The sequence below is a fragment of the Thalassotalea sp. G20_0 genome, from assembly GCF_017744175.1.
GTDB lineage: Bacteria > Pseudomonadota > Gammaproteobacteria > Pseudomonadales > Endozoicomonadaceae > Endozoicomonas.
This window is the reverse complement of sequence record NZ_JAGHQV010000015.1, coordinates 1-57,671: the sequence shown is the minus strand read 5'-3', so window position 1 is coordinate 57,671 and position 57,671 is coordinate 1. Positions and strand designations below refer to the sequence as shown.

Annotated in this window: 57 protein-coding genes, 1 tRNA gene and 1 pseudogene (1 of these 59 running past the window's edge); 23 read left to right on the top strand and 36 right to left on the bottom strand. The window is 50.0% G+C overall.

The annotated features are described in order from the left end of the window. Positions 1 to 626: the end of an L-cystine transporter gene (locus tag J7438_RS11115; protein WP_209276589.1), read on the top strand. 760 nt of this gene lie to the left of the window's left edge; only the last 626 of its 1,386 coding nucleotides appear in the window; the start codon falls outside the window, past its left edge; its stop codon occupies positions 624 to 626. A gap of 24 nt (positions 627 to 650) precedes the next feature. On the opposite strand, the gene J7438_RS11110 is transcribed toward J7438_RS11115, so the two are convergent. The 3 genes from J7438_RS11110 to J7438_RS11100 are packed head-to-tail and all read right to left on the bottom strand — an operon-like array spanning position 651 to position 4,234. After that, entirely contained in the window at positions 651 to 2,213 is a 1,563-nt protein-coding gene (locus tag J7438_RS11110; protein WP_209276588.1) for a hypothetical protein, read from the bottom strand. A gap of 39 nt (positions 2,214 to 2,252) precedes the next feature. After that, the gene (locus J7438_RS11105) at positions 2,253 to 3,971 is read right to left on the bottom strand and encodes a hypothetical protein (RefSeq protein ID WP_209276587.1); all 1,719 of its coding nucleotides are present in this window, start codon (positions 3,969 to 3,971) and stop codon (positions 2,253 to 2,255) included. Between the two features lie 23 nt (positions 3,972 to 3,994). Beyond that, a complete protein-coding gene (locus J7438_RS11100; protein WP_209276586.1) occupies positions 3,995 to 4,234 on the bottom strand; it encodes a hypothetical protein in 240 nt (79 codons plus the stop codon). A 126-nt stretch (positions 4,235 to 4,360) separates the two neighbouring features. Here J7438_RS11100 and J7438_RS11095 point away from each other — a divergent pair, with 126 nt between their 5' ends. Further along, the gene (locus J7438_RS11095) at positions 4,361 to 5,572 is read left to right on the top strand and encodes a hypothetical protein (RefSeq protein WP_209276585.1); all 1,212 of its coding nucleotides are present in this window, start codon (positions 4,361 to 4,363) and stop codon (positions 5,570 to 5,572) included. A gap of 232 nt (positions 5,573 to 5,804) precedes the next feature. Here J7438_RS11095 and xerC read toward each other — a convergent pair whose 3' ends face one another. The 5 genes from xerC to lptM form a co-directional block, all read right to left on the bottom strand. Continuing rightward, entirely contained in the window at positions 5,805 to 6,752 is a 948-nt protein-coding gene (gene xerC / locus J7438_RS11090; protein WP_286196530.1) for a tyrosine recombinase XerC, read from the bottom strand. Further along, a complete protein-coding gene (locus J7438_RS11085) occupies positions 6,749 to 7,477 on the bottom strand; it encodes a DUF484 family protein (protein ID WP_209276584.1) in 729 nt (242 codons plus the stop codon). The genes xerC and J7438_RS11085 overlap by 4 nt, the downstream gene beginning before the upstream one ends. Positions 7,478 to 7,658: 181 nt before the next feature. Then, entirely contained in the window at positions 7,659 to 8,489 is an 831-nt protein-coding gene (gene dapF / locus J7438_RS11080; protein ID WP_209276627.1) for a diaminopimelate epimerase, read from the bottom strand. 23 nt (positions 8,490 to 8,512) lie between these two features. Next, on the bottom strand, positions 8,513 to 9,790 hold the full coding sequence (gene lysA, locus J7438_RS11075) for a diaminopimelate decarboxylase (RefSeq protein ID WP_209276626.1): 1,278 nt from the start codon (positions 9,788 to 9,790) through the stop codon (positions 8,513 to 8,515). A gap of 56 nt (positions 9,791 to 9,846) precedes the next feature. Beyond that, entirely contained in the window at positions 9,847 to 10,011 is a 165-nt protein-coding gene (lptM, locus tag J7438_RS11070) for an LPS translocon maturation chaperone LptM (RefSeq protein ID WP_209276583.1), read from the bottom strand. Positions 10,012 to 10,378: 367 nt separating this feature from the next. Here lptM and cyaY point away from each other — a divergent pair, with 367 nt between their 5' ends. After that, on the top strand, positions 10,379 to 10,702 hold the full coding sequence (gene cyaY / locus J7438_RS11065; RefSeq protein ID WP_101748919.1) for an iron donor protein CyaY: 324 nt from the start codon (positions 10,379 to 10,381) through the stop codon (positions 10,700 to 10,702). A gap of 625 nt (positions 10,703 to 11,327) precedes the next feature. Next, the gene (locus J7438_RS11060; protein WP_209202039.1) at positions 11,328 to 11,801 is read left to right on the top strand and encodes a DUF29 domain-containing protein; all 474 of its coding nucleotides are present in this window, start codon (positions 11,328 to 11,330) and stop codon (positions 11,799 to 11,801) included. Positions 11,802 to 11,871: 70 nt separating this feature from the next. Here the strand turns inward: J7438_RS11060 and brnA are convergent, their stop codons facing one another. From brnA to J7438_RS11035, 5 genes are all read right to left on the bottom strand, one after another. After that, positions 11,872 to 12,093, bottom strand: coding sequence for a type II toxin-antitoxin system BrnA family antitoxin (gene brnA, locus J7438_RS11055; protein WP_101748923.1), 222 nt, complete (start codon positions 12,091 to 12,093; stop codon positions 11,872 to 11,874). Beyond that, on the bottom strand, positions 12,080 to 12,355 hold the full coding sequence (locus J7438_RS11050; protein ID WP_209202040.1) for a BrnT family toxin: 276 nt from the start codon (positions 12,353 to 12,355) through the stop codon (positions 12,080 to 12,082). Before J7438_RS11050 ends, brnA begins: the two co-directional genes overlap by 14 nt. Before the next feature lie 480 nt (positions 12,356 to 12,835). Then, positions 12,836 to 13,945: a porin gene (locus J7438_RS11045; protein ID WP_209276582.1), complete on the bottom strand. Its 1,110-nt coding sequence runs from the start codon at positions 13,943 to 13,945 to the stop codon at positions 12,836 to 12,838. Between the two features lie 164 nt (positions 13,946 to 14,109). Further along, complete coding sequence (locus tag J7438_RS11040; protein ID WP_209202042.1) at positions 14,110 to 14,391, bottom strand: hypothetical protein; 282 nt, start codon at positions 14,389 to 14,391, stop codon at positions 14,110 to 14,112. Continuing rightward, positions 14,381 to 15,259: a caspase family protein gene (locus J7438_RS11035; protein WP_209276581.1), complete on the bottom strand. Its 879-nt coding sequence runs from the start codon at positions 15,257 to 15,259 to the stop codon at positions 14,381 to 14,383. Before J7438_RS11035 ends, J7438_RS11040 begins: the two co-directional genes overlap by 11 nt. A gap of 406 nt (positions 15,260 to 15,665) precedes the next feature. Here J7438_RS11035 and J7438_RS11030 point away from each other — a divergent pair. Next, positions 15,666 to 15,741 (top strand) — tRNA-His (locus J7438_RS11030). Between the two features lie 24 nt (positions 15,742 to 15,765). On the opposite strand, the gene J7438_RS11025 is transcribed toward J7438_RS11030, so the two are convergent. Next, positions 15,766 to 17,340, bottom strand: a complete 1,575-nt coding sequence (locus J7438_RS11025) for an FGGY-family carbohydrate kinase (RefSeq protein WP_209276580.1) — start codon at positions 17,338 to 17,340, stop codon at positions 15,766 to 15,768. Positions 17,341 to 17,433: 93 nt separating this feature from the next. On the opposite strand from J7438_RS11025, the gene J7438_RS11020 reads away from it, so the two are divergent. Further along, positions 17,434 to 18,141, top strand: coding sequence for a glycerophosphodiester phosphodiesterase family protein (locus J7438_RS11020; protein WP_209276579.1), 708 nt, complete (start codon positions 17,434 to 17,436; stop codon positions 18,139 to 18,141). 86 nt (positions 18,142 to 18,227) lie between these two features. Here J7438_RS11020 and yjgA read toward each other — a convergent pair whose 3' ends face one another. From yjgA to J7438_RS10995, 5 genes are all read right to left on the bottom strand, one after another. Further along, entirely contained in the window at positions 18,228 to 18,770 is a 543-nt protein-coding gene (gene yjgA, locus J7438_RS11015) for a ribosome biogenesis factor YjgA (protein ID WP_209276578.1), read from the bottom strand. A 246-nt stretch (positions 18,771 to 19,016) separates the two neighbouring features. Further along, a complete protein-coding gene (locus J7438_RS11010; RefSeq protein WP_209276577.1) occupies positions 19,017 to 20,249 on the bottom strand; it encodes a cysteine desulfurase-like protein in 1,233 nt (410 codons plus the stop codon). Further along, the gene (locus tag J7438_RS11005; protein WP_209276576.1) at positions 20,180 to 20,902 is read right to left on the bottom strand and encodes a 2OG-Fe dioxygenase family protein; all 723 of its coding nucleotides are present in this window, start codon (positions 20,900 to 20,902) and stop codon (positions 20,180 to 20,182) included. The genes J7438_RS11010 and J7438_RS11005 overlap by 70 nt, the downstream gene beginning before the upstream one ends. A 405-nt stretch (positions 20,903 to 21,307) precedes the next feature. Continuing rightward, complete coding sequence (locus J7438_RS11000; protein WP_209276575.1) at positions 21,308 to 22,471, bottom strand: ankyrin repeat and SOCS box protein; 1,164 nt, start codon at positions 22,469 to 22,471, stop codon at positions 21,308 to 21,310. 95 nt (positions 22,472 to 22,566) lie between these two features. Next, positions 22,567 to 23,628, bottom strand: a complete 1,062-nt coding sequence (locus tag J7438_RS10995) for an ankyrin repeat domain-containing protein (RefSeq protein WP_209276574.1) — start codon at positions 23,626 to 23,628, stop codon at positions 22,567 to 22,569. A 255-nt stretch (positions 23,629 to 23,883) separates the two neighbouring features. On the opposite strand from J7438_RS10995, the gene pmbA reads away from it, so the two are divergent. After that, positions 23,884 to 25,245, top strand: a complete 1,362-nt coding sequence (pmbA, locus tag J7438_RS10990; RefSeq protein WP_209276573.1) for a metalloprotease PmbA — start codon at positions 23,884 to 23,886, stop codon at positions 25,243 to 25,245. Between the two features lie 181 nt (positions 25,246 to 25,426). On the opposite strand, the gene mgtE is transcribed toward pmbA, so the two are convergent. From mgtE to rapZ, 3 genes are all read right to left on the bottom strand, one after another. Continuing rightward, positions 25,427 to 26,785, bottom strand: coding sequence for a magnesium transporter (mgtE, locus tag J7438_RS10985; RefSeq protein WP_209276572.1), 1,359 nt, complete (start codon positions 26,783 to 26,785; stop codon positions 25,427 to 25,429). 135 nt (positions 26,786 to 26,920) lie between these two features. Next, complete coding sequence (locus tag J7438_RS10980; RefSeq protein ID WP_209202052.1) at positions 26,921 to 27,190, bottom strand: HPr family phosphocarrier protein; 270 nt, start codon at positions 27,188 to 27,190, stop codon at positions 26,921 to 26,923. Continuing rightward, positions 27,190 to 28,047 (bottom strand): RNase adapter RapZ, encoded by an 858-nt coding sequence (rapZ, locus tag J7438_RS10975; RefSeq protein ID WP_209202053.1) that lies wholly within the window; start codon positions 28,045 to 28,047, stop codon positions 27,190 to 27,192. Before rapZ ends, J7438_RS10980 begins: the two co-directional genes overlap by 1 nt. Before the next feature lie 411 nt (positions 28,048 to 28,458). On the opposite strand from rapZ, the gene J7438_RS10970 reads away from it, so the two are divergent. After that, positions 28,459 to 29,871 (top strand): hypothetical protein, encoded by a 1,413-nt coding sequence (locus tag J7438_RS10970; protein WP_209276571.1) that lies wholly within the window; start codon positions 28,459 to 28,461, stop codon positions 29,869 to 29,871. Positions 29,872 to 30,005: 134 nt separating this feature from the next. Here J7438_RS10970 and J7438_RS10965 read toward each other — a convergent pair whose 3' ends face one another. From J7438_RS10965 to J7438_RS10955, 3 genes are all read right to left on the bottom strand, one after another. Continuing rightward, a complete protein-coding gene (locus J7438_RS10965) occupies positions 30,006 to 30,452 on the bottom strand; it encodes a PTS sugar transporter subunit IIA (RefSeq protein ID WP_209202055.1) in 447 nt (148 codons plus the stop codon). A gap of 27 nt (positions 30,453 to 30,479) precedes the next feature. Then, positions 30,480 to 30,794, bottom strand: a complete 315-nt coding sequence (gene hpf, locus J7438_RS10960) for a ribosome hibernation-promoting factor, HPF/YfiA family (protein WP_101748939.1) — start codon at positions 30,792 to 30,794, stop codon at positions 30,480 to 30,482. Between the two features lie 137 nt (positions 30,795 to 30,931). Continuing rightward, on the bottom strand, positions 30,932 to 32,395 hold the full coding sequence (locus J7438_RS10955; RefSeq protein WP_209202056.1) for an RNA polymerase factor sigma-54: 1,464 nt from the start codon (positions 32,393 to 32,395) through the stop codon (positions 30,932 to 30,934). A gap of 308 nt (positions 32,396 to 32,703) precedes the next feature. On the opposite strand from J7438_RS10955, the gene dcuC reads away from it, so the two are divergent. After that, entirely contained in the window at positions 32,704 to 34,077 is a 1,374-nt protein-coding gene (gene dcuC, locus J7438_RS10950; protein WP_209276570.1) for a C4-dicarboxylate transporter DcuC, read from the top strand. A gap of 428 nt (positions 34,078 to 34,505) precedes the next feature. On the opposite strand, the gene J7438_RS10945 is transcribed toward dcuC, so the two are convergent. After that, positions 34,506 to 34,793: a hypothetical protein gene (locus tag J7438_RS10945; RefSeq protein ID WP_209202058.1), complete on the bottom strand. Its 288-nt coding sequence runs from the start codon at positions 34,791 to 34,793 to the stop codon at positions 34,506 to 34,508. Next, positions 34,790 to 35,068 carry a toxin gene (locus J7438_RS10940; protein WP_209276569.1) on the bottom strand — a complete coding sequence of 93 codons (279 nt, stop codon included), beginning with the start codon at positions 35,066 to 35,068 and terminating at the stop codon, positions 34,790 to 34,792. The genes J7438_RS10945 and J7438_RS10940 overlap by 4 nt, the downstream gene beginning before the upstream one ends. Positions 35,069 to 35,703: 635 nt before the next feature. Between J7438_RS10940 and J7438_RS28255 the strand changes: the two are divergent. After that, positions 35,704 to 35,853 (top strand): annotated as a pseudogene (locus J7438_RS28255) (RING finger domain-containing protein); the annotation flags it as partial. Positions 35,854 to 35,973: 120 nt separating this feature from the next. Then, entirely contained in the window at positions 35,974 to 36,387 is a 414-nt protein-coding gene (locus J7438_RS27675) for a hypothetical protein (RefSeq protein WP_286196529.1), read from the top strand. Between the two features lie 72 nt (positions 36,388 to 36,459). On the opposite strand, the gene J7438_RS10930 is transcribed toward J7438_RS27675, so the two are convergent. Both J7438_RS10930 and J7438_RS10925 read right to left on the bottom strand, forming a co-directional pair. Beyond that, a complete protein-coding gene (locus J7438_RS10930; protein ID WP_209276567.1) occupies positions 36,460 to 36,747 on the bottom strand; it encodes a hypothetical protein in 288 nt (95 codons plus the stop codon). A 189-nt stretch (positions 36,748 to 36,936) separates the two neighbouring features. Beyond that, complete coding sequence (locus J7438_RS10925; RefSeq protein ID WP_209276566.1) at positions 36,937 to 37,128, bottom strand: hypothetical protein; 192 nt, start codon at positions 37,126 to 37,128, stop codon at positions 36,937 to 36,939. A gap of 606 nt (positions 37,129 to 37,734) precedes the next feature. Here J7438_RS10925 and J7438_RS10920 point away from each other — a divergent pair. From J7438_RS10920 to J7438_RS10910, 3 genes are all read left to right on the top strand, one after another. Next, complete coding sequence (locus J7438_RS10920) at positions 37,735 to 38,310, top strand: hypothetical protein (protein ID WP_209276565.1); 576 nt, start codon at positions 37,735 to 37,737, stop codon at positions 38,308 to 38,310. A gap of 199 nt (positions 38,311 to 38,509) precedes the next feature. Next, positions 38,510 to 41,008: a TcfC E-set like domain-containing protein gene (locus J7438_RS10915; RefSeq protein WP_209276564.1), complete on the top strand. Its 2,499-nt coding sequence runs from the start codon at positions 38,510 to 38,512 to the stop codon at positions 41,006 to 41,008. Positions 41,009 to 41,019: 11 nt separating this feature from the next. Then, positions 41,020 to 42,072 (top strand): hypothetical protein, encoded by a 1,053-nt coding sequence (locus tag J7438_RS10910; protein WP_209276563.1) that lies wholly within the window; start codon positions 41,020 to 41,022, stop codon positions 42,070 to 42,072. A gap of 272 nt (positions 42,073 to 42,344) precedes the next feature. Here the strand turns inward: J7438_RS10910 and J7438_RS10905 are convergent, their stop codons facing one another. Further along, the gene (locus tag J7438_RS10905) at positions 42,345 to 42,614 is read right to left on the bottom strand and encodes a hypothetical protein (protein WP_209276562.1); all 270 of its coding nucleotides are present in this window, start codon (positions 42,612 to 42,614) and stop codon (positions 42,345 to 42,347) included. A gap of 355 nt (positions 42,615 to 42,969) precedes the next feature. On the opposite strand from J7438_RS10905, the gene J7438_RS10900 reads away from it, so the two are divergent. After that, complete coding sequence (locus J7438_RS10900) at positions 42,970 to 43,302, top strand: response regulator transcription factor (RefSeq protein ID WP_209276561.1); 333 nt, start codon at positions 42,970 to 42,972, stop codon at positions 43,300 to 43,302. 211 nt (positions 43,303 to 43,513) lie between these two features. Here the strand turns inward: J7438_RS10900 and J7438_RS10895 are convergent, their stop codons facing one another. The 6 genes from J7438_RS10895 to J7438_RS10870 form a co-directional block, all read right to left on the bottom strand. Further along, positions 43,514 to 44,383 (bottom strand): hypothetical protein, encoded by an 870-nt coding sequence (locus tag J7438_RS10895; RefSeq protein WP_209276560.1) that lies wholly within the window; start codon positions 44,381 to 44,383, stop codon positions 43,514 to 43,516. A 301-nt stretch (positions 44,384 to 44,684) separates the two neighbouring features. Then, positions 44,685 to 45,410: an LPS export ABC transporter ATP-binding protein gene (gene lptB / locus J7438_RS10890; protein ID WP_209276559.1), complete on the bottom strand. Its 726-nt coding sequence runs from the start codon at positions 45,408 to 45,410 to the stop codon at positions 44,685 to 44,687. 120 nt (positions 45,411 to 45,530) lie between these two features. Beyond that, positions 45,531 to 46,070: a lipopolysaccharide transport periplasmic protein LptA gene (lptA, locus tag J7438_RS10885; RefSeq protein ID WP_209276558.1), complete on the bottom strand. Its 540-nt coding sequence runs from the start codon at positions 46,068 to 46,070 to the stop codon at positions 45,531 to 45,533. A gap of 52 nt (positions 46,071 to 46,122) precedes the next feature. Continuing rightward, entirely contained in the window at positions 46,123 to 46,704 is a 582-nt protein-coding gene (gene lptC / locus J7438_RS10880) for an LPS export ABC transporter periplasmic protein LptC (protein WP_209204547.1), read from the bottom strand. Positions 46,705 to 46,746: 42 nt separating this feature from the next. Beyond that, positions 46,747 to 47,721, bottom strand: coding sequence for a KpsF/GutQ family sugar-phosphate isomerase (locus tag J7438_RS10875; RefSeq protein ID WP_209276625.1), 975 nt, complete (start codon positions 47,719 to 47,721; stop codon positions 46,747 to 46,749). Between the two features lie 104 nt (positions 47,722 to 47,825). Next, positions 47,826 to 48,788, bottom strand: coding sequence for a calcium/sodium antiporter (locus J7438_RS10870; protein WP_209276557.1), 963 nt, complete (start codon positions 48,786 to 48,788; stop codon positions 47,826 to 47,828). Between the two features lie 253 nt (positions 48,789 to 49,041). Between J7438_RS10870 and J7438_RS10865 the strand changes: the two genes are divergently transcribed. The 8 genes from J7438_RS10865 to J7438_RS10830 form a co-directional block, all read left to right on the top strand. Then, positions 49,042 to 49,890 (top strand): ATP-binding cassette domain-containing protein, encoded by an 849-nt coding sequence (locus J7438_RS10865; protein WP_286196528.1) that lies wholly within the window; start codon positions 49,042 to 49,044, stop codon positions 49,888 to 49,890. Further along, on the top strand, positions 49,891 to 50,685 hold the full coding sequence (gene mlaE / locus J7438_RS10860) for a lipid asymmetry maintenance ABC transporter permease subunit MlaE (RefSeq protein ID WP_209204545.1): 795 nt from the start codon (positions 49,891 to 49,893) through the stop codon (positions 50,683 to 50,685). It abuts the gene before it with no gap. A 14-nt stretch (positions 50,686 to 50,699) separates the two neighbouring features. Beyond that, on the top strand, positions 50,700 to 51,164 hold the full coding sequence (gene mlaD / locus J7438_RS10855; protein WP_209204544.1) for an outer membrane lipid asymmetry maintenance protein MlaD: 465 nt from the start codon (positions 50,700 to 50,702) through the stop codon (positions 51,162 to 51,164). Between the two features lie 48 nt (positions 51,165 to 51,212). Next, entirely contained in the window at positions 51,213 to 51,899 is a 687-nt protein-coding gene (locus tag J7438_RS10850) for an MlaC/ttg2D family ABC transporter substrate-binding protein (protein WP_209276556.1), read from the top strand. Beyond that, entirely contained in the window at positions 51,896 to 52,192 is a 297-nt protein-coding gene (locus J7438_RS10845) for an STAS domain-containing protein (protein ID WP_209276555.1), read from the top strand. Before J7438_RS10850 ends, J7438_RS10845 begins: the two co-directional genes overlap by 4 nt. Positions 52,193 to 52,698: 506 nt before the next feature. Further along, positions 52,699 to 52,950 (top strand): BolA family protein, encoded by a 252-nt coding sequence (locus J7438_RS10840; RefSeq protein WP_163370989.1) that lies wholly within the window; start codon positions 52,699 to 52,701, stop codon positions 52,948 to 52,950. Positions 52,951 to 52,960: 10 nt separating this feature from the next. Beyond that, positions 52,961 to 54,223: a UDP-N-acetylglucosamine 1-carboxyvinyltransferase gene (gene murA / locus J7438_RS10835; protein ID WP_209204541.1), complete on the top strand. Its 1,263-nt coding sequence runs from the start codon at positions 52,961 to 52,963 to the stop codon at positions 54,221 to 54,223. Positions 54,224 to 54,604: 381 nt separating this feature from the next. Next, positions 54,605 to 57,671: hypothetical protein (locus J7438_RS10830; protein ID WP_209276554.1), on the top strand; the 3,067-nt coding region annotated here is incomplete at its 3' end.

Genomic DNA, 57,671 nt, shown 5'->3' with positions numbered 1-57,671 from the left:
CCGACATACTGCAATTGCTTCAGTTTGTTATTGCCTCTTATGCAGCGCTGATTGCTGTGTTGGTGGTTCACCTGATCATGATAACCATGGTGGGTGCCAACCCCATCCGGTTTATCAGGAAAACGTTGCCGGTACTGATCTTTGCCTTTACCTCCCGGAGCAGTGCGGGCACCATGCCGCTGACCATTCAGACTTTGACGAAGGGCCTCGGGGTTTCTGAAGGCGTGGCCAACTTTGCCGCATCTTTCGGTACCACGATTGGGCAGAATGGTTGTGCGGGCATTTATCCTGCCATGCTGGCCGTGATGATTGCCCCCACCGTGGGTATTGACCCAACCAGCCTCAGCTTTATTGGCACTCTGATAGTGACCATCGCTATCGGCTCGTTTGGCGTGGCTGGAGTGGGTGGTGGCGCAACCTTTGCGGCACTGATTGTGCTCTCGGCCCTCGGCCTTCCTGTTGAACTGGCGGGTCTGTTAATTTCCATTGAGCCGGTGATTGATATGGGCCGAACTGTCGTCAATGTCAGTGGTGCCATTACCACCGGCTTTGTCAGTGGTCGAGCCATGGGTGAGGTGGATATGGAAACCTTCAACCGCAAGGCTTCCCTTGAACTGGATAAGTGAATGCTGTGGATTTTCTTCCGGGAATCAATCCGGTGGCTGCTCCGGGCTATCCGGATGATTTGCCAATATCTTATTCAATGTTGACTTTATGCTATTCAGTGGCCTGCTGACATAACCATTACCATTATCACACATCTGTAACACCCTCTCTTCAAAGGTATTACCTTCTATTGCTCTTGGCAGAGCATCAATGGATGTTTTGTATTCATTGATAATGGCCCGTCCTTCTTCCTCTATAGTTTCAATCAGGAATATTAACTGCTCTATAACGTCCAAATGCCCGGGATCTACAAGGGAGTAGTTAACCTCGGCAAATAACTTGCCATCGACCCTCTTTTTTGAATCGTATTCAGCCAGACCAGAAGACTCATACTCTTTCTCGATCAATCGAACCGCCACATTATAATTTGTGCAGGCCTTTAACAAATCAAAATTCCCTTTATCTTTTTGCACAATCGTATAGTCAGCTATTTTTCTGTGAATCTCTCGCTTTCTTACAGTGTATTTTTCTGTTTTTATCATCTCCATCAGTCTTGATATCAAATTGCGGAAATAAAAAACAATCCCGTGATAGCAATCTTGAGGCAGTGTTGATTTGCCTTTCTGATTTATGTTGTCAATAGATGCTTTATCACCCTCTTTAAAAGAGAGTGATTCATAGATTTCAACACGACTTATGGATTTTTTAATTTTCCCACGAAGGCACTGTTCAATATGCCTCTCGACAGCGGCCAGCAGTTCCCCGGCTTTACAAATACGCTCGAAGGCACTCATATTATTTTCGATCCAGAAAACAAATTTTGGGCTCAATTGAATGCCCGAACCGGAAAAAAGACGCTTGCGATGATTATCAGCATCGACCCAGGCCATCCAGAAGGCAAAGCTTTTCAACATAAAAATTTCAATATAAGTCCTCAACGATTGATTAAATTCATATTTACTTTTATACCAGTCAGGTGCTTTATTCGGATCATAAGAAATAAGCTTACTAATTATTACCTCGGATACGGAGTCATTACATGGACGACGGATCTTTTTCGCTATCTCACGGATCACTTGACCATTGGGAAATCGATAGATCTTCCGGTCAGATTTTAAGAGACTGTCAGTGGCGGAATCCACAGATCTGCTGTCAGATGTCAAAGAGTAGTGAGACTTTCTGTCAGCAGAGGACCTTCTATCAAGAGAAGAGGTTGTTCCTATGGAGCCCGAACCGCTAAAGGATCTGTCACTGATGCTCGTATCCGAAGTAAAACCTGCACCGCCAATTTCTTCTGCCCCATTAACTGATGATTGGTTCGTGGGTAAACTTTGAAATCTGATGCTGAAAGATTGTCTGCTATCCTCGTCGTTCAGAGAGGTAAAATTCAAAGCAGGTTGAATCTTCACGACTATTCTTCCCTTTTCCAGGGAAATTTTATTATCAGGCAGACTACCAGTGAATGTTACCACTTCCTCTATATGGCTAACCTCATAGGGACCCAGAGATCCGGAACTTGCGGCATCAGCATTCGTTTGAGTTGATTTATGAACAGGAATTCTTCCTGAGAGATCGACCAATTCAGTTTGATTGATGACCGCATCCATAAATGATTTGCTTCTCTTGAGCAGCAGGAACCAACCCGGTTAATCTGTCAGGCTGACTGAATGATTTTTCAATATGGTAGTCAATGTTGACTTTATGTCCTGTAATGGCTTACAGGCATAACCATTACCATTATCAGACATATGTAACACCCTTTCCTCAAAGCTCTGGCCTTTTACCGCTCTTGGCAGGGTATCAATACAGGTTTGGTAGTCACTGAGAATGGCTCTGCCTTCTTCCTCCAGGGCTTCAATCAGGACAAGTAACTGCTTTATAACATCCAAATCTCCGGGTTCGACCTCGACGTCCAACTGTTCATCGGCCCTCCTTTCTGCATCGTATTGAGCCAAAACAGTCAGTTCATATTCTCTCTTGATCAACCGAACCGCTAAATTATAATTTACGCAGGCATTTAATAAATCAAAATTCCCTCTCTTTTTTTCCAGAATCGTATGATCGGCTATTTTTCTGGCAATCGATGCCTCGTCTTTATTATATTTTTTCGATTGTAGCGCAAGCTCTAATTTCGAGATAAATTTGCTGAAATAGAAAAAAATTGCAGAAGAGCAATCAGATAACAGTTGTGAATCTCTACTTCGACTTTTGTTTTTGATGGATGCTTTATCGCTTTGTTTAAAAGACAGCGTTTCATAAAGCTTAACACGATCTATGGGATTGGTTCTGGTTGACCCACCAAAGCATCGGTCAACCTGATTTTCGACACTGGTAAGCAGCTGCGCAGCTTCACAAATAGACTCGAAGATACTGGTATTATTTTCAAACCAGAATACAAATTTTGAACTCAACGGATAACTCGAAAGATCAGCCGAACCTTTAAAAAGATTCATGCCTTTACCATTCGCATCACGCCAGCCCATACCGTTGGCAGCGCTTTTCAAAATGAAAGTTTCAACACTAGTGATCAAAGACCTTATAAACTTGTATTTACTTATGTACCAGGGAGGTACGGTGCTCGGATCATAGGTGATAAGCCTGTTAAATATCATTCTGGATACAGGGGCTTTACGCCGACCCGGGACACTTATCATGTCAGCGATCTCGCAAATCTTCTGGCCATTTCTGAATAGAGCGTTATTGGCAGAATTCAAAGAACTGCTGTTAGAGTCTACGGAATAGCAAGACTCTCTGCCAGAAGATGCCATTTTATCAAGAGAAGACGATGTTACTGATAAAGCTGAACCGGTAACAAATCCTTCAGTGACGCTCGTATCTGAAGATACCGAATCCTCTCTCATTGCTGGCAGGACTGGTTGCCTGATAACCCTCTGAACATGAGCTGCTGAATGACTGTCAATACCGGAATCTCCAGAACTGTGAGATCCGGAAGCTGTATTCACTGGTATTGACTCACTGTTGTCCACATTTGTACATTCAACATAGTAATCCCAGTCAAAGTCTTCACTGCCACCAGCTTCTGTTTCTGTCAGGTTTGCGGGTGTCTGATTCACGGGTAAGCTGCGAAATCTGATGCTGAAAGATGCGCCATTGGCCTCTTCGTTCTGGGCGGTAACATTCAAAGTCGGATAAATCTTCACGACGACTCTGCCCTTTTCTACAGTAATTTCCTTATCAGGCAGACAACCGGTAAACATTACCACTTCGTCAACATCTACACGACTGACGTCATAAGGCCCCAAGGATCCCGACGTTCCTGCGTCAGGCTCCGTTTGAGTTGATTTGTGAACGGGTGTTTGACCAGAAAGGCTGGTTAATTCAGTGTAATTGACAACCGTATCCATAATGATCTGCTTCACCTTGACTGTCAGCATTCAAGTGGATTTTTAACTGCAAAGCATAACGGCTGCCGGATAATCTGCAGATATTCTTTGTTTACTTTTGTTAAATTGATCAACCCGATAGCAGGAAAATTTCCCGAATCGCCCGGCAGCACCCGGGGCATGGCCCAAAGCGTTCTTCCCGCTTGTTCCAGGATAAAGTGGGTGCCAGTCTGGCCTGAAGCAACGGCCGGATTTAACGTAGACCCGCCGATCAAGTACGACAAACTCCAATGGGGCTGTCTGAGAATAGACGGCCCTGTTGCGGTAACAGTAAATTCCGATCAGCCTCCAAGTGAACGGCCTTCAATCCGAGTTGTCCAATGCTTGAATTTTGGCAAGGAACAACAGCAATGCAAGCGTCAGCCTCCCAAAACAGTGAGTCGAAAACAGCTCATGGTTTACCATTGCCCACATCGGAAGCAGCCCAGTCAAACCGTCCCAAAAGTATTGACGCTCCGTGTTGGCGTGGCTTTTCGACCAGGGTTGAGGATATCGCAGAAAATGCCCGGTTTCTCAACCGTGTCGTTGCGGCAACTCGAAATGAAGTGGTAGGAAACAGCCATCTTGTCACGGATTTTGGCATACATTATCCCAGCCTGAGGCCAGTCGATTTGGTAAGGATGACATTGCATCGCGGTTCTTTTGTTACCGGGCAGGTGAAAAAAATGAATTTGGGCTACCAGTGTTTACAGGGAATATTTCGACAAAACTATGATCTATCCCAGATCAGAACCAGCGATATATATTTCAAGTTCTCTTCAAAAAACGGTTTTGGTGATTGTGGCCCCCAGGTTTATCAGTGTCGGCAAAACCTGTTAAAAGCAGGTGTTCCCGCCGATATTCTCTGGGTGCTCCAATTTGCTAACAGACGCAACAGTGATACTCCACATGATGGGCATTGTATCCTGTTAATTGCCGATAACCAGTCTATGGAGCGGTTGTTTGATCAAATGAATATCGTTACCGCTAAATACGGTGTTGAATATGAAAAACGACCTGGAATTGCCATGGATGTTGCGGATTTTTTTTTCTTGTTACAGGAAAAACTACCAAATTTGATTTTTGTCGATCCTTTTAATGATCGGATCATTCCGGGTAATGGGTTAAATACAACCCCTGTAGAAATTTTTCTCAACTTTGGGTTACGCGGAGACTACTCTGTTTCTTTTACGGGGAGTAATGATTTCCTCCCGATTTCAGATGATGAGATTGAATCTTTTGAGCAGAAAATCAAGGGTGATAAGAAAGCGGTAAAAGCTATGCAGGATATTAAATCGGTAGTACATAATATTAAGTTAATCGGTTTAATCGACGCCTCAGAAATTGCTTTACAACTTAAACAAAAGATAACCGCCAGTATCGGCAAGTCAGAATTTGGCCTCGCTTTTCGTCAATGCGCTTATTATAAAGCCAACAGCGTATTCGATTACTTGTATGATCATGCAGGCGAGCTGGATTTTGATCTTAATTCATCCGGAAATTCTGGCAATACTGCGCTTGATTATGCCAAAAAATCGGGTAATTCCCATGCCATCGCCCGGCTGGAAGCATTCTTAGGGTAGACATTAAGCGCCTACTCCCAGCTTCGGGAAGTTGAAGACGGAACCACGAAGGACACGAAGAGCACAAAGAAGAGATTTTCTTTTCCTTCGTGCTCTTTGTGTCCTTCGTGGTTCCATTCAAAAGCCATTGAAAATGGAGGGGTAAGCTTAATGTCCACCCTAAGTGGAAGCATTAAAAACTGCCCGTACCGGATCAACCTCAATCAAAATTCACCATCCGGAATTCTTGCATTCAGTCGTCTTTCTTCTTCGCCCTCGGGTGAGCCTTATCATACACCGTGGCCAGATGCTGAAAATCCAGATGGGTATAGATCTGGGTGGTGGAGATATCACTGTGCCCCAGCAGTTCCTGAATTGAGCGCAGGTCACCGCTGGATTCCAGCAGGTGGCTGGCAAACGAATGCCTCAGCATGTGGGGATGAACCCCCACCGGCATGCCCGCTTCCCGGGCAAATTCCCTGATACGATTCTGAATCTGTCGGGTACTGATGCGCCTGCCCAACTTTGACAGAAACAGGGCGCTACCACTCTCTCCCCGAACCAACTGCTCCCGAAAAGTGAGCCAGTGTTGAATTGCCTGCCGGGCTTTGCTGCCCACCGGGATCATCCGCTCTTTGCTGCGTTTCCCAAGCACTTTCACCTGGGAAAACCCATTGGAAAAGCTGTCCAGGTTCAGTGCCGCCAGCTCGGCCAGGCGTAAACCTGACGAGTAGAAGAGCTCCAGAATGGCCAGATCACGGCACTTCAGCGGATCACCCTCCGCCTGACCAAGCGGGTCATCCAACAGGTGATTGACCTGGTCGGCATCCAGCGTCACCGGCAGAGGTCGGCCGGTTTTCGGTGCCCGAAGTCGTTGCGCCGGGTTATTGGTTACCTCCCCCCGGGTTAACAGGTAGTGATAAAAACGACGAAGTGATGAGATCAGCCGCTGCAGGCTGCGACTGGATAACCCCTCTTCGTGCCAGAGTCCCAGCCAGTGCTTTAACTGCTTCTCGGTAATCGTTGCCCACCCCTGAATATCATTGGCGGCAGCCTGCTGCGTCACATGGGCAAGATCACGCTGATAGGCCGACAGCGTATGGGGCGAGTGCTGCTTTTCATAGCGGAGGTAATCCAGAAAAGCCGCTATTGATGGCTGCAGGCCGCTATTAGCCGGAGAATCGGAAGAAGAGTGACTCATGAATGCAGCTGTCGAGCCAAAACTCGACTCAGGATATCGCCCAGATAACTGATAAACAGGGTGCCCATACTGGCCTTAAAATGGTGTTTATCCTGACTGCCCAGCGCCAGAACCCCCAGCTGCTGCGGTTCACTGAGGGCATAGCTCAGGGGGGCAATGGCCACCGAGCCAACATTGTCGGCCTGCTCCTGAAACAGGAAGTCCAGCTCTGCCTGAGTCACCTGACCACAAATGGCTTTGCCACTGGTCATAATGGAACCCAGGGCTTTCACCACCACATCGGTATGTTCAATCCTTACGGGCAGATTCATCGGTTGGTCACTGAACAGAATCAGCGAATGGAATTCAATACCAAACTCATGGTTAAGGCTGTCACCGATCACTTCCACCAGCTGTTCCAGATCCCTGCACTCCAGCAGGGACAATACCAGCAGCCGCATACGCTCAAACAGCTTTTCATTGGCTTTGGCATTGTCCGCCAGACGGACCAGCTGATGTCGGTAATCCAGGGCCCGTTCCCGCAGCAACGCCACCTGACGCTCGACCAGTGAGATCGCATCCCCGCGCTGATGGGGCAGGGTCAGATCCAGCAGCAGATCGTCACGGCCCACAAAAAAATCAGGATGCTCTCTTAGAAAATTGGCAACCTGCCTGGGTTTCAGAGCTGTCGGCTGATCCGGCGTTTCCTGCTGCTCCCTGTCTGTTTCGACGATCTGTTCGGTCATGGTCTCTGGCCCTTAGGAACTGTCCTGAAATAACTTCCACATTTCCGATGTTATACCAGTAAAGAAAAAACCTTGCCACGGAGCCACAGAGGCACGGAGAAAAGAAAAAATCTTTTCCTCAGTGACTCCGTGCCTCCGTGGCAAAAAAAGGCAGTTATTCAGGTACAATTCCTTAGTAGATTTATAGCCGGGTGTATCCTTCATAAACCCGGGTTGCTGCGCCTGTCATCATAACCGGACTGCCCTCTCCCGGCCAATAAATAGACAGGCTACCCCCGGGCAAGTTCACTTTAACGGTATCGCCCAGCAAACCTTGCAGGCGTCCTGCCACCACCGCAGCACAGGCACCGGTGCCACAGGCAAGGGTTTCACCAACGCCGCGCTCAAATACCCGCAGGTTAATTTCATCGGTACTGAGGACCTGCATAAATCCGGCATTACATTTGCGGGGAAAGTCCGGATGGGCTTCAATCATCGGCCCCCAGGTGTCCACGGGTGCCCTGTGCACATCATCCACCCGATAAACGCAGTGGGGATTACCCATGGATACGGCCGAAACCTCGATAACCTGGCCATCAACCGTCAGGGGGTAGGTCACTGAACGCTGCTGCGCATTAAACGGCACCTGCTCAGGTTCCAGCCTCGGCATCCCCATATCCACGCAAACCTCGCCATTGCTCTGAATAGCCAGCTCAATGTTGCCCCCTGCGGTTTGTACCCGGATCCGGTCTCTGCCGATCAGCTTTTTGTCCCGGACAAAACGGGCGAAACAACGGGCACCATTGCCACACTGCTCCACTTCACTGCCATCGGCATTAAAGATGCGGTAGCGAAAATCCATATCAGGATTGGTCGGAGGCTCAACCAGCAGCAACTGGTCAAAGCCGATCCCAAACCGCCGGTCCGCCAGGCGACGGATTTTTTCCGGCGGCAGGCGCAGGTTCTGGGACACCATATCGACCACCATAAAGTCGTTACCCAGCCCATGCATCTTGGTGAAATGTAGCAACATATAGTTCATTCTTTCCTGATACTTTACGACGGCAGCAGGCTTTCTGAGGCAAACTGCTCGGCAACGGTTTCCCGGCGACGGATCACATAAGATTGAGTGCCATCAACCATGATTTCTGCGGCTCGATTGCGGGTATTGTAGTTGGAACTCATAACAAAACCGTAGGCACCCGCCGAATACACCGCCAGCAGATCACCTTCACGGATGGCCAGATCCCTTGCCTTGCCCAGGAAGTCGCCACTTTCACAAACAGGCCCGACAATATCATACACCTGACTATCCACATCCGCGTGCTGAACCGTATTCACAATGGTATGCCAGGCACTGTAGATGGACGGTCTCAACAGGTCATTCATGGCACCATCCACAATGGCAAAATGCTTCTGCTCAGTCGCCTTGATCAACTCAACGCGGGTCAGCATGATACCCGCCTGGGCGGCAATGGACCGACCCGGTTCCACCACCAGCATCACATCGCCATAGCCCCGCTCAACAAGGCGCTGTTTGACCGACACCAGATAATCGGCAGGTGACGGAATCGTCTCATCCTGATACTGAACCCCCAGGCCACCGCCAATATCCAGATGCTGCAAATGAATCCCCTGAGCCTGCAACTGATCCATTAACAACAGCAGACGATCCAGTGCATCCAGGAAAGGCTCGGTGGTGGTCAGCTGGGAACCAATATGGCAATCAACACCCACCACCTCAATATGGCTCAATTCAGCAGCCCGGGCATAAACCGCAGGAGCCCGGTTAATATCAATGCCGAACTTATTATCTTTCAGGCCAGTGGAGATATAGGGGTGAGTCCGGGCATCCACATCCGGGTTGACCCGCAGGGAGATGCGGGCCACTTTATTCATCGCCAGCGCTTCTTCCTGAATGCGCTCCAGCTCCTGTTCTGATTCAATATTGAAGCAGTGGACACCCACTTCCAGCGCCCGACGAATTTCATGACGCTGCTTGGCCACCCCGGAAAACACCACCCTGGCGGGGGCACCGCCAGCCGCGAGCACCCGTTCCAGCTCCCCGACCGAGACAATATCAAAGCCAGCCCCCAACCGGGCCAGAACATTCAGCACCGCCAGATTACTGTTCGCTTTTACCGCATAACAAATCAAATGGGGGCTGTCAGCCATGGCCTGAGAGTAGGCCTGATAGCTGGCTTCCAGGGCTTGCCTGGAGTAGACATATAAAGGCGTACCATACTGGCGGGCCAGCTGTTGCACCGGAATCTCTTCGGCAAACAGCTCGCTACCGGCCGCTGGTCCAGAGGGCTGAAAAGTAAACCACTCCATAAGGTGATTGTTCCCCATTTCACTTATTTATTGATGTAATTAGCCAGAACTTCTCTTTATTCAACGACTGTTTCTTCCAGAGCAGCCGACGCATCAGCCAGTGATGATACTGGCTGATAAAGGTCACCTTTCTGACCACAGCCTGTGAGCAGCAGCACGAAAAACGCAGCAGCGGCCAATGCAGAAGCTTTCAGCCGATGGTCAGCAGTGAACAATCTCATAATCTGATCCTTAATTCTGAATAGGCCACAGTATAACTGCCTAATTGGCGATGGCTCTAGCCCGGATATTTCATAAACGTGCTCCCGTTCTCGCTTGTCCTTTGCTGCTCTAAGGGAGTTTTGCTCAGTCGACCGTACTCCCCGGTACGGCGCTCCCTCACAAAATCCCTTAGAGCAACAAAGTCCCGCGCGAGATTCGGGGCAGTTTATGAAATATCCGGGCTAGTTAAAATGGCTGAGGGCTTTTTTTAGTATTGAAGTTATTCTGTATGTGGTGGCAGCACTTTCTTTTCATGGAAGGCTCTATCAGCAACGTCGGAAGCAGGCTAAAATTTCCCCATTCAGATTAAATTGCACCGAGACAGGAATGAAAGAGCGTCAATATAACGAACTTCTGGATGGCCTGATGCTGGCCATTGAAGACGCCATAGACGATGCCGGACTGGACATTGACTATGAAACGTCAGCAGGTATCCTCACGTTAACCTGTGAAGACAACAGCAAAATTATTCTCAGCCGCCAGACCCCGCTGCTACAGCTATGGATGGCCGCCCGCAGTGGTGGATTCCATTTTGACTACGATGAAGAGCAGGGTGACTGGCTGCTTGATGGCCGGGGAGACACCTTTCTTGCGGTGCTCAACCGCTGCCTTACCGAACAAACAGGCGACGCTGTTCAGCTATCTATTTAGGAATTGTCCTTAAATAACTTCCACATTTCGATGTAATCTACCAAATGAGCATTTGCCACGGAGGCACAGAGGCACGGAGTAAAGAAAAAAAATCTTTTCCTCTGTGTCTCTGTGCCTCCGTGGCAAAAAGAGGAAATTATTCGGGGACAATGCCTTAGCGCCCTTCTTTCCGCGAGTTGTTCCGGAATAAGTTCCGTGTTTGTCTGAAGCATAAGTTAATGTCGTCTCCCGCTTCCTGCAAAATTACAAGTCGCCCGTCTTTTTCGGGCAGCGCTGAAACTTCATATTTATTGTCAAAATTCCCATGGCGCGACATTCATGGCCTATACTCCAGCCGGTTTGTGACAGCCTCTTCTGGTATTGGTTCTTTACCATCAGGACAAGATTAGAAAACCGGAACCATCATCATCTGCTCTTCTATCTTACTAAACTCAATACCCCAGGCTGTCACCCTCTCCCAGTCAATATCATCCTGATAGGCTCTGGGACGGATCAATACAATAAATAAAAACCTTCTGCTTCACTGGGTGATGACTCAGAAGCTGCGATAGAGGGTTGCAGGAGATTGCTGGAGACAACACTGAAGCTCTTAAAAAAACATCAGTAGCATCGGGAGGTCATCACTATGAGTAACCTGTACAAAACGGACTTTTATCAGTGGACCCGTCAGCAAATTGATTTACTGAAAAAAAACAAGTTTCGGGCTCTGGACCTGGAGAACCTGATTGAGGAGGTAGACGACCTTGGCCAGGAAAAGGTCAACACGCTGGAAAATCATCTGACCCGGATCCTGGTGCTTCTGCTCAAATGGCATATTCGCACCTTCAAAGAAGACCTGCATGCCTTGAATCGCTGGTACCGTAGCTGGTTTATGGTGATTGATTACAGCCTGGAAAAAGAACGGGCGATTGCTAAACGACTGTTGATGAAAAACCCCAGCTTGTATGAACTGTTGGATGAAAGCCTGCTGGAATGTTATCCCATTGCCTGCCGGGATGCTTCCCGGGAGCTGGAAATACCGGAGGATGAGTTCCCGGATACCAATCCGTGGACCATGGAACAGATTATGACAGATGGGTTTCCGCCAAGGCCGGAGTAAGTTTTGAAACCATGATGAACACTTGGGTTAGCCTGCCAGCCTCGCTCCAGACTTATCGGGCACAACCAGATCAGTGCTGCCTGAGCCGGTCAACAATCCACGTTTTAATCAGCGCCTGACGGCTGATGCCGATTGCGCTGGCTTCTTTATCCAGTTCATTGACGACCCATGCAGGAAAGTCAATGTTAACCCTTTTGGCGGCAAGGTTGGGCCGTTGAGGATGGTCGGTGTCGAAGAATTCCAGTACGTCTTCGCCATCGTCGAATTTTTTATCAATATCACTGGCTTTCATAAAGGTTCACCTCATTTTTTCTGGATCGGCGTACTGAGATAATTCTGAGACAGTCTCCCCGTTGTGTCGCTATGGCGGTCCAGTGTTTAGTTGTTATTTTACCGATAAAGAGTAATCGTTCCTCATCGGTCTTTACCTTCGATTGCAGGCAGATCAGTCTATCGTCCTCCCATAAGTTAGCCGCCTGCGCAAAGTCGATGCCATGCTTATCCTTGTTGGCAAGACTTTTTTCTTCATCGTATTCAAATTGGGTATTACCCATTTTTAATACCATAATAATGTATAAAAAGGATAAATATAACCTATAAATCTCAATTAACAAGCTAGGAGGCTGTCCGAGAATAGCGCCCGTCCAGGCGACCCCGTAGCGAGGACGGCAGAAAATTGAGGATAAAAATTCGGTTTTGTGAGGTGAATAGCGGGGCTATTTGCCGAACAAAAGCGGATTTTTAGACCAATTTGCTGCCGCCGCACGACTGCATGGATGCAGGAGCTAGAGCAACGCAGGAGCAGTTGCCGTGTAGGGCAGTCTATTCTCGGACGGCCTCCTGGAAGGGCGTCTTCGGACAAGCCGGGTCGCGTTCCTGCAGAGGACCGTGGGAACGAGGTACTGTGCATGACGGTTGGTTCAGGTGTCAGCGCTTATGGGAACCGATCTACGTCAAAACGCAAAAAACCCGCAGGAGCGGGTTTTTTGTTGCCGGAAAGCCCGGCGCATTGCTGCTAAGCAACCACTTCGGTATTAGAAGTAGTAGCGAGCTTGCAGGATCAGCTTGTCGTCAACACTCTTGGTAGTACCAACTTTTACGCTGTCTTGGAATTCATAAGTACCGGACAGCTGAACTGGGCCCTGAGTGTAAACAACTTCAACTGGGAAATACTTGATTTCACCCTTGTTAACAGCTCCAGTGTAGCTAGACTCGTCCTTCAGCTGGTAGTAACCACCACCGATTCTGAACATTTCATTCAGCTGGTAGCGAGCATACAGTTCCACACCTTCAGCTTCTTCAACAAAGCCCAGGTATTTATCATTCAGATTGTCCAGTTTTGCGTAGGTGAATGCAGCATAGATCTTGTCAGCTTCAAACTTGGCAGCAACTGCAGCAGATTTAGCTTTGTAGCTTCCATCTGCTGTAACCGGATCTTTGCTACTTTCATAAACAGTCCCGGTCACATCTACTTCAGCTTGGTTATAAGCAGCACCGATGGTTAGCCCCATTGGCAGATCATAGCTAACACCGATACCGTATGAGCTGTCACGAGTTCCAGCTATAACTGTACGCTTAACTACATCAAGCTTATCATTACTCAGTTCATCTTCAGATTCACTATAATCTCTTTCACCCAGCTGAGCCTGAAGGGAGATGTTAAGACCCATGATGCTGTGGTTGTACTGCAGAGCGTCATCAGCACGAGCTGTACCCAACTCATCACCCAGCTCAGAGTAAACACCAGCAGTGTTACCACCAGAGGTGGCCATTACGTCAGTCCAGCCAGCAACAGTGTAGTAAGAAGACCACTGCTTACCGAAAGAGATAGAACCATACTGGTCGTTCTTGGCACCAACATAGCCCAGACGGTTGAAGAAGAAGTCGCCTTCGCCACTGTTAGTCGTGTCAAAGCCCCACTCAGCCTTGGCAAAAGCGGTAGTAGCTTCAGTAAGCTTGTGCTCGAAACCAAAATTAATACGACTGCTGTCGCCAGCAGCTTCACCATCAGTCTGGTCAACATAACGCATACCAACGTGACCACCGATGGTCACTTTGTCAGTACCATTGTCAACAACAGTAACAGCCATAGCCTGGCCAGCCATCATGGAAGCAACAACAGCTGCAAGAATTTTCTTTTGCATGGAGCTTACTCCTGAAATTGTGTGTGATGTGTGTGCTTTTTTCTGTCGCCTTTCTTCTTATGCATGGCCCGGGGCAAAAGCTCCGCACCGATGCGGACGACTTAATTTGGGCGCAATTATTCAAGAGTTTTTAAACCAAGGTCACATTACATAATCGAATTTGCTTATGATTTTTTTTGTTGTCGCAAGAATGAAAAGCAAACAGCATTTGATAATAAATAATCAGGGAAAGTACGTAGGCTTTGAAGGATAAGGGATTGGAATAAATCACTAAAAAGAGAGTGAGTAGAAATAATCAAATAACCGGGTAGGTGAATGCCGAGATAGGGGATAAAATACGGCATTCCCGGTGAATAGAAATTTACATTCCGTTGATGTACATCAGCGCTGAAATAATCAAAGCCAATACGCAACCAGTTTTCTGCTAAGGGGCTGCTACCAGCCAAACAGCTTCAGGTTTCTGGCCGGACGAAAGTTGGTTGAGAGAACGGCATGTTGATTCGGGTTGTACCTGGCCTCGGCATGCAGTTTCTGGTCACGGAGCAGGGCCGGAATGTTTCTCACATAGAGGTTATGGTAATACACCTCTTTCAATGTCTTGATCATTCGGTTGCTAAAGTCCCCCTGGCTGCTCCAGGCGATAATACCGGGGCTTGGTAAAAAAGCATCGGCTGCGGTTTCTCTGTCGCGGCTGGCGGATATCACCATCATATAGGCAGGAATGTCCCTGTCTTTTCCTGTATCAATTTCTTCGATAATATCCGGATGCAGCGAGTTATAGATATACCGATAGGGCAGGTCAAACATGGTGCCGGAGTGGCAGGTGTCAACGAAGACCAGCAGCCTTGTGCTGTTATGAAAGCGTTTGAAGGCATGATGCAGTTCATCATCGGAAATAACATCGCGACCACAGACCAACAGCTCATCCATTTGGTCTAACTCATCACCGCTGGTATCCGGTCGACGGGTACCGTGTCCGCTGAAACTGATGATGATTCGATGTGGCCCGGCTTCACTGTGGGTTTGCTCTGCCAGACGTTCAATTTCCGAGAGGACGATGGATTTTTTGAGTGGGCCAAGTCGATCAGTTTGTACCTTCAGGGAGGTTGTCGGGATGCCCTTGCTGGTAGAGGCCCAGTTAAAAAAGTTCCAGGCATCATTACGGCAGCCACCTAATGTTGGTACTTCCGGGATCTGATCGTAATTTTGCCCGGTAAACAGTCCCTTGATCAGATGCATATTTTCAAACTCAAAATAGAAGTCAGTGTCCAGTGGACACTGGTTGTCATAACAAACGGTCTGATTATCGGGCAAATTTGAATTGAAAGAGCAGTAAGCGTGTAGTGGTGATAGCAGTATTGATAACAGACAGATAAGCTGTGTGATCGTGCTGAAAACAGCCTGCTGAATTCGGGCTATACAGAAAGTGAGCATGGTATGCCTCATGCTTGAGAAGTGATGAGTGACGGGTAAAGACATCTGGTACGCGGTTTCAATGTAATTGATGGGTTCTCTGTCAATGACGCCCAAACTCCGTTCGTCCTGAGCGGAGTCGAAGGATGCTCAGGGTGAACGGCGATTGTTCATATCAAACTCATTGAAATATAGTGGTAAATCGCAGAAAAAAAACAACGGACCATGCTTGCAAGCTGAACAGCTTTCCTTATAATCAGCCGCGTCTGGTGAGGGATGAAGTTCTTTCCTGATTCAGATGTAGATGGTGGGCGTAGCTCAGTTGGCAGAGCTCCGGATTGTGATTCCGGCGGTCGAGGGTTCGAGCCCCTTCGCCCACCCCATCTTCCCTCCTTTGCTTCCAATTCTCACCTCCACGATTGTTGATCCTTCAGCATCTTTATAAATATGTCGTATTTTGCCTGGTAGAAATCAGCCAGCTGCAGGTCAGGTTCTATTCGTTCGTGGTAGCGACTCATGGCTCTCATGGCCTCCTCAATACTGTCGTAGATACCAGCGGCCACCGCTGCGGTGATGGCTCCGGACAGCAGCATATTTTCTCTCTCTTCCGGAATGGCAGCAGGAATATGGAGTATGTTGATATGTTCAGTGAGCAGTCGTTGGTTCTTTGCCAATCCCCCGGTGGGGATGAACAGTTCAATGTGATACCCGGCTTTTGTTAACTTCTCTAACTGATAGCGCGCATCCAGGGCCAGGGCCTGAATACTGGCAAGGTACAGCATAGCAAGCGACTGATGACTTTTATCCAGGGTAAGGCCGGTAATCATTCCCCGCTGTGGTTGATCCACTTCAGGCGCGTCGAAGTAAGGGAGGATATGAAGGTGCGCGGTCAGTTTGCTGACACTGTCGGCGTATTCCGATCGATTGTTATCCGCCAGCTCATAGAGAATCTGATTAAGATATTCATGCACCCCGATCCCCAGGCTGACAGAGATATCATAGATTGAGCTGTAAGCCGGGTGCGAGGTAATGATGTGATCAATAAAGGCACCTGCTGCGGTTTGCCTGGCGTATATTAATGAGTAACCTTCCAGCACCGAAGGGTAGGGGCCATCTGCTCCATCGCAGGTCAACATATCCCTGCTGAACGCGACGTAGTTGGACGAAGTTCCACCGATAAAACTGACTCTTCTGGTAATACAGTCCAGTGGTTGCTGACGGTCCGGGTGATTGCTGGCAAGTATCGTGGCAAGGGTACCGCCATAGGCATCAACGATACCTGTGGCAACCGGGGTTCCCTGTTTGAGGTTCAGTTGGTCAGCAGCACTTTGGCACAGACCATCCCCGATGGCTGCACCAATCTCAAGGGATTCACCCTTGAATCGTCCCTCAATATCAATATTCAGCTGGTTCGCAGCCTTTTGGGTAAAGATATGACTGATTGAATCAGGGGTTCTGGTCAGACAGGCCGTTAGCTTCCAGGTGACATAATCATAGAGGTCGAGGATGCAGGTGGCGGCTTGCCAGGTTTCCGGCGCACACTGGAAGAGCCAGAGTAATTTACTGCCGTTACTCCTGGCGTTGATGCCAGGGCCCGCATGGCCAAATAGTCCCGGGTGCTCTCTGGCAATATAGGCAGCCTGTTGACTGGCGCGGCTGTCCATCCAGCCAAAAGTGTCAGCACGATTGCTCCCGGGCAGGTGAACGGGGTGCATCTGCTGGTCCAGCAGAACCAGGGAGTAGGTGGTATCAATACCGATCCCTTTAATATCCTCCTGATTCAGCGGGTGTTCAGCGATTAATCGGTTAACGCCGGATACCAGGGCTTCCCAGATATTCTCGGAACAGAACTCCATGGTACTGGCTGTTTTCCAGATCAGAAGTGGCTCTTCATTATGGGCAAGGACATGCCCTTCCGGGGAAACAAAAGCGCTGCGCAAACTGTGGGTGCCAACATCGATACTGAGCAAAACAGGCCGCATCTGTGATAATGTCCTTGAAATAGTGTTTCGGGTAAGAATAGCTCCGTTCCTGCATTTGGACAGGGGTGTTTTAAGGTGGGTAAATTCATGCACATGAGCAGGATAATCGGGCATCGGGGGCTGGCAGGGGAGGCACCGGAAAATACCCTGGCAGGCATCAGGCTGGCTGCTGAGCACGGGCTGAAGTGGGTCGAGGTGGATGTTACTCTGGCAGGTGATGGTACTCCTGTGCTTTTTCATGACCGGCGACTGAACCGTACCACCAATAAAAAAGGTCGCTTGAAGACGTTAACCTGCTCTGATCTGGCAACAATAGATGCCGGAAGCTGGTTTTCCGGGCAATTTTCGGGTGAGCAGATTCCTCAGCTCCAAGCGGCGCTTAAACTCATAAAAGAACTTGGGCTTGGGCTGAACCTTGAGCTGAAAACCAATGGCTGTTCAGAGTCGAGGCTGGTAGAAGCGGTGATAAAGACCCTTGCCGAGGTTGAGTTGCCAAAAGATCGGCTACTGGTTTCCAGTTTTAATTATGCGGCACTTGTCCGTTTTTCAGATTGTTCCGATATTCCGGTTGGCTGTTTGTTTGAGCGATTGCCAATGAACTGGCACAAGAAAGCATTACGGGTCAACGCGGTATCCATCCACCTCAGCAGTAAGCAAACGGCAAAACGACACATTTCGCGAGTGAAGTCCAAAGGCTATGAACTGTATTGCTACACCGTTAACTCTCCGGCGGTTGCCAGACAACTGATTGATGATGGCGTTGATGGTGTGTTTTCTGATTATCCTTTGGCAGATGACTAAAAGCATGGAGGTTGAAGCCCTGTCGGTGACCGGAGAAATCACGACGCAAAAAAGAACAGGCCGGGTCAGCCTGCTCATGGTGAACCTTAAAGCTCGTCCACTTCTCTCAGGTATTTGAACAGCTTTCGTGCCGCCGCCGGTGGCTTATCCTGAGACGCTTCTTTCTGGGCATTACGGACCAGCTGGCGGATATGCTGGTGGTCAGCTTCCGGATAGTGCTCCAGGTATTCAGTTAGTACAGTGTGACTGTCATCATCACGAATAAGCTGGTCACGCCACCGCTCCAATTGATGAAAACGGCGGTTGTACTCTTCACTGGAGGAATCCAGCTGGTTAAGCAGTGCCATTATCGGCTCGATGTCCTGGTCTGCCATCAGTTTGCCAATAAAACCCAGATGGCGCTTTCTGGCATTGTTGCTTTTGATGCGCTTGCTCTCATCCAATGCTGCGCGCAGGCGATCATTCAGTGGCAACTTATCCAGCAATGCCGGTTTCAGTTCCATCAGCCGGGCACCAATGTTCTTAAGCTCATCCATGTCCCGCTTCAGCTCAGATTTGCTGACATAGATGATTTCTTCGGTTTCTTCATCGTCCCATGCTTCCTGGATACGACGGCTCTTTTTACTCATAGAGAATGGCCATTGATGGGAATCTGCCTGATGTTATTTATCAGAAAGCAGTTCCATGGATGGAAAATGGATTTCCCGGTATTTTACTTCAGAATGCTTCTCAAATGGGATGTTTTTCCGCAACTCCCGTTGTCGTTTTGTAGCGGGCCCGGTGTGTCAGTGCGCTACTATTATGTATGGAGAGACCGGACATAAATGACAGCTGTCTTGCAACATGGCGTTACCACTGATGCGTCATCTGACAACTCACGCAGAAATATCTGCCAGAACGTTAAGCACCCTGTCTATTTCTTCCGGCGTATGGTAGTGGACAAAGCCTATCCGCAGTAACCCGTCCCGCTCCTGAAGCTTAAGCCGGTCAAGCAGATCCAGTGCGTAGAAATGGCCGGACCAGGTATAGATACCCTGCCGGGCCAGCAGTTGTGCCAGCCTGGCCGAGGATTGCCGGTGGTGGGCCAGGGCAAAGGTGGGGGTTCGGTCAACCGTGGTATCCGAACCGTATAAGGTGAACCCGGTCATGTGTTTGAGACCATCAAGAAACCGCTGTGACAACTGTTGCTCGTGCTCCTCGATCCAGCTGGCCGACATCTGCAATCCCTTGCGGTCATGGTCAGAACCGGTGAGCCAGCCATGGTATTGAATACAGGCCAGCAATCCGGCAATCGCGGTAAAGTTCTGTGTCCCTGTCTCCCAGCACCAGGGTGGCTGGTCATTTGCCGCCCGGACTTTATAGGGCTTCAGGCTGCCCAACAGTTCTGGCCGACCATACATCACCCCCAGGTAAGGGCCACAGAACTTGTAGGCTGAACAGGTCAGGAAATCCACATTCAGAGCCTGCACATCCGGTAACCGGTGGGCGGTGTAGTGAACGGCGTCAACATGAACCAGAGCATTCACGGAGTGCGCAGCCCTGATCAGTTCGGATGCCGGGGTGATGCTGCCGGTCACGTTAGAGGCCAGGGTAAACGCCACCAGTCGTGTTCTGTCAGACAGCAGGCGCTCAAGCTCCGTGACGCAGAGATTTTGACTGGCGGTAAAATCCATCGTCCGGACCGTACATCCCCGTTCCTCTGCCGCCAGCACCCAGGGGGTGATATTGGCGTCATGGTCCAGCGATGAAACAACAATCTCATCACCCTTGTGCCAGGTTCTGGCGATGGCTCTGCTCAGCGCCAGGGTCAGGGAGGTCATATTGGCACCGAAGGCAATGCTGTCAGCAGGGGCATTTAATAACTGCCCTGCGGCCTCCCTTGCCCGTTCCAGCAGTGCCATGGTTTCTTCACTGGTGGCAAAAAAACCACCCAGGTTAGCGGAACCCGATTGCTGGTAATCGGACATGGCACTGATCACCGATACCGGAACCTGGGTACCTCCCGGCGCATCAGAATAGACGGCCCGCTGGTTTCCCTCTAGCCGCTCAAGGGCTGGAAATTGCTCTCGGATGCGCTGGAGGCTGGTTGAGTTATGCTGTTTTTCCACTGTTCATCCTCCAGGGTGACCGTAATAACGAAAACATCCCGATGCCCGGAGACTTTGCCACTGCTGACCTGCAGCGCAGAGGTGTAGTGATAGACCCGCCGGTCATTACAGTAAACAATATCCCCGGGCAACAGCGTAGCACTATAGGCAGGTTTTTGTTCCGGATGATAAAAAATTCCAGTCTCTGCCCCCTCGACGTTTTTGCGGTCAGTGCAGATGATGGCGATCAGGTCGAAGCCATCCTGGTGAATGCCTTCCGGCACTGGCAAGCCGTGATCAGCGCCGGAGCAGGTGATCCGGATTTGATGCACGCCATAAACGGTACGTGCTGGATCAAGACCGAAAAAACCGTTTACCTGTCTGAACAGGGACTGAAATTCCGGCAGCTCCGTCAGGGCCGGTTCAATTTCAGCAAATTCCCGCAGAATGTCGCCACTGAGATAATTGACCGAACGGGACTGGACAAAGTCATCGTGGGGCAATCTTTCCAGGCATTCTGCAGGCCCGGTAAAGCGGGAGTAGCGGCGAAAACGATAGTGACCGCTGACATAAGGGTCAGCGGCAAGATTGGCAAAAAAAGGCGCAAAAGCGTTCAGGTCAAGATCGGTCAGCCGCTGATGTGAAAAGGTAAAATCAGGTGAAATAACAGCCATGGTCACCCTCCTGCCATTACTGATGCTGTTCTACGGTGTTTGCAACATAATAGACGACATAATCGCTAGTGCAGCTAAGCGCTGTTACCAATACCGTTCGTCCTGAGCTTGTCGAAGGACCCATAGGGCCTAAAGGCGGAAACTCCGGACTCTGATAGATCGTGCCAAGCACCCTTCGACTCCGCTCAGGGTGAACGTGGTGTACGGGTAATAACGCTTAGCCGCACTAGTGAAGCTGGACAAGCGTTTTTTTTACCGGTTTGGCATCAGCTGCCATTGCCTTCGAATGGTCATTCTCCGTCCTGACGCTTGAGATCATCTGTATTGCCCAGCTTAAGGTATTACATGAATCACCAGTTAGTTTAGATAAATGAGTGCACAAGGCTCTCTGCGCAAGTCTGCATCTTAATTACCTGCTTTTAGGGCAGATCCCGAATAAGTCAGCGGCTGGTATAAATAGTTCTTCATGGGATACGGCAGCGGCAGGCAGTCAGAGCCTGATGCCAGGACTTTTGCCAAGGGCACCCGGTTCTCTACCAGCCTTGAACGAATGCAGGTTCGGGCGCAGGCCATTAGCGTCCTCGGTTGATAAGCAGAAATGTAATTGTGCAGGGCATCAACAACGCCTCTGGCTGCAGCAATGTCCCGTGCGGTTTTACCAGATGCATTGGGAATATTGGCATTGGCACCATTGGCCAGCAGACTGTCAACGATCTCCGGCCATCCATGTTGCAGCGCCCGATGCAGTGGGGTATTGCCTAAACTGCCGGGTTTATTGGGATTAGCTCCATTGGCCAGCACGCTATGGAACAGGCTGCTGATGTTGAAATGGAGGTAGTAATGCAGAGTCCAGTTAAGCGGAGTCTGACCCCACGGGTCAGGAATATCTGGATCGGCACCTCCTTGCAGTAAAGTGTTAACGCCCGAAATATTGCATCCAATTACCGCTAAGAGCAGAGGAGTATGGCTCGTGCAGTCAATGGCGTTGATATAGGCACCTCTGTCAAGCAGGCAATTCACGATCTTGGTGATCGCTGTCGCATCGCTGGAAAAAGTGGCCAAATGCAGCGCTGTTTGACCATCATCGTCACTGGCGTTCAAGTCAGCTCCCCTGTCCAGCAACAAATTGAGGGTTTTATAGTTGCCCAGCTTTGCAGCTTCTAGAAAAGGCGTAGTGTATTTTCCCTCCAAATAGGGGATGTGAAGATTCGGGTCTGCTCTGCGATCCAGCAGCGCCTTGACGATATCTGTATCTTCCAGTCTGCCGACGGCCCAATACAGAGGGGTAGAGCCACCCGCATCGCGGATATTGGGGTCAACGCCCTGGTCCAGCAAATAGTTGACAGTGGCCAGGTCATTACGCAAGATTGCCCGTTCCATCAACTTTGCCATATCAGTTGTCGCTGCAGGCAACTGCCTGCTGCCTGAGACAGCCACTGCAGATTCTGAATGATCAACCTCTGTCGTGTTATCAGGCAGCGGGAGATCGACAGCAGATGTGGATTCCACGCTGGCATCGGCCACCATTTCCTGCGAATGGTCATGCTCCGTTCTGACGCTTGAGAACATTGTCTTATTCCTGCTCAAGATACAAAAAAACAGCAAATCGCTTAAAGAAAATAGTACACAAGCCGGAATCTTAATGACCTGCTTTCGGACAATTCCTAAAGAGTCAGCGGCTTGTGTAAATAAGTTCTTATGGGATTGGGCAGCGGCAGGCAGTCAGAGTCTGGTGCCAGGGCTTTTGCCAGTAGCGACTTGTTCTCTATCAGCCGTGAACGAATGCAGGCTCGGGCGCAATTCGATAGCGTCATCGGTTGATAAGCAGGAATGTAATTGTTCAGGATATCCAGGCCTTTGGCTGTAGCAATGTTCCGTGCGGTTTCACCACGCGCGTTGGGAATACCGTCATTGACACCATTGGCCAGCAGAATCTCGACAACCTCTGGCCGGTTTTTTTCAAGCGCCAGATGCAGTGCGGTATCGCCTATCCCGTCGGGTATATTGGGGTTGGCTTTATTGGCCAGCAAGCGACTGACCATACTGCAGACTTCGGAATCGGGGGCATTTATAATAGCATTGGTAAGTGGGGTGATACCCCAGAAGTCAGAAATATTTGGATTGGCACCTGCTTGCAGTAAATTGTTAACAACCGCAGTGCTGTAGTGATCTACCGCATGGTGCAGTGGGGTCTGGCCCTTATGGTCAAGGGCATTTAAATCGGCCCCGCTGTCCAGCAGGCAGTTCTGAACCTTAATGATCGTTGTATCGTCGTTAGATAAAAAAGCGGCCACATGCAATGCTGTCAAATCAAAGTTGTCATGGGCGTTCACGTTGGCTCCCTTGTCCAGCAACAACATGAGGGCTCGGTGATCGCCCAGGATTGAAGCTAACGACAAAGGCGGGTAATTGGGGGCAGGAAGATTCGGGTGCGCCCCATAATCCAGCAGCGTCTTGACAATATCTTTCTGTTTGCCGATGGCCAAAAGCAGGGGGGAAGAGCCAGACTGGAAGTGGGTATTGGGTTCAAAGCCCTGAGCCAGCAGGTCGTTGATGGTGGCCAGGTCATTATCCAAAATTGCTGATTTCATCAACTTTGCCAAATCAGCCGTTGCTGCAGGCAACTGGCCATTGTCTGAGCCAGTTACGGTGGATAGGGATTGCTCGCTGGCATCGTCTACCATTTCTTCCGAATGGCCATGCTCCGCAATAGCGCCCGGGTACATCGATGGTTTTCCCCTTCAAGGCATACAAACAACAGCAAATCGCAGAACGAAAAATAGTCTACAAGGTTCAATGCGCAAGCCCTGGCTAACAGGAGCTTAATCAACCGGGCCGCACACCCCGATGAACGAGCAACGAAATGTCAATAGACCCCAAAGAGCGTTTTATTGATCATCTATCTGATGCATTCTTAACTTCACAGCGGCACAATAGTTGAAAACCCCCGTAGGCATAAACACAACAGATCAGGTGCAATCATGGGCGAACCTTCCAATGCAGTGCTGGATCCACGAAGTGAAGAGACCAGGCTGAAAACACTGGCCGGTGATATTCTGGCAGAGGCCGCCAGACAGGGAGCGGATGCCTGTGAGGTGGGCATCAGTATGGATGCCGGCCTGTCGGCCAGCGTCCGTATGGGCGATGTTGAAACGGTTGAGTTTAACCGTGACCAGGGGCTGGGCATTACCGTCTATCTGGGTAAAAGAAAAGGGTCTGCCAGTACTTCTGACAGCAGTCCACAGGCCATCCGTGAAACCGTAAAAGCTGCCTGCGATATTGCCCGTTACGCGTCCGAAGACCCTTATGCGGGTTTGGCTGACCCCGTGTTAATGGCTGACGGTGATGCGTTGCCGGATCTTGACCTGTATCACCCCTGGGGAATTGATGCCGGGCAGGCGATTGATCTGGCCATGCAATGTGAAGATGCCGGACGCGCTTTCAGTAATAAAATTGTCAATTCCGACGGTGCCAGTGTCTCCAGCCATCAGGGTTGCCGTGTCTATGGCAACAGTAACGGGTTTATTGGTAGCTATGTGTCCAGTCGCCACAGCCTGAGTGCTGTATTGATTGGTATGCAGGGTGATGAGATGCAGCGGGATTACTGGTACACGGTAAGCCGTAATGCCAACGAGCTGGAAAAAGCGGTCACGGTTGGTAAGACAGCGGCGGAACGCACGGTGCGCCGACTGGGAGCGCGAAAAGTAGGTACTGCTGAGGTGCCGGTGCTGTTTGCACCGGAGGTGGCTTCAGGTCTTATTTCCCATTTTCTCGGGGCGATCAGTGGTGGCAGCCTTTATCGACAGGCCTCTTTCCTGTTGGATCACCTGGGCAAGCCGGTGTTCCCAGAATGGATGCGTATCCATGAGCAACCATTGCTGAAAAACATGTTGGGTTCCGCCAGCTTCGATAATGATGGGCTGGCGACCTATGCCAAGGACTTTATTACGGACGGTGTGCTGCAGCATTATATTTTAAGCACCTATTCTGCCCGCAAACTGGGCATGGACAGTACCGCCAATGCCGGTGGTGTTAATAACCTGTTTGTACAAAGCAATGCGGGCGATCTTGATGCGCTGCTGAAACAGATGGGAACCGGGCTGCTGGTTACCGAACTGATGGGGCAGGGGGTTAATACCGTTACCGGTGATTATTCCCGTGGTGCCGGTGGCTTCTGGGTCGACAATGGCGAAATTCAGTTCCCGGTGTCAGAAGTGACGATTGCCGGCAACCTGAAAGATATCTACCGGAACATTGTTGCCGTGGGCAATGATGTAGACAAGCGTGGGAATATCCAGACCGGTTCAATTCTGATCAGCAGTATGAAGCTGGCGGGTGAGTGATTGCTAAAAGACAAAAGAAGGGAACCACAAAGACACAAAGACACAAAGATTTTTTGGGTTTTTGTGGTTCAATGGTTAAAAGCTATTCTCGGACAGCCTCCCGGGGCATGGTTTGTAAGAGCTTTGTTCTTACTAATCTTTTGCTCTTCTTGGTGTCTTTGTGCCTTTGTGGTTCAAAACGCTACCCATAGAAAACAGTGGCCAGCCCAAGGAATGAGAGGAACCCCACCACATCGGAAATCGTGGTCAGGATAATACTGCCAGCAAGGGCCGGATCAATATTTAATGATTTCAGTAAAACCGGCAGCATCGCACCGGTGACCACGGCAACACTCAGGTTGATCACCATGGCGCAGGCGATCACCAGGGAAATAATCGGGTCATCAAACCAGAACCAGGCGATGGCGGCCACCAGGGTTGCCCACAACAACCCGTTGAGAAAACCGGCAACCAGTTCCCGGCTCAGCAGCCAGCGGAGGTTGGTCGTACTGATTTGTCCCAGGGCCATACCCCGGATCACCAGGGTCAGGGCCTGACTGCCGGCATTACCCCCCATCCCCGCAACAATTGGCATCAGTACCGCCAGGGCCACCACTTTATCGATGGTTTCCTGAAACAGACCAATCACCGAGGCGGCAATAAAGGCAGTAATCAGGTTGAAGCCCAGCCAGACCGCCCGGCGTCGTGCAGTTCGCAGGGGCGGGGCGAAGGTGTCTTCATCGTCATCCAGACCGGCCATGCTCATCATGGAGTGCTCGGCCTCTTCCCGGATCACGTCTACTACATCATCGATGGTGATCCGCCCAAGCAGTTTGCCACTGTCGTTTACCACCGGTGCGGAGAGCAGGTCCTGCCGTTCGAACAGCTGGGCTACCTGGGTATCCTGCATATCTGCCGGAATCGGGTCCAGATCGGTTAACATCACCTGCCTGACGGTAGCGCCCGGTTCGGTTGTCAGCAGTAAGGTCAGGGGCAGACGGCCGATGTATTCATCCCGGCGATTGACCACCAATAGGCTGTCTGTGCTATCCGGAATGCCCTCATGACGGCGCAGGTAACGAAGCACAACATCAACGGTGTTATTGGGGCGCACCGTAATGGTGTCGGTGTTCATCAAGCCACCGGCGGAGTCCTCCGGATAAGCCAGAACCGCCTCAACCCGCTGCCGGTCCTGGCTGTTCATGGAGTCCAGCACCTGCCGGGTGATGGTGTCAGGCAGCTGCTGCAGCAGGTCGGCAATGTCGTCAACATCCTGACCTTGAGTAATGGCTTTCAGTTCGGCAATGTTCATCTGGTCAAGGAAGAACTGGCGAACGTCTTCGCTCAGTTCCTGTAGCACATCGCCTTCCTGTTCACGGTCAATCAACCGCCATAACAGGCTGCGTAACTTTGGCGGGGAGGACTCCAGCAAGTGCGCGGTATCAGCAGGGGGCAAGGTGTTCAACATGGTGCGCAGTTCTGCGGAGACACCGTGCTCAAGAGCATCATTAAGTTTTTTCAGCTCGGTTTCACCGATGCTCAATTGCAGTTGCTGCGCCATTATTGTCTGCCTGAATGTTCTGCCTGAATGATCTTGCTGAATGGTTTCTGCGCATCCGGTAAAGGCCGGATGGTCAGGAAAAATGAAAGATGATCTCTATGGTAATTGCTGTGGCTACTCCCCGGGGGGAGTCTGTTACTCTTCTTCACCAAAGCGGTCATCAATCAGCTCGCACAGGGCAAGGCAGGCGGCCTCTTCATCATGGCCATCACAATGGAGCTCAAGCTCCGAACCCTGTCCTGCCGCCAGCATCATAACCGCCATGATACTCTTGCCATCCACTTTGCGCCCATTGAATCCGATTTCGATCTCACTGGCAAACGCCGATGACGTGGAAACAAACTTGGATGCCGCCCGGGCGTGTAAGCCCAGTTTGTTAATGATTTTTTTTCGATAGGTAATCATTATTCGTGAAGCTCTCTGTGTCTAACCTGAACCCGATCCAGTTTACTGGTAAACAGGGTGCCCAGTGTTTTACCAATATAGACTGAGCGGTGCTGCCCTCCAGTGCAACCGATGGCAATCGTCATATAACTGCGCTGGGCTGACTCAAAGCGCGGGAGCCATTTTTCGATAAAGGCACTGATATCATCCACCATTTCGATTACCAAAGGATCATCCTTCAGAAAGTCGATAACCGGCTGCTCCAGGCCTGTGTATTTTCTCAGGGATTCGTCCCAGAAAGGGTTGGGCAGGCAGCGCACATCGAAGATAAAGTCGGCATCTGAAGGAATGCCGTTTTTAAAGCCAAACGATTGAAAAAGAACCGTCACACCGCTTTTCTGATCAGCGCAGAACTCCTGTTTGATCATGTCACGCATCTGATGAACAGAGAGCGATGTGGTGTCGATTTTCAGGTCTGCCTCAATCAGCACCGGCCTCAGCAGCTTTTTTTCTAACGCGATGGCTTCTCTGAGCGACGTCTGGTCATTACTGAGCGGGTGCTTTCTGCGTGTGGCGCTGTAACGGCTGACCAGCTTTTCGCTGTCGGTGTCCAGGTACAGTACCTGACAATGGATGCCTTTGTTCCGAAGGGACTTCAGCAGATCAGGAAAGTTATCCAGAGTTCCGGGCAGGTTTCTGATATCAATGCTGACGGCCATCCTGGGGGGCGTTGAATGATGGCCTTTCAGGGTATCCGGCAATTGGTTCAGCATACTGGCCGGAAGATTGTCGACACAATAAAAACCCTCATCCTCAAGGGTGTGCAGAGCTGAACTTTTTCCAGAACCGGAGCGCCCGCTGATGATGATAAGTTTCATAGCTGTTCCTTTATGCTTCTGAGCGTATAGGTATTGAAAGCTGACCCTTCCTCTATTAAAGCAACTTTTGATCAAGAAGCCTACCGGATACCGTTGACCTGAGATGGAAAAAGCAAACCGATGGCAAAGATAGCCGGAGTTGCTGGAAATCCTGTTAATCAAAAGGTGTTTTATGGCTGACAGCGCCTGGTTGCGGGATTCTACCAGGGTACGGGATATGGGTCAGGCTATTGGTTTTTCCTGATTCTAATGAGTGCGGGAAACTCTGTTAGCGCTTCTGACAATGCTGTCATTCATTTAATGGGAGAATAATCCTAGAGTTTAAATCACAAGGAAACCAGTGAGAGAGGTTAATTAAATAATCTCTCTTAATTATATGAAACAACCCTGTCTTGTTAAAGGAGTAACATCATGGACGCACCACTGACTAAACCACAATTTCTCGCAATTACTTATCAACCATTAGTTGAAACTGCTAAAAATAAATTAGTTGAAACGACTGAACATCCATTAGCTGAAAAAGCTTCTAAACCAGTTTCAGTTCCGGGTCCGCGTGAGAAAGATCGGGTGCCTGAGGATTTTGGCAGGTTCTATAACCGCATGGTAAGGCCACTGGAAAGAAAGTTTGAAGATGGTCTACCAAAACCAGCATTTGCTATTGGCGGTCGGACTAAAGCCGAAGATAAACTGGCCAAAAGCCATATGGCTTACCTTCAGCGTAAGGCTGATGCTATGCAGGATATCAAACCGGTTATCGATCCTGTTGTCCAGACAAAACTGGAAAGCCCTGAAGAAAGCGTCGTTCAAGAAAGTGACACCAGGTCCGAGACTGTTGTCATGCAGGACGGCACACCGGCTTTGGAACCTGTTCCCCAGACAAATACGGAAAGCTCTGAAGACAGTTCTTGTGGCTTCTTCAAAAAACTGAAGCACCGGGCCATTAAAGTTGTCAAGTTTGTTTACAAGTATACTGGCCTGAAATTTATTGTTGATGCAATCAAAGGTAAGGATAAATCTGAAACTATTGCTGATGCAGTCCAAAGCAAGGATGAACCTGAAGTTGTTGCTGATACCGTAAAAAGCAAGGATGAACCTGACGTTGTTGCTGAAGTAGACAAAAGCAAGCGTGAGCCTAAAGCTGTTGCTGATTCAGTCATAAGAGTACTTGAATCTAAAATTGATATTGTTAAAGCCAGAGAGCTGGCCAGGCAGCCTGACAGGGCTAAATTGCTTGAGGATATTAATTTAGTCAAAAGCGTACCTGAATCTAAAATTGATGCGGATAAAGCCAGAAAGCTGGCCATGCAGCCTGACAGGGCTAAGATGCTTGTGGATCTTAAGGTTGTACAACACTTACGAGGTATTGTTGCACCGATTACACCACGTACCACAGAGAGTTCGCTTTGTTCCGGGCAGAATGGATACGATCTTTCCGGGCTTCACCGTACGAGCACCATCTTTGCTGAAGAAAGAGATAAAAAAGCCCTGGAGAACATTGCTGAAATTGAAAAGAAACGAGCTGACGTTGAAGCCGGCAAATTAAAAGCCCGATTTGACAGACAAAAATGGGGTGAATTTTATAACAGAGTCGGGTTGGGCTACTTCTTTACACGAGAACAAGCGTCTCCTGAAGCGCAGAAGGCTGTAGAGGCTAAGGACGTCAAAATGGCAGAAGGTCATAAGCGACAGGATTCTCAAAATCCTGAGTCCGAAACCCTGATTATTCCATCAACTGTTTTGCCCGTAGTCACTAAAAAAGACCCAAAGGCCGACAGGTATGCAGCAATTCGTGAGCTTGATAAAATAAACAGGGCTCAACTGTAATTGGGGAAACCCCTGTAAGCAGCAATGCATTTTGTCTGGGACTCAAAGAAGTGTGTTAACAACAAAAGATAAGAGCATTGTGATAAGTAAACCTTTCAGGCCATCATTACCTATGATGGCCTTTTTTTCTCACTTTATTCACTCATCGTACGATAGAGCATTGTCGTATTGGTAGCCGAACGTATTTTCTGAAGGGTCAGGGCAGAATGGAATCGCCCGGCCAGTGCCCTTAAAATTTCAAGATGTTCCTGGTTTTCGCCTTCTGGGACGATCAACGCGAATACCAGGTCAACGGGCTCACGGTCCACCGCATCAAAATCAACCGGTTCCGCCAGTCGAATAAAAAGACCGATAGGCTCCGGGCAGGCTTTACAACGACAGTGGGGAATAGCCACGCCATCACCCAGTCCGGTGGTGCCAAGGCGCTCCCGGGCAACCAGTGCTTCAAACAGTTCTTTGGCATTGATTTCGGGGGCTTCGTTGCTGATGCGTTCAGCGATAAATTCCAGGATTTTCTTTTTGCTGGCCCCGTGCACCCCGTCAAGGGTGCGCTCGGGGGTTAGGATGCGATGAATAATCATGCTGAATAAGAATGGCAACCTGATAAATCAAAGGGCGTGGCCACTGGCACCCTGTTGCCTGTCCAGGGCTTTCTCTTTTCGCTTAACCAGCTGCCGATCCAACTTGTCCGAGAGCAGGTCAATGGCTGCGTACATGTCTTCGTGCTCGGCGGTGGCATTAATCTCGGCCCCGCGGGTATGCAAAACGGCTTCTGCTTTCTGCACCAGCTTTTCGACGCTCAGGGTCACCTGTACATTGGTGATATGGTCAAAATGTGAACCAAGACGCTCCAGTCTTTTGATCACATAGTCGTGCAGAGCTTCTGTTACCTCGACATGATGCCCACTGATGTTGACTTGCATGTAACGCTCTCCTGAATCCCATTATCCAGATAATCACCAGTCCGCGGGATTTTTCGTACTGGCTGAATTCGATTCTATCACTGTCGGTGCAGCTTGGAATGCCCTGAGACAAAAAAAACTGCTTTTTGAACGGTGTATCAACGCACTAACTGTTTACGCTCATTGGATGGCGGAATATTCATGGACTCACGGTATTTGGCAATGGTGCGTCGGGCGACCTTGATGCCCTGATCCCCCAGAATCGCCGCAATTTTATTGTCACTGAGGGGTTTGCGCGGTGTCTCTTCAGCGATGAGTTTGCGGATATGGGCCCGAATGGCCGTGGAGGAACACTCCCCCCCTTCCGTAGTGCTGACATGGCTGGAAAAAAAGTACTTCAGCTCGTAAACACCCCGGGGGGTATGCATGTACTTCTGAGTAGTTACCCGGGATATCGTCGACTCATGCATACCCACCGCCTCGGCAATATCCGCCAGCACCAGGGGTTTCATGGCTTCATCCCCTTTTTCCAGAAACTCCTGCTGATAGGCAATAATCTGACTGGCCACTTTCATCAATGTTTCATTGCGGCTTTGCAGGTTTTTCAAAAACCAGCGGGCTTCCTGCAGATGGTTCTTCATGAACACATTGTCGCGGCTGTTATTGGCTCTCTTAACCATCGACGCATAATTATTGTTGATGCGCAGTTTGGGCAGGGCGTCGGAGTTCAGTTCCACCGTCCAGCGCTCTTTTATTTTCCGGACGGATATATCCGGAACCACATATTCGGCTTCCGTCTGATCAATGGTGCTGCCGGGTTTTGGGTGGAAGCTCTGAATCAGGCTGAGGGCTTCTCGCAGCTGGTCTTCTTTCAGTTTGGCATGACGCATGATGCGGGCATAATCACGGGTGCCAAGGGGCTCAAGGTAACGGGTGAGCAGTTTTTCCGCATTGTTGAAATGGGGTGTTGAGGGTGGCAGCTGACGAAGTTGAACCAACAGACATTCTTTAAGGTCAACACTGCCACAACCCACCGGATCGAATTGTTGCACCCGGTGTTGCAGCACATGGATCTCTTCAATCTCCAGATCGTCCAGTTGGGATTGAAGAGAGACAAACAGGTCATCCAGCGTGCAGGTTAAATAACCATCCGGATTAACCGCTTCGATGATCGCCAGACCAATCAGCCGGTCCCGGTCGCTCATGGGTACCATATCCAGTTGCCATTCCAGGTGATCCTGAAGTGACTCCACGGCGGAGGACCTGGCCAGGGGGTCATAATCATCATCACCGCTGCTGGCGGGCAGGCTGGAATACACGTCGTCCCAGGCGGAATCCACGGGCAGTTCATTGGGAATGCTGTCTGACCATTCCGCCATCTCCTGAGGCTCAGGTTCTGAGGCTGCTTCGCTCAGATCAACGAGTTCTTCCTGTCCTTCACTGCTGGCGGCGGTGTCCTCTGTCTGGCTATCCTCGGACTCCAGCATGGGGTTGGACTCCAGGGCCTCCTGAATCTCCTGCTGAAGATCCAGGGTCGATAGCTGTAGCAGCCGGATGGCCTGTTGCAGCTGCGGCGTCATGGTCAACTGCTGGCCCATCTTGAGCTGTAAGGAAGGCTTCATAGGCAACCGTATACCTTTACTTCGTTGTCCGGGGAGGCTGCAGAGGCTTACTCTCCATGTGCGGCTGATTATAAACCCATAGACGTTTCTGAAACCATAGCTTTAGCAAAAAATGTGCAAAGATTGAATACGATGAAATTACGTGTGTTTTTGTGTGGGTTATAAGCGCTTTCCGCCGTTAAGGTTCGGTCATAACGACTGTCAGAACGGCTAAAAAAAACTACCCGATCATTATTTGACATTGGTCATTTACAACCAATAGTGCAAGAAATAACCTGCGCGAAATTTAGCCATTTTCAGGATTCCCTGTGGATATACTCATCGTCATACCCGTGGTTGCACTGGTTATATACGCCATCGTGAAGAACTACAGTGCATCGGCCTCACTGGCTATTGCCGGTATTGTACTGCTAAGTGCCGCTGCGTTGATGGGGATAAAAGATATTCTGCCAGAGGCCAAGGCCACCGGTTTTCCCCCCTTTGACCTGTTTCAACTGATGAACTCGGTATTCAGCTTCCGCATGGCCAGCCTGGGTCTGACCATCATGGCCTGTGGTGGTTTTGCCAGCTACATGTCCCATATCGGTGCCTCAGAAGCGCTGGTTCGACTGGCCGTTAAGCCCATCAGCCGTTTTCGCTCACCTTATATGGTACTGGCGCTGTGTTACCTGCTCAGTGTTGTGCTGCAAATGTTCGTCACCTCGGCAACGGGTCTTGGCCTGCTGTTGATGGTGACGTTGTATCCGGTGCTGAGAAATATCGGTTTAAGCCCGGCTTCAGCGGTTGCTGTGATCGCTTCTCCGGCGGCGTTTGAAATCGGTGTTACCCAGGTAAATGCCAACTTTGCCGCCAGCCAGTCCGGACTGGAAATTACCGAATACTTCCTGGATTATCAGGCCTGGATCACCGTCCCCATGGCGTTGGTGGCAGCGGCCCTGCACTTTGTCTGGCAGCGTCGGTGCGACCTGAAAGATGGCTATATGGTTGCCGAGCATGTGGGTGAGGGCATCGAACAAGCAGACGGTGACAAGAAAGACCCGGCTCCGGCATTCTATGCGCTGCTGCCCATGATTCCTTTCTTCCTGTTGTTGATCTTTTCCAAAATGATGGTGTCGTCCATCAAAATGAACCTGGTCATGGCCATGCTGATCAGCGTATTTGCCGGCATGTTCTGTGAAGTGATCCGTACCCGGAAAATGCAACAGTCCCTTGATGGTTTTGATCAATTCCTCAATGGTATGGGCGCTGTTTTTGGTCCGGTGGTCGGCCTGATTATCGGTGCTGAAATTTTTGCCACAGGGTTAAAGCATATTGGTGCCATCGACTCCCTGCTCGGTTCTGCCCAGGGGCTGGGTATCGGCGCTGCCGGTATGACGCTGTTTATGGCCACGCTGATTGCCGTTGCGGCCATTATGATGGGCTCTGGCAATGCGGCCTTCCTGTCCTTTGCCACCCTGGCACCAGAGGTTGCCAAAAGCTTTGGTGTACCGGCGGTGGCCCTGTTGCTGCCCATGAACTTTGCCGCTTCCATGGGGCGTTCCATGTCCCCCATCTCGGCGGTCATTATTGCCTGTGCCGGTATTGCCAAAATCTCACCGTTTGAAGTGGTGAAAAGAACCTCGGTGCCGATGATTGGTGCGTTTGTGGTGGGTATGGCGCTGCACCTGATTTTGTTTGTGTGATTTTTTCTCCCCCGCCTGGCGGGGGCGTTTTTTAATAGAAAGAACAACGTTTCCACTTCCAGATCAGAATATAAGTAGTTAACCAAATGAAATCATACTTTCTGACTAAGTGATCAGTAACTCTCGGCAACTGATCCTGCGTTGCTCTAGTTCAGGAAAGCCCTAATACCCGAACATCCCGCTCAGTGCAGCATGGGTATCAACGCTTTTCCGCACTGGGTTGTCTCAAAAGCCGCAGTGACCTGGTAGATAAAAAGTGGGTGTCTTTTTCTTTTCTTTCTCTGTGTTCTTAAAAATTGTCCTTGACTTAATTCAAGAATCAAGATCTGAACCCTATCCTTACCCACAAATTCAATCATCAATGACCAATTTATGGGTACCCTTTTCTCTTTTACTGTAATCGCTTGAGGTTTAGTGGTGGGAGGTTGTCAAGAGTCTGGCTTCACCTCCACCAAAGAACCAGAAAGATACTTATGAATAATACTGGAAACCAATGTCTGATAAGGGATGCCTTCACGCAGAGCCCGGGACTGGATGGCCAGTAAATCACGGTGGGAGATACGGATGTTGATGCGCTTATCCTTTTTAAAAGTCTCTGCAGCAACACTCTCCAGCTCTGCTTTGCGTTTCGGGGTCAACGTGGACTGATAGTCACCTGCTTCCAGAGCATCAAGTAGTGACTGTTCCTCTTGATCCAACGTATTTTTTTTGGTCATGAATCACCCTCCAGATAATCTCGGGTAAACTTTCGGCTCGGTATCAGGGTCTTCAGGAAGACCTCCTTTTTACTTTCGACGTAGGGCACCAGCCAGGCATAGCCCATCACGTTAACAACAAACACCCGCTGGTGCGGGTAGTCAACAACGTTAGGATGGGCAATATCATCCAGAAGGTCGCCGTTTTGAATATGAAAGATAATTTCTTCAAAGGATTTACCGCGCTGATCAATCAGCTGCTGGTTCTTCTTGGCGTCCCAGTTAAAGCTTTTCATAGGGCCAGTATAGTGATTGTGTGCACTTTGTCATCAAATATTATCAAATAGTCCCGTACTCAATACATCATCAACCGTGTCCTGAATACCGCCCAGGCAATAAACACAGAGCAAAAAGTAGAGCAAAATTATGCAACGTCAAGAATCAAGACCTGACACCGCTTTCGGACCCCGCTTTTCTTGACCCCGCTTTTCTTGACCCCGCTTTTCTTTGACCCCGCTTTTCTTTGACCCCGCTTTTCTGACCCCGCTTTTCCTTAATTCATGTTAGTGCCCTTTAGTAAGTGCTCAAAAGGTTGCCGCTATGTGCCGGAAGCTAAAGAAAGATAGCCGAACATCGCGTTATCATTGCGTAGCATAAATAGCAAAAGGCAACAGCTATTAATGCCTCCAAGAAGAATTAAAGTATAGGGTTCTGCTTGTTCAGAGTGCGGAGCTGAACACCTGCGGGATACAAACGCAGCAAAGAACATTCTTGCGGCGGGGCATCGCCGTCTAGCTATAGGAATCCCACTGCTTTAGCAGCACTAAAAGTACTGGGCTTCTCGCTCTTTCCTGTGAATACCCTGGGAACCAAAACCAAATATTATTATCCGATGTTCTATTGAAAAATCCTTTTATGGTTAGGTTTTGATATGAATGGTGCTAAGGGTCTTGAATGTGCAATATGTTATGACTCAATATGTTCTGACTTAAAAAAAATCAAAAGAACCGAGCTGACATGCGGACATGCTTTTGGTAAATCATGCATACGTAAATGGGTTGAAAGTTCCAACCAAAAAAAATGCCCTGTCTGTACAACTCAATTAACTGATAAAAAGATAAAAGAGATAAAAAATATCCCATTGCAGGAGCGTGTGGTCATTTTTTTGGAAAAAATGATTAAACTTACTGGCCGAACTATTGTGGATTGCGTCCCCGCGTTTGCTGTCCCGGGTGCTTTCTTAGGGGCTGCTTTATGGGCTACTGTCGGGGCTGCTGAAGCGGCTGCTGCCGGGGTTATCGTGATTGCTGCCCCGACCGTCTTTGTTACTGCCGGGGCTGCTGCCGGCGCTGTCGCAGCTTCTGCCGGGGTTCCCAGAAATATCGGGATTGCTGCCGGCGCTGCTGTCGGCGCTGCTGTCGGCGCTACTGTCGCGGTTGGCGGGCTTGCTGTCGCAGCTTCTGCCGGGGTTTTCGGGGCTGCTTCCGGGGGTATCAGGGATGCATTTTTTTTCGGGACTGCTGCGGGGTGCGGGGCTATTGCCGGGAATTTTATTGGGGGGATTACGGCTGAGAGCCTATATTCCCAACAGGAAAGCAATCCAGTAGTTGTGTGAAAAAAATCCTTCAGGCCCGCTAACGGGTTGAATCGAATAAATCATTTTAATTATTTAAATAATTATAATAATTTAAACCGTTGCAGGCCGCCCCTTCCGCACCGGCTCCAGCCCATCACTCAACGCCTTAAGCTGCTTGTCCGATTGCTTCTCCAGGGCTTTCAGGGCCATCCTCACCACTTCCGTTTTGCTGCTGGTAATGCCTGCCATGGCAAGCCGCTGCAGGGTAGCCTGGATAATGGCGTGTTCCGCTTCGGGGATCAGGAAACCGGCCCTGACCAGTGGGGTCTTATCATCTTCCGGCAAAGGCAGGCCTGCCGGTTTTTTCTCCCCGGCAGGCCCGGAAATCCCCCGAAGCAAAGGAAAAACAGGAAAGGAAAAAGGAAAAACAGGACACCCACAAAGAAAAACAGGACACCCACAAATTCGATCATGGAAAAGGAAAAACAGAAAGGAAAAACAGGACACCCACAAATTCGATCATTAATGGCAAATTTACGGGTGTCCTTTTCTTTTTCGGGTGTCCTTTTCTTTTTCTTCCAAGCGTTGTCATGAGTTGGCTTGGCAGATAAAAAGTGGGTGTCCTTTTCTTTTTCTTTTCTTTTTGTCAACAACGTTAGGATGGGCAATATCATCCAGAAGGTCGCCGTTTTGAATATGAAAGATAATTTCTTCAAAGGATTTACCGCGCTGATCAATCAGCTGCTGGTTCTTCTTGGCGTCCCAGTTAAAGCTTTTCATAGGGCCAGTATAGTGATTGTGTGCACTTTGTCATCAAATATTATCAAATAGTCCCGTACTCAATACATCATCAACCGTGTCCTAAATACCGCCCAGGCAATAAACACAGAGCAAAAAGTAGAGCAAAATTATGCAACGTCAAGAATCAAGACCTGACACCGCTTTTCCTTTTGTTTTGTGACACCGCTTTTGACACCGCTTTTCCCATATTGATCTGGATCAAAAGAGCGGCCGAAAACTCATATATGATCCCGATATTTTTGATCTTTTGTCTATTGTGATCCCGATCTTTTGCGGTTTCATGTATTTGTTTTTAATGGGTTTTTATGCCTTTTCGGGGTGGGTTGGTAATGATTAAAAAAACGCTTGCGTGATTTACGTATATGTTGAAGAATGCAGTCAAGAGCGCGGGGCTGCTTGTTGCAGGTTGCTGTTAAATAAGCAGTTTTACCTCATAGTAAAGTCGGCCGGTGGCTTGCAGGCAGTGAGTGATTGGCGGTAGGGATTCGCCCTTTCCTGGTCACTAATTGCTGCTGATTAAACGACAATGTTAGTTTTATAATAACAATAGGTAGCTTGCAGCTGACCGCTGTAAGGGGGCGTAATATGAAAACGTTTAAGACATTGGCTTTGGTGGTGGCGGTTTCTGCTGGGTTGTTGAGTTCGGCTGGGGTGATGGCGGCTCGCCAGGGCACGGTTGGGCCAACGTCCAATGGTGATTTTGAGATCAACTATAACGTAAATCCGTCAGTCAGGATTTGGGGGCTTGAGGACATGAGCTTTACTGGTTCTTTAGGCTCAGCTGTTACTGATAATTTTAACTTTTGCACCTATAGCAACAACACTGATAAAGTACTCATCGAGGTAGCGTCAACTAACACAGATTTTGCACTAAACACAACAGCTGTGTCGGGAGGTCCCATTCCATATACTGTGACAATAGTGGACAAAGATGTCTCAACGACAACTGACACTTGGGGGGCAGGCAATCTTGCCAGCGGTACACAAGGCTCCTTCCAATATTCAGCTGACAAAACAGTGGTTGGTGAAGATCCTAACAATGTATGTATTGGAACCGCTTACGAGCTGAATAAACTAACAGTCGATATTCCTGCTGTTAGCGGTGTCATAGCTGACGGTGTTTACTCTGACATCGTTACTTTAACGGTCACACCTATTTAAAAAATGCAAAAGAAAACCGCAAGAAAACCGAAAACCAGGGTCAGGTCTTGATTCTTGACAGATACCAACCCCGCCCCCGTTAACCACAACACCCAACACCGGCAACCTCCCTGGTTGCCGTTTTTTAATCCTCAGGTAATGAGGTAGTAACGAAGTACCCACCAGGTACAACTCAATAACCTGTGGCAGATTCACCATTATGCGTCGTTGGCAGTATTACTTTACCGAGTTTCTGACGGTCTCCATCACCTTAGTCACTCCCCTGGCGTTGGCCGATGACCCGGTATTCCTTGCTGCCGCCAGTCCACCCCCCGGCTTTGAAGAACTTAGCGCCACCCAAAGCTCACTGGTGGATATCTATTTCGGCAACCGCTACATCGGCTCACAACTGGCGGCGTTCAGCCCCGGTGTTATTGAACTGCCCGACCCGGCATCCCTTTTACGCCAGATTGGCGACCTGAACGAAACCACCCTGATTACCAGCGCCCTGAGCGGTGAGCTGGACAGTCACAGCGAACTGGTCTGCCCGTCCGGCCGCACACAAAACTGCGGCGTGCTGGAAACACCGGTGGCCGGGGTGATTTTCGACGAATCCCGCTTTCGGGTTGATATATTTGTCAACCGCCGTTTTATGCTGACCCGCGCCGCCGAGGTGCGAAAATTTCTGCCACCTTCGGATGCGAAGTTTTCCATGATGCAGAACCTCTCGGCAGCGGTGAGCGGTTCCAGCGGCAGCGATAATAGTTACACCATCAATGGCCTGACCACGGCCGCCTGGCGGGAGAACAGCCTGTACTGGAGCTGGGACTACTCCGACAGCAACCGGTTCTCGGTCAACCAGATCTACGGCCAGCGGGACTTTGAGGGGGTGGAGTACAACGCCGGCCTGCTCTCCACCAGTGGCTTTGGCCTGAACTTCACCGGCGACCAGTCGGTGCTTGGGCTGCGCATCAATAGCTCCAATAATACCAGGGAAGACCTGGACTTCTCTGGCGGCATGCCGGTGACGGTATTTTTGCCCACCCGGGGTCGGGTGGAGGTGCGCCGGGATGATCGACTGATCGACAGCGCCTTTTTCGAGGCTGGCTCCCAGCAGCTGGACACCAGCAGCTTTCCCAGTGGCGCTTACGACATTGAGATTCGTATTCTCGATGAGAGCGGCAACCTGCTCTCCACCGAAACCCGTTTCTTTGCCAAACAGAGCCAGATTCCCCCGGTGGGCGAATGGCTGTTCTTTATGGAGTCGGGTCGGGTGCTCGATCGCACCAGCGACCGGGCACTGCCCGAGGTCACCAACCAGTGGTTGAACCGGGCCGGAGTCAGCCGCCGTCTGCACGACACCGTAGCGGCCACGGCAGCCATGGCGGTGAGCAGCGACGATGCCCTGTCGGAATTCGGGCTGTACCACTTCGGCCCCCTTTATGACATTGAGCCGTCGCTGATGCTCGGGGATAACGGCACCACGGGTATAAGCGTCAACGGTCGTTTGACCCTGGGTGATCTCTCCCTCTCCGGGAACTTCCGCCGGGTATGGCACGACGAACCAAGGGTTGAACCTGACGACGGTGTCAGCCTGCTCGGCAACGCCTTTGAACAGCAGGCATTTTCGGCTGGCATGCCCCTGTTCGATGGCAGCCTGAACTATCGCTACAGCATGAACCAGAGCTATGACGACAATAACAGCGCCCAGGACCCGGCCCGCACCCACAGTCTGGACTATCGCCGAACCCTGTTCCGTACCTTTGATTACGATGGGGATATCGATATCAGCCTGAGCAAGTCCGGCGATGATCAGATCGGGCTGATCAGCCTGAGCTTCCGTTACCGTACCGACCACTGGAACTTCAACGCCACGCCACGGGCGGAGATGACCCGCCGGGATGGGGAGAGTGAATCCAGCCAGCGTCTGCGACTGTCCACCTCCTGGGAGGACCGCGAGCTGCTGGCCGGCGACCTGCGGTTTGACGCCGGAGTGGAGGGCGGCACTGGCGACGAGCGCATCAACGGCAGCGTACAGTACGCCAACCAGTACGGCCGGGCCAGCTTCAGTGCCAGCCACAGCCGCAACGAAGGCAACGGCACCACCAACTGGGGTGGCAGCATGAGCACCAGCTTCCTGACCGACGGTGAGGTGTTCGCCCTGGGCGGCGAAGACCGCTCCGAAAGCGCCCTGGTGGTTAATCTTGAGGGCCGCCCCGGTGATGTCTTCGATGTGCGGGTAAACGGCCAGCGTCGTGGTTATGCGGTGGCCGGTTCACCGTCGATCATCGGTCTCTCGCCCTATGATCAGTATCGGGTGACCCTCAGCCCGGCCGGTGAAACCCTGTACAGTTTTGATGAGCGGGAAAAGGTAGCCACGCTCTACCCCGGCAATGTGGTAACGCTGGATTATCAGGCGATACCATTGCAACTGCTGTTTGGACGACTATTGTTTAATGGTCAGCCGCTGACAGACGCTCGTATCAATGGCGGTTTGCTGCCCGGCAGCACCGATGATATTGGCATGTTCCAACTGGAAGCCCGCTCTGATGTGGGCACCTTGCAGGTGGAGATGGACAACGGCTGGCTCTGCCCGCTGCCGGTGAAGGAGATGGCCGAGGGCTATGTGTTGCAAATGGGTACTATTGACCTGGCCGATGCCGAGTGTACGACGGTGTTGGAGGGGCAGTTGGCGGTGAGTAAGCGGGATGGTGAGTAAGTAAGGTAGTTATGACAGCAGTCATCAATAATCAGATTCGTCGGGCAAGCTGTGTTTTGGTTTTGGCTTTCTTTGGTTTGTTGGGGTCGTTGGAGGTCAGTGCTTTGCAGTGCGAGCCAATCAACCCAGACAACGACAACCCGGCTGATTCAACGGGAGTATCCGTTTGTGAGGGAGGTTCGCCACTTGGTCAGAACCTTTCAGCAATGACTGAACTATATCCGAGTGATGGTCAGTTTTCTGCAACAAAAGAATTCCAAATACGTTCTTGTGGTCGTTTTGGCTGTGCACGTGCAGCCTATTTTAACGTGCGCAGTGCTGGTGTCACACTCAATAATGCTACCTCAGAAATACCTCTCAACGTTTCTATCGAGCAGACAGCCTTCGGAAAGAGTGTGGATTTCCCGGCAAATACCACTTGTAATTCTGATGATTGTGACTTTCGGGGTGCTGGGTTATTTCCATTTTTTAGGTGTGAAGAGTGCCTTAACTTTAAACTCACCATTGAGGCTAAACTGAATGACCTGATCAAAGAAGGTACTCTGACGCAGTCAGGCAAGCATTCTGGCACATTGACTTTCACCATAGATCAAGCGCCTAGCACAGCAGGCATTACTGCAGGTGATGCCGGTGTTAATTGGCCCGTTAATCTTTATATAGAGCTTGATATACCGGCTCTCATTCGGATCAGCGGCCTCCGGGATATGACTCTTGACAGCACTTCTGGAAGTGGCACCCGAAAGTTTTGCGTATTCGCTCTGGGGGCTGATAACTTTAAGTTGAAGCCAGATAGCAGCTATGGCTCAAATGGCTCAGAGGGGAAGGATTTTCAGCTTAGAAACGGTGATGAATCAATACGTTACACAATGGTGCTTAGTGATCAAACAGGAAAAAATGAAACCATAAGTTATTCCAAATCGTATTCGGGTTGGGAGCCGTCAAAATCATTTAATTGCGAAGGCCAAACCAATCAAAACATGACCGTTACTATCGAGGCTAAGTCCGGAGGTTCTGATGGTAAGTACAGTGACACTATGACGCTGTATGTTGAACCTGAGTTTTAACAGTTACAATCTCGTAAAAATCGGGGCTAGTACATCATTTCAATGAGATTGACGTGTACCATCTCCGTCCATCCTGAGCGTCTTTCGACCCCGCTCAGGATGCACAGGGTGTTTGGCACGATCTATCATGGGCCTGATGCGCCCTTCGACAGGCTCAGGACAAACGGAGTGCAGAGGCTTATGGTAACGACAACCCGTCAAACTCATTGAAACCATGTACCAAGTCTTGAATGAGTTCAAATGTCAGACCTGCCCCTGTCTTTCGTAACAGATTACAACCTGAACCGCTGGGCTTCCTCAAACTCCCCATCAAACATCCCGTATTGAATATAACCCTGCCCCGGCGCTGAACCTTCCGGCAGGGGCATTTCCCAGCTGCCTCCGGCATAGATACGGGTGCCATCGTTTAAATTAGTGCAGTTGTCTTCGCTGGTGCAGAGGAAAAACAGGACACCCAAAGGAAAAACAGAAGGAAAAACAAGGAAAAACAGGACACCCACAAATTCGATCAGGAAAAACAGGACACCCACAAATTTGATCATGGAAAAACAGGAAGTAGGAAAAACAGGACACCCACAAATTCGATCATGGAAAAACAGGAAGTAGGAAAAACAGGACACCCACAAATTCGATCAATCATAGGAAAAACAGGATAGGAAAAACAGGACACCCACAAATTCGATCATTAATGGCAAATTTACGGGTGTCCTTTTCTTTTGTGATGAACGCATCCGGCAACGGGTTTTTACGGCGCAACAGCTGTTTCAGCGTGAGCCTTTAGACCACCGTATTCAGCAACAACGAAAAATACTGGATTTTTTTACCGCCCTGGATATTCACTCGCAACTGTTTGTGCCGGTTTATGGCCTGGCCGGCAGAGGCTGGCACGCACAATATATGCTGAATAGCCCGCTGTCTGATCAGGAGCTGGCCTTCTGGCTGAAGGATTACCAGGTGCCGTTGCTGAACGCCTGCTTCTATTTTCATACTCTGTTAATGCGTGACTACAGTTACCTGTTTAATCCCTGGCTGATGAACGAGATGGTCAGTGACCGGGCACTGGATGTGCTGACGCTGACGGCCAACGGACTGAGCAGTAAAGAGATTGCCAGCAAAATCAACCTCAGTGAGAAAGGGGTGAACTATCACCTGAACCATTTGCGCGAGTGGCTGGGGGCTGAAAACCGTGTGCATCTGGTGGCTCTGGCCAAGGATATGCGTATTATCTGATATTGTTCTCATGATTTGCGGTATCTATGCTTATTATCACGTTCTGGAGCTGTCGCTAAACTCTGATACAGGTTCATAGGCATAGATCGGTTTTCACAGAAGCCGATGCCGGCATCAATCACCACCGAAACCATTTTTCGGGGTTTCGTGACACCCTCAGAGCCGCGTCAACCAGGTTGACACAGGGGGGTGTCAGTTCCGGGAAGCTTGTTCAGGGTTGAAGGCCTGGCACCGGCTTTCTTGACTGTTTACTGTCAATAGTGTGTTGGATTCTTGTCAACATTTCACCAACTAAGTGGATGGTGTTGTAAGTTTTAACGAGCTTCGAGTTGTAGTGATTTTGTCTCCATAAGTTTATACGAATCATGTCTCCAGCATGATCTACGCGTTGTCTTGCATTATTGTTTCCAGTCAGGGCATAGTCAGTCAGATTTATAACACCATCAACACTATTAAATGCAATTTGATCCTGATGAAACCCGGCCGATGCTGACAAGCTTGCAGCGTCTTGTTGTAAACTTCTCATTATGGCATTAAGATCCCATTGCAATTTATGAAGCAGAGAGGGGTCATCATAAATATCAAAGAGAGATTTTGCCAGGATAAAGCGAGAATCATTGTCAATATCATCAATGTTAAATTTAATATAACGCTGAGTTGCCGCTTTAAATCCATTTTCAATAGTCTTTCTATCAGCACCCCGTCGTTTACCCTTATCTATCGCCTTATCCAGAATAACAGGTTCTAGTTTGTCCTTTATTTGGGATGAACGTGTTTTGCTAAATTTCATACCACTGGTAACCAACCGTTTAAATGCGTCAGCAACTGCACCAATCATACGGTTAAAAATATTTTTTCTGTCTGTTCTGGCTGTAACAATGATATTAACAAATGTGCTTTTATAATCACTGCCGCACACAGAAACATCGTAATATCTTTTTGCCTCCACCGAATAGAAGGTTACTTTTTTTTCGTCACCTTTGAATTCGCCAACGCCATTAATGAGTAGATTATCACTCATGCTATTTTTCCATGAATCGATGTTAATGGCAGCTGGTACTGAACATTCCTGAGAATTCATGACGATGACCTCCTTGTCAATTAATCAAGTATGTCAAATTAAGTTATAGAAAATTTACCCTGACTTTAATGACAACCCAGTTAGCAATATTAACAATCAATAGAAAAAACTGGATAAGAAGGAAACGTCCTGAAGCGGAGTCGAAGGGCGTAAACACCATGCCTTGAATAGAGACTGTGCCAATCACCCTTCGTCCGTGCATCCTGAGCGGAGCCGAAGGACGCTCAGGGTGAACGGAGATTTTACACATCAAACGCATTGAAATAATGTACGGGTACTGGCTGCGGCCGGGAACACGGTGTTACAAGCTGAACTGGTGCCCAAGATAAACGTCACGGACCGTCTGATTGGACAGTACCGTATGGCTGTCGCCTTCTGAGATGATATGCCCTTCGCTGACGATATAGGCCTTCTCACAGATATCCAGAGTTTCCCGAACGTTATGGTCGGTGATCAGTACCCCGATGCCCCGGTTTTGCAAATGACGGATGATGGACTTGATATCACCAACGGATATCGGGTCAACGCCAGCAAAGGGTTCGTCCAGCAGAATAAAGGTCGGGTCGGTGGCCAGGGCCCTGGCAATCTCTGCCCGTCTTCTTTCGCCACCGGATAGCGCCATGCCGGCACTGTCACGAATATGGCCAATATTGAACTCATCCAGCAGTGACTCCATTTTCTCGGCGCGCTGCTGTTTATTGAGGTCTTTCCTGGTTTCCAGAATGGCCAGAATATTGTCCCGCACGGACAGGCGACGAAATATAGAGGCTTCCTGGGGGAGGTAACCGATACCGGCACGAGCCCTGTGGTGCATGGCCTGAAAGGTCAGGTCCTGCTGGTCAATGGTGACCTTGCCGCCATCGGCTTTCACCAGCCCGACAATCATATAAAAACAGGTGGTCTTTCCTGCGCCATTAGGGCCCAGCAGGCCAACGATTTGACCACTGTTAACCTGCAGAGAGACATCTTTCACCACCTCTCTGCCTTTGTAGCTTTTGCTAAGATGTTCTGCCTTGAGGATTGCCATCCGGTTGTCTGTTAACCTGAGTGTGAAAACAAAGTGTGTCGTTTAGAACGCTTCCCGCCTCCCGCTGCCCGAAAAAGATAAGACTAATGCTTTTACGGGTAGCGGGAAGCGGGCAGCGCTTCATTGTTTGGCTTTTTCCTGACGGGGCTGAATCACCATCTGTACCCGGCCATTGTCTCCCTGATTGGGTGTGCCTTTGGCATTGACGGTCTGCAGTGTCAGGTTGTAGTCAATCTTTTCGCCGGTAAAGGTGTCTCCCTTTTGGGAGAGCTGGGCGTTTTTGATCAGTTCAATCTGGTCACTGTCCACATCGTAGCGAATGGTGTTGCCCCAGGCCTGGACGATGCCCTGTTCACCGGGTTGCAGCTCTTCATAATAAGCCCTGGCCTTATTGCCCTGGGCAATGACCCTGGTCAACTCCCGGTCCCGGGTGTAGATGGTAATAACGTCACCGGTGATGCGCGTGGTGCCCTGGGTCATGACCACATCACCACGATACACAGACACCCCTTTTTTATTATCAATGTCAGCGGTGTCTGAATCGATCTGGATGGGCTGCTGGCGATCAGCGGGTAAGGCCATGGCCATAAATGGGACAAATAACAGCCCGACAAGCCATTGTTTGTTCAGGAGTGCTTTTGGTTTTGGTAGTCGTGTCATGGGTTATCGCTTCCCTGACAGGGATATATCAATGATTGTGCGAATGATCAGCTTACTCAGTCTCATAGACTCCCCGTACTCTGGACTTTAATTGAATCTTTCCCTGCTGGTACCAGGCGGTCATCCCAATGGCTTGCGTCTCTCCGGTGTCGCTGGTAATCAGCACAGGGCGATCGGTATCGGCAATTTCCTTATCCGTTGCAATGGTCAGGAAGTCGGTGTCCATTCTGAGCTGTTGCTCATAGCCCTGTTGCCTGACGGACGGGCTGCTCTGGATAACCACGACATTATCCCACAGTTCAATATCTTTGCCACCGGGCAGTAATTTTCCGTTCTCCGACGTTGACACAGTGAGTTGTCCACTGTCACTGAGGTTAGTCAGGATGGGTTGTTGCAGGAGTGTGTTGTCATTGTGGGGGTAATGGGTAATGCTGCCCGACTGCAACTGGTATTGTAACGCTCCGGTAGCGTCGTACTCCTTAACCAGGGCATCCACCAGAAAGTAGTCGGCATCCTGGCGGATGATTTCCGAAGGGCTGGCGCTGACCGTTACTATTGCACCGTCGTAGGTCCAATAGCCAGCGGCCAGCACTAGCAGGATTGCAGCGATAATAAGATGATTGCGATAGGTCATCCGGGTTCCGAAACTGACAGCCTTGAGCCTGATAAAAAGTGTTTAAACCACACCCGCTTTCAGCAAGTCATGCATATTGATGGCACCAACAGCATGCCGCTCATGGTCGACACAGATAAGCGCATTGATTTTGCGATCATCCATAATTCTCAGTGCTTCAGCGGCAAGAATATCAGGGGTAATGGTGGTGCACTTGATGGTCATTACCTCGTCGATGGTCGTGTTGTGGGGGTCAACCCCGTGATCCAGTGCACGACGAAGATCACCATCGGTAAAGACACCAACGACCACGTTGTTGTCATCAATAATGGAGGTCATGCCGAGACCTTTTCGGGTCATTTCCAGCAGCGCTTCACCCAGGCGTGTGCCTTTTTTCACCGTCGGGATTCGATTGCCGTCATGCATGATATCCTGCACTTTCAATAGCAGCCTGCGACCCAGGGCACCGCCGGGGTGGGAAAATGCAAAGTCTTCTGCGGTAAAGCCACGGGCTTCCAGCAGCGCAATGGCGAGTGCGTCACCCATAACCAGTTGAGTGGTGGTACTGGATGTGGGGGCCAGATCAAGTGGGCAGGCCTCTTTATCAACCCCTGTGTTCAGATTCACTTCAGCGGCCTGCGCCAGTGTGGAAGCGGGTTTGCCGGTCATGCTGATCAGCGCAGCACCCATTCGTTTGAACAGCGGAAGCAAGGTGATTACTTCGCCGGTTTCACCGGAGTTGGAAATAGCCAGCACCACATCGTCTGCGGTGATCATACCCATGTCGCCATGGCTGGCTTCGCCGGGATGGACATAAAACGCCGGTGTACCGGTACTGGCCAGGGTGGCACTGATTTTACGGGCAATATGTCCTGACTTTCCCATCCCCACAACGACAATTCGGCCCCGGCATTCCAGCATTAGCCGACAGGCATTGCTGAAGTCTTCACCAATGCGTGGCAACAACGCTTCAATCGCATCCTTTTCGATCTGGATGGTACGACGACCAATTTCAATAAAGTTCTGGTCAGAGGTCATTTCAGTAAAGCCTTTGAAGGAGCTGTCAGGATGTTGTGGCAAAGCATAACCTTTCAGACTCCGGGATAAAATAGTTCAGGGAGAAGGGAGCATTCAGCTCCGGTTTAAACCGTCTGTACGTACAGCCATGTGCCATAGCAGGCATACCCTGCCAGAAAGATAATACCTGCAAAACGTCCCAGCGTTTTGGGTTTTTTACCGACGATGGCCATGGCCGCCAGCAGAACGGTAAATGCCAGCATCACGGTATAATCTCGGGAGAAAACAGACTCACTGATGGCTCCGGGACGAACCAGTCCGGGCATTGACAGAACCGCCAGCAGGTTGAAGATGTTTGAGCCCACCACATTGCCCAGGGCAATATCATGGTGGCCGCGCAGGGCACTGGCTACCGATGCGGCCAGCTCCGGCAAACTGGTACCAATGGCGACAACCGTCAAACCAACGATCAGCTCACTGACACCCAGCAGAGTGGCGATTTCCGTTGCACCCCAAACCAGAATCTGGGCGCTGATCAGTAGCAGTAACAGTCCGCCCACCAGTTCCAGGTAAGCTTTGCCTGAAGGCAGCTCTTCGATCTCTTCAATCTCTGCCAGAGGTTCTTCAGGGTGGGATTTTTGCCAGGTCACCATCAGATAGAGAGTAACGAACAGGCCACTGAGCAGCACCAGGCTTTCTATAAGCCCAAGGTAGTTGTTGGCAAGGCAGGCACCGGCAATCACCGTGACCAGTAACAGCCAGGGTATTTCCCGTTTGGCCAGTGCTGTTTTGACCGGTAGTGGTGCGATAAGCGCGGTTAGTCCAAGAACCAGTCCGATATTGGCAATATTGGAGCCAATGGCGTTGCCAACCGCAATATCGTTGTGTCCCTGGAGAGAAGACATCAGCGATACCAGAATTTCTGGCGCAGATGTACCGATGGAGACAACGGTCAGGCCGATCAGCATGGGGGATATACCCCAGTTTTTTGCCGTAGCGGCAGCTCCGCCAACAAAGCGGTCTGCACTCCAGGTGAGCAGTACGAAGCCAACAATAATGGCGGCTATGGCATAAATGGCAGGACTCATTCCGGGGGCGTTCTCAAGAATTCATATAAAGGAAGGAAGTGTAGGGAAAATCAGGCAGACAATGCAACTGCATTCCCCTCTGAATTGATCCTGTCAGCAGAAAATTCCTCCGATATAATTTGTCTGTAGTTGTCTGGCACACGGTTTCAAGGTAATTGATGTACTGGATGGTGCAATTAAAGTGTGAAACAGGTCATAATATCGGAACTGGAAGACTTTTACATTCTGTCTGTTGCAGGGATCTGCGAACCCAATGATGAATTCCATCTCCTCAGGTGAACAACACAGCAACGAAAACCGCACCGATAATTTTGTCGAGATTCGTGGTTTGACCTTTTATCGAGGTTCCCGGGCGATCTTCAATAATATCGATATGGATATACCCCGTGGCAAAGTGGTGGGTATTATGGGGCCTTCAGGCACCGGCAAGACGACCCTGCTGCGGTTGATTGGCCGTCAGCTGCTACCCGACCGGGGCTCGATTGTGGTGGATGGTCAGGATCTGGCTGATCTGACGAGGGATCAGTTATTTGTTCAGCGTCGTAAAATGGGCATGCTGTTCCAGAGCGGGGCACTGTTTACCGATTTGTCCGTTTTTGAGAATGTCGCTTTTCCCCTGCGCATTCATAGCCAGCTATCGGAAACCATGATCCGTGATATCGTACTGATGAAGCTCCATGCGGTGGGGCTGCGCGGTGCATGGTCATTGATGCCCAGCGAGTTATCCGGAGGTATGAGTCGGCGCGTTGCCCTGGCCAGGGCCATTGCCCTGGACCCTGAAATGGTGATGTATGATGAACCCTTTGTCGGACAGGACCCGATTGCCATGGGCGTGCTGGTGGAGCTGGTTCGCAAGCTGAACCAGGCGCTGGGCATCACCAGTATCATTGTTTCCCATGATCTTCATGAAACGGCCAGCATCGCGGATGTAATCTACCTGATCGCCGATGGTGAAGTGATTGGTTCCGGCACCCCGGAGGAGATGTTGAGCTCAACGGATGCCAGGGTCTGCCAGTTTATGCAGGGGCTGCCCGACGGGCCTGTTCCTTTTCACTTTCCTGCAGATGACTATCAAAGCGACTTACTGTCTCCGGGGGTATAAATGAAACTTGATGTTCTGGACCGGCTGGCTCAGCTTGGTCAGTCAGGTCTTGGTCATGTGCAGTCCCTGGGGCGGTCCGGTATTTTTCTGTTTCTGGCGATTTTTTCCCGGGCGGGATTCTCTGGGCGAGGCGCGCTGCTGATCAGGCAGCTCTATAACGTTGGTTTTCTGTCGTTAATCATTGTATCGGTTTCCGGTCTTTTTATTGGTATGGTTCTTGGTTTGCAGGGCTACAGTATTCTGATTCGCTATGGCTCAGAGGGGTCTGTTGGTCAGCTGGTGGCCCTGAGCCTGGTGCGTGAGTTGGGGCCGGTGGTGACTGCACTGCTGTTTGCCGGGCGTGCCGGTTCTGCCCTGACCGCTGAAATCGGGCTGATGAAAGCGACCGAGCAGCTGTCCAGTATGGAAATGATCGGTGTTGATCCGTTAAAACGGGTCATTGCCCCACGTTTCTGGGCGGGGGTTATCTCTATGCCGCTGCTGGCGGCGATCTTCAGCCTGGTCGGGATTCTTGGTGGCGTCATCGTGGGCGTTGACTGGCTGGGGATTTATGAAGGTTCATTCTGGAGTGGCATGCAACAGTCGGTTGATTTTGTCGATGATGTGGGCAATGGCATGGTGAAAAGCCTGGTGTTCGGGGTTGTGGTGACCTGGATCGCCGTCTTCCAGGGGTACGATGCCGTTCCCACTTCAGAAGGCATCAGTCGTGCAACTACGAGAACGGTGGTTTATTCCTCACTGGCTGTTCTCGGATTGGATTTCATTTTGACCGCAGTGATGTTTGGTGAGCTTTAAGGAGAGAGCATAAAATGCGGATACGAACGTTAGAAATCAGTGTCGGTGCCTTTATGCTGGCAGGCATGCTGGCCCTGGTGCTGCTGGCGGTAAAGGTCAGTGGTCTGTCCCTGAAAGCCGGCGGTGAAACCTATGAGCTGAATGCTTACTTCGATAACATCGGTGCCCTGAAACCCCGTTCCAAAATATCCATGGCCGGAGTCACCATTGGCAAAGTGAAAAGCGTTGAGCTGGATAAAGAGACTTACATGGCCAGGGTAGTTATGGATATTGATCAGCAAATCGATAATATACCTATCGATAGCACGGCATCGATTGTCACCGCAGGGCTATTGGGTGAGCAGTACATTAGTATCAGCATTGGTGGTGACGAGGCGTTTCTGCGAGATGGTGAGCGTTTTGAAGACACTCAGTCAGCGCTGATTATCGAGGAGCTGATCGGTAAGTTTCTTCTGGGCACGGTCAATAAAAGTGAGTAACGAAACAACAAGCCCGGAGAAGCGTTCTCTGGCTAGCGGATGGAATGGATGATGAAAGGTAATAGACACGTGGTGGCTTTCCTGGTGGCGCTGTTTTTTCAGTGGTCTTCAGCGGTCATCGCTGCAGAGCAGGTCATTGAGTCACCTCACAAGGAAGTGGAAAAAATTACCAGGGAACTGCTGGCAACCTTTGAAAACAATATTCATCAGTATAAAAAGAACGATGCTGCCTTTATTGCCGAGGTTGATCGCCAGCTGTCACCTTCCGTGGCCTTCGACTCCATTGCCCGGGGGGTGATGGGTAAATACTCCCGCCGGGCTAAAAGCGGACAAATTGAGCAGTTTTCCAGAACGTTTAAAGACAGTCTGATCAGCTTCTATGGCAAGGCCCTGCTGAAGCTTGATGATACCCGGTTGACCATTGAGAAAGTTGATGCGGTACCGGATACCGTATTAAATGCCTACCGGTCAGGCAAAGCGCGGCTGGTTCCCGTGGATATGACGGTCAGAACGTCCTCCGGTACTGTGGCCATCTCTTATTCCATGGTTCATCAGGATGAGCGCTGGAAACTCAGGAATATCATTGTTGATGGTATCAATATTGGCATTCAGTTCCGTAACCAGTTTGCAGAAGCCATGAGCAAGTACAATGATCTCCAATATGTTGTGGATCACTGGCCGGAAATCATGCAGGGTGAAGCAACGGAGAACAACGCTGTGAGCAAGCAGTCATGACCCTGGCATTGGAAGCGCCTGGCCGGTTTACACTGAATGGTGTGGTTAATTTCGCCACCTCCGCCGTTATTGAAGAGCAGGGTGCCCGTTTACTACTGACCTCTGGCGGTGACGACTGGGAAATTGACCTGAGCGGTATCTCCCAGGCCGATAGCTCTGCTTTATCGGTCTTTCTCTCCTGGATCCGGTTGGCAAAAAAACAGCAGAAGTCCATCGAATTTGTTGGCATGCCTCATGAACTGGATGCATTGGCTGAAGTCTGTGGTATTCAGCCATTGCTGAATAATGTGTAAGTAGTTGGCCAAATGGAATCGTATATTTCTGGCTAAGTGGGCAGTTACTATGCAAGGCACAACGCAGGGAGCATAGCCTTAGCTATGTGACCGGAGTTGTAACGCCGCACGACTGCATGGATGCAGGAGCTAGGAGCCTGTCGGACTTAAGACTGTCCTACTGCGGTTGCGATAAATTGGTCTAAAAATTCCTGCTTCTTCGTCAAATAGCCCCGCTATTCTCCTCAGAAGCAGAAATTTTTATCCTCAATTTCTCGCAATCCTCGCTACGGACGCTTAAGTCCGACAGGCTCCTAGAGCAACGCAGGAGCAGTTGCCGAGAGTGACTGTCCACTTAGTCAGAAAATAGGATTTCATTTGGTTAACTACTTACGGCCGGCAAAACTGACGCAGCTTGCGGGTTGATCCTGTTTTGGGGCTATTCATGGAACCCTCTCTCGGATATCATTGGCCGGTTTTACTGTTCCCTTTAAATACCTGATTGTTATTCCCTGAGAGGTTGGATCATGCAAGCCGAAGAGGTCAAGGCGCTTCTGGAGAAGGAGATTGCGGGCTCACAAGTGATTGTTGAGGGCGAGGGGTGTGACTTTCGTCTGACCGTAATCAGTGACCAGTTTGAGGCGAAGAGACCGGTTCAGCGTCAGCAGATGATCTATTCTCACCTGAATCCATTCATCACCAGTGGTGCGATTCACGCTGTATCGATGGTGGCTTTGACTACCGCAGAGCGTGCCAGACAGCTGGGTAACCAGGACTAAGTGAGAAACCATGGATAAACTGATTATCACCGGTGGTGTGCGCCTGGATGGAGAGATTCGGGTCTCTGGTGCCAAGAACTCTGCCCTGCCGATTCTGGCAGCGACCCTGCTGGCTGACTCCCCGGTTACCGTATGTAATCTGCCCCATTTGCACGACATTACCACCATGTGTGAGCTGTTTGGCTGTATGGGGGTTGAGCTGCTGGTGGATGAAAAGATGAACGTGGAAGTTCATGCCAGCACCATCAAGCAGCTCGTGGCACCTTATGAGCTGGTGAAGACCATGCGGGCTTCTATTCTCGTACTGGGTCCTCTGCTGGCCAGATTTGGTTATGCAGAAGTCTCCCTGCCCGGTGGCTGTGCTATTGGCAGCCGTCCGGTTGATCTGCATATCAGTGGCCTGCAGGCCATGGGCGCGGATATTGTTGTGGAAGATGGCTATATCAAAGCCAGCGTCAAGGATCGCCTGAAAGGTGCCCACATACTAATGGACACCGTAACGGTCACCGGTACGGAAAACATCCTGATGGCTGCGGTACTGGCCGATGGTGAAACCATTATTGAAAATGCGGCCCGTGAGCCTGAAGTGGTGGATCTTGCCGAGTGCCTGATTACCATGGGTGCCAGGATTAAAGGCCATGGTACGGGTATGATCCGGGTTCAGGGGGTAGAACGCCTTGATGGCTGCACCTACTCGGTATTGCCAGACCGTATTGAAACCGGCACTTACCTGATTGCTGCCGCAGCAACCGGTGGCCGGGTCCGCCTGAAAGACACCCAGCCTAATATTCTCGATGCGATTCTGTTCAAGCTTCGGGAAGCCGGTGCTTCAGTAGAATGGGGCGATGACTGGATTGAACTGGATATGAAGGGCAAGCGTCCCAGGGCAGTTGACCTGAAAACGGCACCTTACCCGGCAATGCCCACCGATATTCAGGCTCAGTTCACCGCATTGAATGCCATTGCTGAAGGCACGGGCCGGATTACCGAAACCGTGTTTGAAAATCGCTTCATGCATGTTCAGGAAATGAAACGCATGGGTGCAGACGTTGATGTGGAAGGTAACACCGTTATCGTCAAAGGTGTTGAGCAGCTCAAGGCAGCGCCGGTTATGGCGACTGACCTGCGGGCTTCAGCCAGTCTGGTTATTGCTGGCCTGGTCGCTGAAGGTGATACCGTGGTAGAACGTATTTACCATATTGACCGTGGTTACGAGTGCATTGAAGAGAAGCTTCAGCAACTTGGTGCCAAAATTCGTCGCGTTCCTGCCTGATTTACACTTCTTTTCTCTTTTCTAACCCTGATTTTCGGCTTTTTGGTCAAAGGTCAGGGAACTTTTATCCCTTTTGCCACTCAAATAAAACGTTAGTCTCAATTTTATTGTTGATGACTTGACGACCGTCAGAGACTTTTGCATCTATCAGATACTAAAGCCTTGTCAATTCATTGGTTTTGCTGGCTCATTAAATATCGCGTAATGAAGGCTCTCAAATACAAGAATATGCCCGGCAGTAGAATGGAGTCTAAATAAATGGAATTAACGGAGTTTACTGCTGTTAACCCGGTCACCCCGGAAGGAGGGCCCCGGTCTCCATCGATCAGAGCGAGCGGAGATACGGTTTCTGTTCGACCTGATTCTGGTACAGCAAATCAGGTGAATATCAATCAATGTCATGAGGGGGCTGCACCGAATGTTCCTGAACAGACAACAATGGTTGACAGAATCTCAATCAGTAAAGTGCCGGGGCGATCTTTACTGGCTTCCAGTGCCAATCAAAGCGAGGTCACTGCTGATGATGCAGATGAAAACACTTATCTACTGGCAGTACCCCGGAGTCAGAATTTAACGACAAGCCAACAGACTACGACCTATTCCTCTATGGGGCAGACAAAAGCAACCGGTGTTCCAGCCTCCGACAGCCCTGATGAGGACGCTCCTCAATTTCGCCATATTTACCATGATATCGTTTTTTGTTTCTATCAAAACCTCCGTAAAGCCTGTGGCCAGGGCATTGAGTTAGGTTTGAGAAAGGTTGGAATTAATTCGGATGTCCAGCCAATCGTTGCTGCCGGTCGCACCAGTGGCTCCCCGGGTGGCAGTCATGATAACGCTTATGTGAGTATCGAGATTGTCCGTACTCCCGCAAAGGCCCGCAAGAAGGTGGGTGACAGGCTTGTCAAGGCGGCAGGTTTAACGCCGGAAAAAGTGCTGGAAAAACCTGAGGCTCTGAATGCCCTGGTGGAAAATCTGACGGAAGTGATTCAGGGCGAGCTGAAAAAGGCCAGCCCCTGGCCAGACAGCGTTGCCGGTGGAGTGGATGGAAATGCTGATGATCCCGGGGGGGATGAAGGCTGGGTCAGTGATGTTACCCGATCAATTGCAACCATTCTGGTACACCTGACTCATGAGGCCTTTCTGGATAAAGTAACCCTGGCGGATAGCGACGCCGGGAAAAAGGTAATATCGGACACTCTGACCCGGTTAATCGTGAGCATACTGGGTTTAACCGGGCATCCGTCGGCACAAAACAATGCAGCTGGCATTGATTCCATTTTAAGAAACGGCATTGTTACTGTATCGCAGTCGGGTAATAAACTGTTTAATGAAAAAATGACAGCCATCAAGGCTGACTCTTTAAAGGGGATTATCAACCAGGCACTGGTCAGCATGATGGCTGAAGGCGTTGAGTTGACCGATAAGAATGTTGATGAACTGCTATCCAGAATTACGGCCATCATTATCGATACCCTGATGAATATTCGCGCTGATACTGTGCGCATATTCAATGAATGGCAGCAACGTAAACCTGATGAAATTGACAGGATTCAAAATAGAATTGCCAGTAGCGCAGCAAAAACACTAACAACGGTTGTGCAAAACCACAGTCATATTGTTGTGCAGAAATTCAGCTCGGCTGCGGATGGTATTTCTAAAATGGCTGGCAAAATAGCGGGTCTATGGAAGTCCAAATCCAGTCAGCCTGAACCAGAGCCGGTTAAATACACTGAAAAGAAAATCAAACAGCTGATCAATAAGAAAATAGAAGAAGCTGTTCGGGTATTTCAAAATGAACAGAAGTTTAAAGATAAGCTGAAGCCGTTGATAGAAGAGAATCTGGAAAAAATTGCGCCGGATATTAAATGTGCTATCAGGAAACTAAAGAGAGAAACGCAAGACTGTAAAAATAATAGTGGGGATGTGCAAGACCTGGTTACCAGAATCACCACTGCGTTTGCAGACAATCGCCAGCAAGCTGAACAGGAAGAGGCTGCTGCCTCATATTCTGCTGAAGGAACAACAGAACCTCGTGCCGGGCAAAACCGTGTTATTGATCAGTTGATTGCTCGACAAGGTAGCAGGGTGATAGATGAGGCGATAGACCTGCTGACCGGCGAACTCCGGAAAAATCTGGATACGGTTATAGCGAGTGTAGAGCCGGGTATTGAGAAAGTGATGGAACATGCCGTCAGTCAAGGTGCTGCTTTTATTGCTGAGCGAAATGGCACAGAACTCGCGGCAGATCAGGGACTGGCAGAGACTCTCCCCGGATTCCGGGCAGCCATGACACCGGTTTTAACGACATTGGCTGTTGATATATTGAGCCGTAAGCTTGAGTCTGAGGCTTGGGAAAAAGCACTTCGTGACAAAGGGCGTGAAGCGATCGGTCAGTCGAATAGCCCGTCAGATTCTCAGGGAGACTCCGCCAACACCATCGATGCGGCATTGAAAACAGCGGAGGCTGTTGCTCTACAGCAATTAACGGATCCGTTAAAGTCTGTGATCGATACCCTGCCCCTTGACAGTCTTCAGAAACTGGCTTCCGACGTTATCCTGCAAAGTGCGGGGGATGGAACCGTCTGGCTTGATGATCTGGTAAGAGATCTGTTTAACCGGAAAATGGGGGATGAATCCATTGTTCTGGCAGTTATAGATACGATTTCAGAGGAAGCGGTCAAGCTACAGCACCAGCTGATAAGTGCTGCTATTCAATGGATCAGGCAACGAGCAAAGGAATCGGGGGCGAAATCCCGGGTCAATCAATGTATGGACTGGTTGGCAACATGGATAACGGGAAACAAAGAACAGATAGATCTGGATGCCAGAGCGTATGTAAAAACATTGCTGGTTCAGGCAACCCCGGAGTTGGAAGCTGCTATCCATGAACGATTAGAGAGCCTGCATTCTGCGTTGGAAAGTAGCAGGGTTGATGCGGCGGCTACTTTTCAGCGGATAGCGGAGGAGCTGGAGCCAGGGGAAAAGTCCGGCTATTTGACCGGCAAGTGTGTGGAGAAAACGACAGCGGGCCATCAAAATCAACAAGATCACTGGCGTGATGCCCGTCAGGCTGTTGCTGGTCAGTTGGGTAACCTGGCTGATGAAGCCGTCGACCTGGTCATTAAACAGAGTGGTCAGTTGGAGGCGGTCAAGCCGATCCTTGAGGGCTGTATTCGTGAGGTTATGAACCTTGTCGTCAAAGAAGGGGCTCTCTTTGCCGTGAGGCACAACGGTGAACAATGTGATGACGTGAATGCCTTAGAGGGCGGCACGGCACTTACCGAACAATTACCGACGTTTCTGAGCACAGCCACGGTTGAATTAATGGTTGAACTGCTGAGTGACCGTTTGCAATCCGGGGACTGGAAAACAGCAACCGTTACTGAGATCACTGCCGGGGAGGAAACGGCAGACTCAGCCACGATGATAGCCCGCAAAGTTGACC

Coding starts and splice junctions, on each gene's coding strand:
- J7438_RS11110 (WP_209276588.1), bottom strand. CDS start 2,213: ATGGATGCGGTCATCAATCAAACTGAATTGGTCGATCTCTCAGGAAGA.
- J7438_RS11105 (WP_209276587.1), bottom strand. CDS start 3,971: ATGGATACGGTTGTCAATTACACTGAATTAACCAGCCTTTCTGGTCAA.
- J7438_RS11095 (WP_209276585.1), top strand. CDS start 4,361: ATGCAAGCGTCAGCCTCCCAAAACAGTGAGTCGAAAACAGCTCATGGT.
- xerC (WP_286196530.1), bottom strand. CDS start 6,752: ATGAGTCACTCTTCTTCCGATTCTCCGGCTAATAGCGGCCTGCAGCCA.
- J7438_RS11085 (WP_209276584.1), bottom strand. CDS start 7,477: ATGACCGAACAGATCGTCGAAACAGACAGGGAGCAGCAGGAAACGCCG.
- dapF (WP_209276627.1), bottom strand. CDS start 8,489: ATGTTGCTACATTTCACCAAGATGCATGGGCTGGGTAACGACTTTATG.
- lysA (WP_209276626.1), bottom strand. CDS start 9,790: ATGGAGTGGTTTACTTTTCAGCCCTCTGGACCAGCGGCCGGTAGCGAG.
- lptM (WP_209276583.1), bottom strand. CDS start 10,011: ATGAGATTGTTCACTGCTGACCATCGGCTGAAAGCTTCTGCATTGGCC.
- cyaY (WP_101748919.1), top strand. CDS start 10,379: ATGAAAGAGCGTCAATATAACGAACTTCTGGATGGCCTGATGCTGGCC.
- J7438_RS11060 (WP_209202039.1), top strand. CDS start 11,328: ATGAGTAACCTGTACAAAACGGACTTTTATCAGTGGACCCGTCAGCAA.
- brnA (WP_101748923.1), bottom strand. CDS start 12,093: ATGAAAGCCAGTGATATTGATAAAAAATTCGACGATGGCGAAGACGTA.
- J7438_RS11050 (WP_209202040.1), bottom strand. CDS start 12,355: ATGGGTAATACCCAATTTGAATACGATGAAGAAAAAAGTCTTGCCAAC.
- J7438_RS11045 (WP_209276582.1), bottom strand. CDS start 13,945: ATGCAAAAGAAAATTCTTGCAGCTGTTGTTGCTTCCATGATGGCTGGC.
- J7438_RS11025 (WP_209276580.1), bottom strand. CDS start 17,340: ATGCGGCCTGTTTTGCTCAGTATCGATGTTGGCACCCACAGTTTGCGC.
- J7438_RS11020 (WP_209276579.1), top strand. CDS start 17,434: ATGAGCAGGATAATCGGGCATCGGGGGCTGGCAGGGGAGGCACCGGAA.
- yjgA (WP_209276578.1), bottom strand. CDS start 18,770: ATGAGTAAAAAGAGCCGTCGTATCCAGGAAGCATGGGACGATGAAGAA.
- J7438_RS11005 (WP_209276576.1), bottom strand. CDS start 20,902: ATGGCTGTTATTTCACCTGATTTTACCTTTTCACATCAGCGGCTGACC.
- J7438_RS11000 (WP_209276575.1), bottom strand. CDS start 22,471: ATGTTCTCAAGCGTCAGAACGGAGCATGACCATTCGCAGGAAATGGTG.
- J7438_RS10995 (WP_209276574.1), bottom strand. CDS start 23,628: ATGTACCCGGGCGCTATTGCGGAGCATGGCCATTCGGAAGAAATGGTA.
- pmbA (WP_209276573.1), top strand. CDS start 23,884: ATGGGCGAACCTTCCAATGCAGTGCTGGATCCACGAAGTGAAGAGACC.
- mgtE (WP_209276572.1), bottom strand. CDS start 26,785: ATGGCGCAGCAACTGCAATTGAGCATCGGTGAAACCGAGCTGAAAAAA.
- J7438_RS10980 (WP_209202052.1), bottom strand. CDS start 27,190: ATGATTACCTATCGAAAAAAAATCATTAACAAACTGGGCTTACACGCC.
- rapZ (WP_209202053.1), bottom strand. CDS start 28,047: ATGAAACTTATCATCATCAGCGGGCGCTCCGGTTCTGGAAAAAGTTCA.
- J7438_RS10970 (WP_209276571.1), top strand. CDS start 28,459: ATGGACGCACCACTGACTAAACCACAATTTCTCGCAATTACTTATCAA.
- J7438_RS10965 (WP_209202055.1), bottom strand. CDS start 30,452: ATGATTATTCATCGCATCCTAACCCCCGAGCGCACCCTTGACGGGGTG.
- hpf (WP_101748939.1), bottom strand. CDS start 30,794: ATGCAAGTCAACATCAGTGGGCATCATGTCGAGGTAACAGAAGCTCTG.
- J7438_RS10955 (WP_209202056.1), bottom strand. CDS start 32,395: ATGAAGCCTTCCTTACAGCTCAAGATGGGCCAGCAGTTGACCATGACG.
- J7438_RS10945 (WP_209202058.1), bottom strand. CDS start 34,793: ATGACCAAAAAAAATACGTTGGATCAAGAGGAACAGTCACTACTTGAT.
- J7438_RS10940 (WP_209276569.1), bottom strand. CDS start 35,068: ATGAAAAGCTTTAACTGGGACGCCAAGAAGAACCAGCAGCTGATTGAT.
- J7438_RS10925 (WP_209276566.1), bottom strand. CDS start 37,128: ATGAAAAGCTTTAACTGGGACGCCAAGAAGAACCAGCAGCTGATTGAT.
- J7438_RS10920 (WP_209276565.1), top strand. CDS start 37,735: ATGAAAACGTTTAAGACATTGGCTTTGGTGGTGGCGGTTTCTGCTGGG.
- J7438_RS10915 (WP_209276564.1), top strand. CDS start 38,510: ATGCGTCGTTGGCAGTATTACTTTACCGAGTTTCTGACGGTCTCCATC.
- J7438_RS10910 (WP_209276563.1), top strand. CDS start 41,020: ATGACAGCAGTCATCAATAATCAGATTCGTCGGGCAAGCTGTGTTTTG.
- J7438_RS10905 (WP_209276562.1), bottom strand. CDS start 42,614: ATGATCAAATTTGTGGGTGTCCTGTTTTTCCTGATCGAATTTGTGGGT.
- J7438_RS10900 (WP_209276561.1), top strand. CDS start 42,970: ATGCTGAATAGCCCGCTGTCTGATCAGGAGCTGGCCTTCTGGCTGAAG.
- J7438_RS10895 (WP_209276560.1), bottom strand. CDS start 44,383: ATGAATTCTCAGGAATGTTCAGTACCAGCTGCCATTAACATCGATTCA.
- lptB (WP_209276559.1), bottom strand. CDS start 45,410: ATGGCAATCCTCAAGGCAGAACATCTTAGCAAAAGCTACAAAGGCAGA.
- lptA (WP_209276558.1), bottom strand. CDS start 46,070: ATGACACGACTACCAAAACCAAAAGCACTCCTGAACAAACAATGGCTT.
- lptC (WP_209204547.1), bottom strand. CDS start 46,704: ATGACCTATCGCAATCATCTTATTATCGCTGCAATCCTGCTAGTGCTG.
- J7438_RS10875 (WP_209276625.1), bottom strand. CDS start 47,721: ATGACCTCTGACCAGAACTTTATTGAAATTGGTCGTCGTACCATCCAG.
- J7438_RS10870 (WP_209276557.1), bottom strand. CDS start 48,788: ATGAGTCCTGCCATTTATGCCATAGCCGCCATTATTGTTGGCTTCGTA.
- J7438_RS10865 (WP_286196528.1), top strand. CDS start 49,042: ATGATGAATTCCATCTCCTCAGGTGAACAACACAGCAACGAAAACCGC.
- mlaE (WP_209204545.1), top strand. CDS start 49,891: ATGAAACTTGATGTTCTGGACCGGCTGGCTCAGCTTGGTCAGTCAGGT.
- mlaD (WP_209204544.1), top strand. CDS start 50,700: ATGCGGATACGAACGTTAGAAATCAGTGTCGGTGCCTTTATGCTGGCA.
- J7438_RS10850 (WP_209276556.1), top strand. CDS start 51,213: ATGATGAAAGGTAATAGACACGTGGTGGCTTTCCTGGTGGCGCTGTTT.
- J7438_RS10845 (WP_209276555.1), top strand. CDS start 51,896: ATGACCCTGGCATTGGAAGCGCCTGGCCGGTTTACACTGAATGGTGTG.
- J7438_RS10840 (WP_163370989.1), top strand. CDS start 52,699: ATGCAAGCCGAAGAGGTCAAGGCGCTTCTGGAGAAGGAGATTGCGGGC.
- murA (WP_209204541.1), top strand. CDS start 52,961: ATGGATAAACTGATTATCACCGGTGGTGTGCGCCTGGATGGAGAGATT.